Source organism: Robertkochia sediminum (assembly GCF_016786255.1).
Classification (GTDB): domain Bacteria; phylum Bacteroidota; class Bacteroidia; order Flavobacteriales; family Flavobacteriaceae; genus Robertkochia; species Robertkochia sediminum.
The window spans coordinates 288,357-334,037 of the sequence record NZ_JADMKT010000062.1; the positions used below are offsets into that span (position 1 = coordinate 288,357).

The following is a 45,681-nucleotide window of genomic DNA, read 5'->3' on the forward strand; positions in this document are numbered from 1 at the left end:
TCATGGCCGTACTGAAACTCAACGACTAAACGTTAATCCACCATATAAAAAAAGCCTCCTGAACAGGGGGCTTTTTTTATGTTTGTTCTATTTGGGTATGTCCCTCCCGGTCAACGATGAGCACGTAATCCCGTTGTTCTTTGCTAAAGATATTTCGGTAGGAAAAATGGCAGTAAAGCCATTCTGAAGTGCTGCTCTCTTGGTCGATCTCAAAGGAAGTCAAACCCGCCAGGTTCCAGAAGGAGTCGTCTCCATCGTTCTTCAGGGCAAGGGCCTTTAATGACGTATTCCTGAGTAGTTCACGCTCGCGATAGCGGAAATCCAATAGGGTATCGTATACCGCAAACTCCGGATTAAACACCTTCGATTTAACGTCAAGAGATAAGGGCCTGTTGTTCTTTTGAGTACGAATGACCTTACTGGTAATTTTAAATCCGCTGGCCATAACGGTATCCGTAACCTTGTTAAACTGTGACCCCTCGCCAAAGTCCGGGGAGATACTGCGATCGGTATTCACCCAACGGGAAAGTCCGCTATCCGGATTTCCGCTCTTACCCAGGTGGGCAAAAACCATCACCAGGGAAAATACCAACACGGTAACCGGGATCAGACTTTTTGTTTTCATCAGGCCTTATTTGCTCTCAGGAACCTCCTCTTGTACACTATTCACTTCTTCTTTAAGTAATTCTAAGGGTTTCCCCAGGTAAACCAGCTTATAGCCGGGTTCGATCTCCATGGTTTGGGTAAAGGTGGCTATGATATGTAATTCGCCGGAAAGGTCTTTGACAAAGATCGGAATGGCTTCCTTGAGCTCGTTGAGCTTTTTCATTTGATCGAGGAAGTGCTCACGCGACTCCAGTTCGATCTCGTTGATCTTCGGATAATCACGGGCCACCTCACTCAGGTTAATGTAATCGTCCTTCTTAGAGAAGAGCAGTTCCAGGTTGGTATCGTCCGGATTCTTCATCTCTTCTGAAGTAATAAGCCTGAAGGCACCATTCTCACCCAGATGCTCTCTGAAGCGTTCTATGGAATGTTTATTTACCTCTTCACTGGCAGTTAATGCCATAAGGTATCCTATGTCGTTGAACTCGATATTATCGGTAAGCTCATCGGAGAAGATATTGGCCTCTTCAGCATCGAGGTCCATTCCCCTTGCCTTTTCCACATTCTCCTTATTACTGTCAATAAGCACCACGTGACGGTCGTTCTTTTGCAGGTATTTGGCAATAAGACGCGATACGTTCGAAGACCCCACAATAAGGATCCCGGTCGAATTCTTAAGGAATACACCCGATACCTTGGCAAATATCCTTGCCGTAGCGGCATTGAGCAATACCGTACCCAACACGATCATGAACACCAGGGGAGTAATGTATTCTGCACCGGGTTCTCCCTCCAGTGCCAGTCGTGTACCAAAGAGCGAGGCGATACCCGCAGCAACGATACCCCGGGGTCCTACCCAACTGATGAACATACGTTCATTGATCTTTAATCCGGAGCCGTAAGTACTCAGGAATACGCCCAGCGGACGAATAACAAAAACCACACAGGCAAACAGCACAAGGGTCTTCCAGTTGTAAACCAGGTATAGATCGGCCATATCAATATTGGCCGCCAACAGGATAAAGAGTATGGATATGAGCAGTACGCTCAGGGATTCTTTAAAGTACAGCAGTTCTTTGATGTTAGGGAGGTCGATATTCCCCAGAACCATTCCCATAACCACTACAGACAGCAGTCCCGATTCGTGCGCAAATTGTTCTGAAAGCACATAAACCCCCAGTACTACAGACAGGGTGAACACGTTCAAAAGGAAATGAGGCACCATTTTTCTTTTGATCACAAAATACAGGGCATAGGCAAAGAAGAATCCTTCTGAAAGTCCTACCACTACGGTTTTACTAAACTCGATCACGGCCTGTCGGGTATATTCTTCTCCTTGTCCCACCCTGATAAACTCAAACACCAGTACCGCTGCCACAGCTCCGATCGGGTCAATAAGGATCCCTTCCCACTTGAGTACTGCCGAAAGGTCTTTTTTAAGCGGTATGTTCCGCAATATGGGCGTAATTACTGTCGGTCCCGTTACGATGATCAAAGAGGCGAACAGGAAGGAGATCTCCCAGCTCAGGTCGAATAAAAAGTGAGATACCACCCCGGCCAGTAAGAAGGTAACGAGGGTTCCTACAGTAATAAGCTTAATGATCACCGGGCCAACGTTCAATACCTCGTTCTTCTTCAGGGTGAGTCCGCCCTCAAAAAGAATAATAGCGATAGCCAGGGAAACGAACTGAAACAACATTTCTCCGGGAAAGAGCCCTTTGTTGTACTCCGGGTGCCACACCGGCTCGATGAGCTTGGTACCATCGGTAGTGTACAAGGTGGCCAGCGGCCCCACGGTAAGGCCGATAAGAATTAAAGGTAAAATAGCTGGGATCTTAAACCTCCATGCTACCCATTGTGCGAATATTCCAAGTATTACAATCCCTGCGAGTTCTATCATATAATTTGCGGTAAACGCCGTTTTAAGAGCTACTAAAATATAAAAATGTTAAAAATAGGATAATAATCAACATGTATTTTACCAATCTTTGACGGTTTTCTTAATTTGCGTAACCTTAATTTAATAATTCAGGAATTGCGATATGCGTCTATATGCCATTGAAACCGGGAACTTCAAACTGGACGGGGGAGCCATGTTCGGAGTGGTTCCTAAAAGTCTCTGGTCCAGGACCAACCCTGCCGACCAGAACAATATGATCGATATCGCAGCCCGATCCCTGCTTATTGAAGACGGCAACAGGCTCATCCTCATCGATACCGGAATGGGGAATAAGCAGTCGGATAAATTCTTTAGCTATTACTACCTCTGGGGCGATCATTCGATAGACAAATCGCTTGCACAACACGGATTTCACCGCGATGACATTACCGATGTGTTCATGACCCACCTGCACTTTGACCATTGCGGAGGGAGTGTGGAGCGCCATGGGGAAGGCTACCGTCCCGCATTTAAGAATGCCAGGTTCTGGACCAATAAAGAACACTGGGACTGGGCCGTAAAACCCAATGCCCGGGAAAAAGCTTCGTTCTTATCAGAGAATATTCTGCCGCTGGAAGAAAGCGGACAATTGGAATTTATTGCTACCCCACAGGGGGATTTCGTTAAAGAGAGTGAATTGGGATTCGGGATCCTTTTTGTTGACGGACATACCGAAAAGCAGATGATCCCCCATATTCAATACCAGGGAAAGACGATCGTTTTCACAGCCGACCTCCTGCCCACAGCAGGACATATCCCATTACCTTATGTCATGGGTTACGATACGCGTCCGTTGCTTACCCTCGACGAAAAGGCTAAATTTCTCAAAAACGCAGTTAACAACGATTACTACCTCTTTCTGGAGCACGATGCACATAACGAGATCTGCACCCTCCGGGAAACCGAAAAAGGCATTCGCCTTGATAACATCATAAAATTCACAGATATCATATAACTATATAAACATGAACATTAGATCATCATTTGCCTATGGAGCCCTGGCAATGGGTATCCTGGCCGGATGTGGCCCCGCAGCCATCAAACTGGACCCTATGCAAAATACGGTAGGGACCGATTTTAATAAAAATAACTTCACAGAAGAGCAATATAAGAACTGGGGGCATGCCGACCTCCTTACCGATACCATCCCCGGGATGAGTGTTATGAAAGCCTATACCGATATTCTCGCAGAAAGAGAAGGGACCAAGGTGATAGTAGGGGTTGTAGATTCCGGTATCGATATCAATCACGAAGACCTTAGCAGTGTGATTTGGGTGAATAAAGATGAGATCGCAGGAAACGGCATCGACGACGATAAGAATGGTTTTATTGACGATATCCACGGATGGAACTTCCTGGGAGAATCGAACGATGAGAACCTCGAAATGACCCGTATTGTAAAGCGTGGAGACGACGGTTCTGAAATGTACAAGAAGGCTAAGGCCGAGTTCGATGAAAAACTTAATTATGCCAAGGCCGGACTTGCCCGCTACGAAGAGCTTATGGCCGGAATAGACGGTGCTCAGGGTGTGGTTAAGGAAGCCCTTGGAAAAGATGTTTATACTGTTGAAGAGCTTCAAAACATTACTTCGGAAGACGAGAGTGTGGCCCAGGCTGCGAAAACCCTCGAATACTGGATGACCCGTATTGGTTCTGTAGACGAGATCAAAGAGCAACTTCAGGGAGGGATCAACTATTTCTCTGATCAGCTCGAGTACAACCTCAATGCCGATTTCGACGGTAGAGCAGTAGTAGGAGACGATCCTTACGATATTAATGATACCGATTACGGTAACGGTGATGTGATCGGAGACCTGGAGCACGCCAAGCACGGTACCCACGTTGCCGGGATCATCGCTGCAGCCCGTAACAACGGCGTTGGAATGAACGGAGTAGCTCACAATGTAGAGATCATGGCGCTCAGAGCTGTTCCTAACGGTGATGAGTATGATAAAGATATCGCCCTGGCTATTCGCTATGCGGTTGATAACGGAGCTAAGGTGATCAACGGAAGTTTTGGTAAAGGATACTCTCCGAACAAGGAGTGGGTTTACGATGCCCTGAAGTACGCTGCCGAGAACGATGTGCTTTTTGTACACGCTGCCGGTAACGACAGCAAGTTTCTAGATGAAGCAGAGAACTATCCGAACGACCAGGAAAACAACGGTCCGGAATTCTTTGACAATGTGATCACCGTTGGAGCCCTGAACTGGGATTACGGACAAAATATGGTGGCTGGATTCTCAAACTACGGAAAAGTGAATGTAGACGTATTCGCTCCCGGAACCAAGATCTATGCGACCACTCCTGATAACGAATATGAGTACCTGCAGGGAACTTCTATGGCTGCACCGGGTGTTGCCGGAGTAGCTGCCCTCATTCGCTCATACTTCCCGAAGCTTACCGCTTCTCAGGTTAAGCATATCATCATGCAGTCAGGACTGGCCTCTGATGCTGAAGTAGTTGTTGGAGGAGACCCTGGTAACAAACAACCTTTCGGAGACCTTTCTAAATCAGGTAAAATGACCAACCTGTACAACGCCCTGATCATGGCCGATAAGGTTTCAAGAAAAAAGATCAAACTTTAATAATTCACCTGTGAACAAGGCCCCTTTACTGCGGTAAGGGGCCTTTTTTATTTTTAAAAAATTATGAAAAAGTTATTTCTAGTCATCCTCGGCCTGGGTATTTCCCTTACCGGCCGCGCACAATTCGAGAACGACCGTCCGTATTACTGGCAGCAACATGTAGATTATACTATGAACGTAGACATGGATGTTGAAACCTACCGGTTTACCGGAGACCAGGAATTGCGCTACACCAACAATTCTCCAGACACCCTGAAAACGGTATTCTACCACCTCTATTTTAACGCCTTCCAACCGGGAAGTGAAATGGATGTACGCAGCCGTAACCTGCCCGATCCGGACCGCAGGGTAGGATCGAGGATCAATGGTCTGAAACCCGATGAGATCGGATACCTCAAGGTAGGCACCCTCAAGCAGAACGGCGTAGCGATCAAACACCATACAGAAGGTACCATTCTTGAAGTGGAACTCCATAAACCTATTCTCCCCGGAGAAACGGTAACCTTCACCATGGATTTCGAAGGGCAGGTTCCTGTGCAGATCCGTCGTAGCGGTAGAAACAATGCCGAAGGCGTAGCCCTTTCCATGACCCAATGGTATCCTAAAATGGCTGAATACGACTTTGAAGGCTGGCAGGATCACGCCTATATCGCCAGGGAATTCCAGGGCGTATGGGGTGACTTTGATGTGAAGATCACCATCGATAAGGACTATGTGATCGGAGGTACCGGATACCTTCAAAATCCGCAGGAGATCGGACAAGGATACGAAACCGAAGGTATGAAGGTGAAAAGACCTAAAGGCGATAAGCTTACCTGGCATTTCAAAGCGCCTATGGTTCACGATTTTGCCTGGGCCGCAGATGCCAACTACGTTCACGATACCTACCAGGTGGAGAACGGACCCACCCTGCATTTCTTCTACCTCGATGAGGAGAAGTACGCCGAGAACTGGAAGAACCTTCAGCCAAAGACGGCAGCACTTATAGAATTCTTCAGCGAATATGTAGGGCCTTATCCGTGGGAGCAATACTCTGTGATCCAGGGGGGAGACGGTGGTATGGAATACGCTATGAGCACCCTGATCACCGGGGATCGCAGCTTTGGAAGCCTTGTAGGGGTAACCGCTCATGAAATGGCGCATACCTGGTTCCAGCAGATCCTGGCGACCAACGAATCAAAGCACGAATGGATGGATGAAGGATTTACCTCCTTCGTTTCTGACCTGGCCATGAACATTGTTATGGAGGAGAAAAAGGACAATCCGTTCGAAGGGGCGTACAAGGGCTACCTCAGACTGGCCAATTCTGAAATGCAGGAGCCACTTACCACACAGGCAGACCGTTACAGTATGAATGCCGTTTACGGGATCTCTGCCTACAGCAAGGGAGAGGTATTTTTGAGTCAGCTGGGGTATATCATCGGGCAGGATAAATTGCAAGAGACCCTGCAACGTTACTACGACGACTTTAAATTTACCCACCCAACGCCAAACGATATTATTCGTACCGCAGAGAAGGTTTCCGGCATTCAGCTATGGTGGTACCTCAACGAATGGGCACAAACCACCCATACCATAGACTACGGGATCAAAAGCGTGGAAGCCGAAGGGGAGAAGACCCGTATCACCCTGGAGCGTATTGGTAAAATGCCTATGCCGTTAGATATTCTCGTTAAATACAAGAACGGAGAAATGGAAACGTTTTACGCCCCATTGCGTATGATGAGAGGGGAGAAGGCTAATCCGTATACAGCCCTTAACAGACAGCTACTGGACGACTGGCCATGGGTATATCCTGAGTACAGTTTCAGTATCGAAAAGAACGCTGCTGAGATCGAGGCGATCTACATCGATCCTTCCGGACTTATGGCCGATACCAACAGAGATAATAACACCTATACTGCAGAATAAAGCATTAAGGATAACGCTTTACGTTTCAAAACCTCTCTTTTCAAGGGAGGTTTTGTTATTTTTGCCCCTTAATGTGGCGTATGGACCAGTCCTTTCCGAGAAAAGAAAAACTCAAAAGCAAAAAGCGCATAGAACAGGTGTTCACCGAAGGATCATCGGTGTCCAAATACCCCCTTAAATTGGTTTATCTGCCCTTTGAATTCCAGGAAGATACCAAAGTTCAGGTAGCCGTTTCTGTGCCTAAACGACGTTTTAAACGTGCGGTAGACCGCAACCGCGTAAAACGACTCATGCGTGAAAGCTGGCGCCTGCAAAAAGCGTCATGGCTTCCGGAAATGAAACAACCCCATGCCCTGTTATTCATCTATATCGGAAAAGAACTTCCCACGCTCAAGAAGCTGCAAAAAGCCATGGATGTAGCTATGCATAAATTTCTCCAAAAACAAGCATAAGACAGCCTGTTCTTCACCATTGTCTTAAAATTAACGTTAAAACTGTAGCGTTTAAAAGCAATTCTTTTTCTGAACCGGTCAATTTTGGTACTTTTAAAAAAGGCCTGAACCTGAAAAAGTATTGAGCATGATGATAAAGAAGATCCTGATCCCTGTCCTGTTACTATTTGTTACACTGACAGTTACGAGTTACCGCAATGATTATTTCGAGATCGCCAAACAGGTGGAGATCTTTACGACCATGTTCAAAGAACTCAATATGAACTATGTCGATGAGACCAATCCTGCCGAGCTTATGGACGGAGCGATCAAGAGCATGCTGGAAGACCTGGATCCCTACACCCGGTTCATGAACGAACAGGATGTGGAAACCTTTAAGATCAACAACAACGGAGAATATTCGGGCATAGGAGCCCTTGTACGCAGTTTTAACGACAAGTTACTGGTCATTGAACCCTATGAAGGCTATCCGGCCGATAAAGCCGGTTTAAAGGCCGGAGATGAGATCATTCAGATAGGAGATGTCAAAGTAGCCGATTTTAAGGATGATGCCACCGAACTTCTTAAAGGAGCTAAAAATTCATCTGTTGCTGTGGTATACAAACGACAGGGAAAAACAGAGAACACGACCGTAGAGCGCAGTGATATCGAAGTCGATGCCGTGCCCTTCTACCAAATGGCCGATGAACAGACCGGGTATATCGTACTTTCCAGGTTCAACAGAAAAGCCTACGAACAAACCAAGCAGGCCCTGATCGATCTCAAGGAACAGGGAGCATCTCAGATCGTTCTCGACCTGAGAGGAAATCCCGGCGGACTCCTGAGTGAGGCCATTAAGATCTGTAACCTTTTTGTACCCAAGGGAGAACTTATAGTAAGCACCCGTTCAAAGGTGAAAAAGTTCAACCAGGAATTCTCGACACGGAGTAAACCGGTAGATACCGAAATTCCGCTGGTGATCCTGATTGACGACCGCAGTGCTTCGGCCAGTGAGATCGTAAGTGGCGCCCTTCAGGACCTTGACCGTGCTGTAGTTGCCGGAAGCAGGAGCTTCGGAAAAGGCCTTGTTCAACGTCCGATCAATCTATCCTATGGCACCCAGCTTAAAGTGACCATCTCCAGATACTACACCCCCAGTGGCCGTTGTATCCAGGCTATGGATTACTGGAACCGGGACGAGCAGGGGAATGCCGTTTCCAAACGGTCTTATAGTGAATTTAAAACCAGGAATGGCAGGGTGGTATACGATAATGGTGGGGTAACTCCCGATGTGACCATTGAAGAACTGGAACAAAACTCCCTGACCAGGGCACTGGATAACAACCTGATCATTTTTGATTACGCCACCGATTACTACTATAAGCACCCGGATGTGGATCCGGAAACCTTTGAATTCACCGATAGTGATTACAAGCAGTTCAAAGCCTTTGTAAAGAATAAAGAACTCGAATATACTACTCCGGAAGAAGAACTGCTCAAGAAACAATTGAACCCTGAGGCCCTTGCAGATTTGGGAACTGATGTTGAAAAAGAATACAAAGAACTACTCAACAGCATTTCACAAAGTAAGCTGGCAGCCCTGGATAGCAGAGCTGAAAGAATTAAAAAGGATATTCGCGACGAGTTGGTTACCCGCTACGGATATCGCAACGGATTGTATACGTATTACCTCGATCACGACAAGACCATTCTTGAAGCCCGGAATATCCTGGCAGACAAGAGTAGGTATCAGGAGCTGTTGAAGTGAAAGAGGTAACCGGTTACAAGTAATGGGTAATAGGTAATGTGGTCGATGATCTCCTGCGAGTCATAACTCTCTATTCGTCACTCACTTCAAAAGATAATACTGCGTCTTTGCGAGCCGTGCGATAGCAGGGCGCGGCAATCTCATGAAAGAAGGTAAAACCCACCTTCGATAAAGCTAAGTGCTAAGAGTTACCATCCCTTGTGCCTTCGTACCTTCGTACCTCCGTCACCGTATCACTACAAAACCACCCCGACCACGTTTTAGACGTTGCCACTCCTCCTTAGATAGGAGGGGAGAAATCCCAACTTTTTAAAGTCTTTTGAACTACCCATCCCGACACAGCAGAAGAACGTTTGAACGATCCTTTAATACCATATACTACAGCGAACCGTATAACTGTTTAACTGTATAACAGCTAAGTGCTAAGAGTTACGATCCCTTGTGCCTTCGTAACCCCGTACCTTCGTACCTCCGTCACTGTATCACTGTATTACCCACCGAAGCTTCAGCGAAGGTGGACATCACCGCTTCACTGAATCACTGTGTTGCCCTTGCATTTCAGAAAATTCTCTCATAACTTATTCCATTTTAACCGCATAACTGTATAACCCCATAACCTTGTAACCTTGTAACCTTGTAACCTTGTAACCTTGTAACCTTGTAACCTTGTAACCTTGTAACCTTGTAACCTTCTAACCATTATGCCCGAAACCAGCTTTAAACTCTGTCTTACCATGGCCGGTGCCGTTTCTGCCGGAGCCTATACCGCTGGGGTTATGGATGAACTTCTCGGGGTTCTTGACCGATGGGAAAAAGCCAAAGCAAGGAACCTGGAACTGGGTATCGATCACCCTGATTACGATCACAGTATCCCTATGCACCGTGTAGAACTGGAAGTACTCAGTGGTGCCTCAGCAGGGGGGATCACCGCCACACTTGCCCTTAAAAAGATCCTGGATAGCAGTCATAGTACGCTTGAAAATAACAGCCTGCTTAAAGACTGTTGGGTAAGTATGGCCGATGATGAAACACACTATACCCTCGAAAAACTCCTGAGTACCAAGGATCTCAATAAGGAGAAAAACGTACGTTCCCTCCTCAATGCATACCCTATCGAAAACCTGGCCGACCGGTATTTAGCACCTCTGAAAAACCTTAAAAAACCTTCCTGGCTTTCTGAACAGGCCGAGGTGATACTCACCACGACCAACCTCGAAGGCATCGATGTGAATATTGACTTTAACGGGGCCGGAACCGAAAACGGTGGTCATACGATTACCCAGCACAGTAGTGTATTCAGATTTCACGCTATTACTGATGAAAAAGAACCTGTTCCAGAGCCTCACCGCTATGCCACCGACCTTCGGTTAAAAGAAGATGCCGCCCTGCTCAAAGCTGCTGCCCTGAGCACTTCGGCCTTCCCCATAGGATTACCTACCCGAAGCGTTACCTTGCCCCACGACCCCTACCTGAAATACCTGCCGGGGAAAGCTTCAGAAAGTAATCTGCACATCGATATAAAAAACCCTCATGCACATACACCCTTTCCGGCTATAGATGGGGGACTGCTCAATAATGAACCCTATGGTTGGGCATTAAAAGTACTCCGTGAGAACTGTGCACCCGCCTGTGAAAATAACCGGTATGCAGTGATCATGATCGATCCCCTTCCTTCAAAACCACCTTCCACGAAGTCTGTAGGATCCATGGGACTCTGGAATACCTTAACAGGAATGTTCCGCGCCTTGCGCAATGAGGTCATGCTCAACCAGGAAGGCCTGGCCGAAGCCATATCGCTTAAAGACCGCACCCGGTTTCTTATCGCTCCCCGAAAGGGAGGGGGTTACCCCGAAAAATGGAATGCCTTAGGCAAAGTCCTCGCCTCGGCACCCCTTGGCGGATTCGCAGGTTTTATAGGGAAAGACCTCAGGGCGCATGATTACGAACTGGGCAGAAGAAACTGCAGGGATTTTTTGAGATTTCACTTTACCCTTCCGGTAGAAACGGCAAAGGTGCGCCTGGATCAACTTCCGGTTGAAACCGCCCTTGACCGATTTTGTATTGTACGCCGGGATAAAAGTGCTGCTTCAGTTATGCACTTTCCCATCATTCCCGATGTGCGTTTAAAAGAAGCCCGTAACCAAATACTCCTGGAAGGCCAGGTGGAATCAAAAACATATCCGGTACTGCCGGAATTCTCGATGTCCGACTTCATTCAGCAATATCAACCCCTCATTAATAAGCGACTTATTGCACTGGTAAGGACCCTTTCCGGTAAATGGTGGCTCACCCTTGGTTTTCGTCTTTTCCTCCTTCGTCCGCTTCGAAAACAACTGTACAAGATCATCACCGGGGAAATGAAGTTCTTCGATCAAAATCAGGATGCCGTAGCAGCAAACAATGAGGTGACTTAAAAGGTCTGGACAACGTGGTTAAACCGTGTTAAAACGATTTAACTAACTGATTTATTGATACTTACAGTTAAGTGTTGTATTTTTATAGCTATGATAGCACTTGACAGAGAGAATAATAAAGATTTTTTGAATCAGACAGTAAGTTACCTTGAAAACAGAGGTTTTAACAACATCAAAGCAGCCTTAGACGGTTACGAATCTCCAAAATCGTTTACCAAAAAAGGTAGTGATGTGGTCGTAACCCCTGATATCGTAGCTCAGAAAATGGGGATCAAGTACTATTTTGAACTCAGTGTAAAGTCGGAAAAGCCCAATCTTCTAAAATCAAAATGGATGTTTTTGGATGCCTTGAGCAAAAGAAACTCCTCCCGCTTTAAGATCGTGACCACCAAGGGTCACTATAAGTTTACCAACACCATGTTAGACGATCTGAACCTTGAAAAGAACATGATCAAGATCAATTAGTCTCTGATCATACGAACATGAGGAATTCCATCCTCCAGGTACGTTTCTCCCACAGCCCTGAATTTGTGGTCGTTATAGAACTTCTCGAGATAGGTCTGCGCTGAGATCTCAATAGGCTGTTTGCCAAACCTGGTTTCTATCGTTTCGATAGAAGCCCTGAGTATGTCATGTCCAAAAGCCTTACCTCTGGCGGTTTCAGCTACCACCACACGGCCAATACTGGGTCTGTCAAAATAATCGCCACCGGTAAATAAACGGGTATAGGCTACCAATTGATCGCCTTCATAGCCCATAACGTGCAAGGCCTTTTGATCCTTGTTATCAACATCCTGGTACACACAATCCTGTTCTACTACAAATACGGCTGCACGTAAACGCAGCAATGCGTAGAGTTCATCAATATTGAGTTCATTAAAGGTTTTAACCACGATCTTCATAAAGCAACATTTTTAATCCTGAACAATATAATCCTTGGGATCTTCCTTGTTGAATTCCGGTTGAATATTCACATGATTGATCCCGTATTCTTCCTTAAGGATCGTTTCGATCTGTGCGAGGATCTCATTGAATCGACTAAGGGTGATATCTTTTTTAAAATCGAGATGGGCTTCCAGGTGCAGCTCATCATCGTTAAGTCCCCATACATGAATATGATGGAGTTTATTAACATCTTCCAGTTGGTGTACCGAACGCACCAGGGCTTTAACATCGATATGGTCCGGAGTAAATAACATAAGCATGCGGGTAGAGCTTCGCAAAAGATCATAGCCTACGTAAATAAGGTAGAGACCAATAAGAAAAGTAAGTACACTGTCTATCCAGTAGATGCCGAAAAATTTCATGAGCAATCCGCCTATCAGCACCGCAACACTGGCCATCATATCGGTTAACAAATGTAGGTAGGCAGAACGCATATTAATATTGCGGCCGGCATCCTTTTTAAGAATGAGCACACTTAAGCCGTTGGCAACGATACCTAAAATGGCAAGCCATATGACCAGGCCAGTGCCAATGGGTTGCGGATCGAGAATGCGTTTATACGCCTCGGCAATTAGAATAATAGCAATAACGATAAGGGATACCGCATTGATAAAAGCAGCGATGATCTCTGCGCGCTTGTACCCGAAAGTTCGGTGTGTAGAAGCCTTGGTACGCGCCAGCCTGTTAGCCACATAACTAATAATTAAGGAGATGACATCGGTAGCATTGTGAAGGGCATCAGACAGGAGGGCTAAACTTCCGGAGATCAACCCTCCTATAACCTGAGCCAGGGTAATACAGATATTGAGCAGGATCGAGATCAGTAGATTCTTACCCTTTAAAGGTTGATGAGCTCCGTGATCGTGACTATGCCCGTGTCCCATATTAACAACCTAATGGGATCTTGTTAATTCTTCCTTCGTGGCGTCCGCCCTCGAATTCAGTATTTAAAAAGGTTCTCACCATTTCAAGAACCTGTTCTTTAGCGGTAAAACGCGCAGGCATACATAATATGTTTGCATTATTGTGTAAGCGCGTAAGCTCAACGAGCTCTTTGCTCCAGCACAGGCCGGCTCTTACATTAGCGTGTTTGTTTGCCGTCATGGCTACCCCGTTACCACTACCGCAAAGAAGGATCCCGTAATCGACCTCTCCTTTATCTACTGCCGAAGCTACAGGATGCACAAAATCAGGATAATCAACACTGTCAGCAGCGTCGGTACCACTATTTATAACTTCAAAACCCATACCTTTTAACATGTCAACAATAGCGAACTTGTATTCGGTACCGGCATGGTCGTTTCCAATGGCAATTTTCATAGTTTGTTTTATTTAAATGAACACCCCACAAAGGTAGTAAATACCTACATCTTACACTTATAAACACCCCTTATTAACGATGTTCGGTAATGAACTGAAAAACAAAACCTTAATAAAACCCCCGAATTGTTGATAAATGGAAAGTTATTTCTACTAAAAAAATTTGGTGGGTTAAATGCAATTTTCCATTGGTGAAATTTTAGGTTTCTAACAAGTGGAAAATGTATTTTTTAATTGACAATTCTTAAACCGGTTTCACATACAAATCAACATTGTTAACAAGCATTATTTATTAAAAAACAACCACTGTTCACAGTTGTTCACAACTGTTAATTACATCTAAAAATCCCTTGATTCTTAACGCTATATCCGGTTAACGGATTGTTCATAACGATGTAAAACACTACTCTTAGTTAAAATACCAAATACTTCGGTAAAAAGTTATACCTGTTATGAACACCCTATAATAGACATCTAAAATTTTAATTTTAAAAAGAAGAAAAAAGAATATAATAGTATAATGGTTAATAAGTGAATAACCTGTTTTGAATTTTGAAGTGAGTGTTTGGTAGGAGAAAGGAAAAGGTTGAAAGGGTCCTGAAAGGTGTTTGGGAAAATGAGCGAAAGGAGAACTGGAAAGGTGAGGGATGTTTTGGAAAGTAGGGCTGGTGGCATGGTGAATCCGGAAAAGCGTTTTGGAAAGGATGGATATGGTGGCGCTGTGAATCCGGGAGGGTTTCAGAAAAAGGGGAGAGGCCTGCGGGATCAAACTACGCGTAGGTGAGAAGCGGGATCTTCGAGGTCGTTAATAAGTTCGGCGACGTAATCGGCGTAGTCCTTATGTACCAGCAAACGTATACCTCCCAAGGCATTCGAATAAAAAGGAGATATCCCTATCATGGTTTCGTTCTCGAAGACATAGGGTATACCTTCTTCCTCCATGATAAAACGCAATACCATGTATTCATGAGGATACGTAAAGGTGGCGATATGTTGAAAATGGGTCACTGCTAATCTATTGATTGTCAGTTCTAAAAATAAGAAAAAAATACGGAGGATAAACAGCCTTATGCATGTTTACCAAGAGAAGTGGTTACTCTTTCGATCTCTGCTGCCTTAGCCTTTTCTTTTTGATCCAGGCTGTAGTTAATATAGCCCGCAAGTGCACCTATCCCCAGAACAAAGAGGATGATAAAGAGCAGTAAGATGCGATAGAATCTTTTCACTTAAGTGGTGGCTTTATTATAAAGACGAATAAGTTCTTTAAACGTTACACTATTTTTAATATTATTTTAACGCTGGAAGTAATTAACAGGAGCTGTTTAATTATTCGTACTTTCGAAGTATAAAATTAGTATATGTCAAAACGTAAAAAGAGATCAGAAAAGCAACGGAAGAATGAGATCACGAAAGGAATCTTTTCTGTTCTTGAGAGTAATCCCGATAAATCTTATAACTACAAACAGATCGCTGCCAGACTGGATATTACCGATACCGCAGGTAGAAATCTCATCATCAAACGATTAGGAGAACTGGTTGGTAAGCAACGTATCGAACAAGTAGAAAAAGGAAAGTACAAAGTAATTCCCAGTCAGAACTATTACGAAGGTGTCGTAGACATGACCGGGAGAAGCAATGCCTATGTGATCTGTGAAGATCTCGATACCGATGTATTCGTACCCCAGAACTTATTGAACAAGGCCCTTCATGGCGATACCGTAGAAGTGTATGTATTTCCCAGACGTCGAAGAGGAAAGAAACTGGAAGGAGAGATCACCAGGATACTTCAACGTAAAAAGACCACCTTCGTAGGGGTGTTACAGATGCAAAAGAATTTTGGCTTCGTACTCACGTCCGACCATAAAATGTACACCGATATCTTTGTTCCCAAGAACAGGATAGGAAAGGCTGAACACGGCGACAAGGTGATCGTTGAGATCAACGACTGGCCAAAGAATGCCGATTCACCTTATGGTACTATCGTAGAAACCCTTGGTAAACCAGGGGAGCACGATACCGAGATGCACGCCATTCTTGCAGAGTATGGATTGCCTTATTCGTTTCCGGAAGAAGTAGAACACTTTGCCAATCAGATAGATACTTCTATTAAACCCGAAGAGATCGCTAAGCGAAGGGACATGCGTGAGGTGCCTACATTTACCATAGATCCTAAAGATGCAAAGGATTTCGACGATGCTTTGTCTTTCAGAAAGATCGATGATGAGTGGTACGAAGTAGGGATCCATATTGCCGATGTATCTCACTATGTACAGCCCGGAACTATTCTCGATGATGAGGCTTACGACAGGGCAACTTCTGTTTACCTGGTAGACAGGGTAGTGCCCATGCTGCCGGAGATCCTGTCGAATAATGCCTGTTCGCTAAGGCCTAATGAAGAAAAATACACCTTCTCTGCAGTTTTTACCATGAATAAGAAAGCAGAGATCAAAGACCAGTGGTTTGGGAGAACAGTGACCTATTCAGACCGGCGATTTGCCTATGAAGAGGCACAACAACTCATAGAGAACGGGGGTACCACCGTACCCGGATCGGTTTCTCTTACAGGGAAGGCTTATGAGGTCGAACCCCATATAGCTCAGGCCATTCAGCTTATGGATAGCATGGCGAAGACCATGAGAAAGAAACGTATGCAGGCTGGTGCTATCTCTTTCGATAAGGTAGAGGTGAAGTTCAACCTCAATGAAGAGAACGAACCGGTAGGGGTGTATTTTAAGACCTCCCAGGATGCCAATAAGATGATCGAGGAATTTATGTTGCTGGCCAATCGCAAGGTGGCCGAATTTATTGGGAAACAGAAAAAGACCTTTGTGTACAGGGTACACGACGACCCGGATGAAGAAAAATTAATGCAGTTACAAGGCGTTATTAAACGTTTTGGATACAGTCTTAATATGAAGAGCAGAAATACCATTACAAGCTCTTTAAACAGCCTTTTAAAAGATGTACAGGGTAAAAAGGAGCAGAATCTCGTAGACACCCTGGCTATAAGAACCATGAGTAAGGCTGAATACACTACGGAAAATATTGGGCATTACGGACTCGCCTTTGATTATTACACTCACTTTACTTCACCCATACGGAGGTATCCCGATGTGATGGTGCACAGACTATTACAGCACTATCTGGACCAGGGAGCTACAGTAAAGGAGGCCGATTACGAAGAGAAGTGTAAGCATTCGTCGAATATGGAATCCCTGGCAGCCAATGCAGAAAGAGATAGTATTAAGTACATGCAGATCAAGTTCATGGAAGATCATCAGGATGAAGACTTCCTGGGAGTGATCTCCGGGGTAACCGAATGGGGGATCTATGTGGAGATCATCGAGAATAAATGTGAAGGAATGATCAGAATACGGGATATCAAAGACGACTATTATGTGTTTGATGAAAAGTTGTATGCCATAGTAGGAGAAGTTACCAAGAATCAATATCAATTGGGAGATGAGGTGTATGTTCGCGTAAAGAATACAGACCTGGTAAAGCGCCATCTCGATTTTTCATTATTGGGTAAAAAGGACGAATATCAACCATAAATAATTAGCGTATCATGAAGCAGTTCATGGCAGCGATCGCAATGTTGATCGTATCATTTGCAATAGCCCAGGATGAGGTGGAATATCCTGTAGACGATTTTTCAGAACTCAAGGTATTTGACGGAATTTCGGTAAAACTAATTCCCGGAAAAGAGAACAAGGTCGTGATCAAAGGAGAAGATGCAAGATCGGTTACGGTAAGATGGGTTCGCGGGAAACTTAAGATCCGTATGGAGATTGAAAAGCTCTTTAGTGGGTATGCCACCTTTGCTGAAGTGTACTACAACAAACCCTTATCGGTATTGGATGTAAACGAGAATGCGCTTATTACCTCAGATGAGGTGATCGATCAGGTCGATCTCGAACTCAGGGCACAGGAAGCAGGTGAGATCGATCTAAAGGTTGCCCTGAAACGGCTACGTGTAAAATCGGTTACCGGAGCGACCATTGCGGTGGAAGGCTCAGCCAAAAATCAGGTGGTCGATGTGAATACCGGTGGTGGTTATGAAGCGGGAAACCTGGAAACCGAGCAAACCGAAGTGGAAGTGAATGCCGGAGGATATGCCGATATCAGGGCCTCAGAATATGTAGACGCTACCGTGCGTGCAGGCGGAAATATTAATATTTACGGGAAACCACGGGTGATAGACCAAACAAAATTTCTCGGCGGAACCATAAAAGAATTTTAAAAAGTAAATTTGTGTTGCGATAGGCCAACCCTTCACGGGTGAACTATGGTCATTATGTTTGCGATCTAATAAAATTGACCCCGTTTCATGATAGAAGATATTGCTTCGGGCATCCCATTAGGAATATTACTCTCTTTTACGATAGGCCCTGTTTTTTTTGTGTTATTAGAAACAGGTGCCCTTAAAGGATTCAGGGCTGCTATGAGCTTTGATGTAGGGGTGGTGTTGGGGGATATCCTCTTTATTCTTATCGCATACTTTAGTACCAACCGGATCCTTGAACGGATTAAGGACGATCCGTCCCTGTTTATTTTTGGGGGTGCGTTACTCATTACTTATGGGGTCATATCGTTTATACGATCTAAGAAGGCCTATAAGAAAGAAGTGGATAAGGATGTGGTCGAAGTGATCAATAAGAACAATTACCTGCATCTTATTCTCAAAGGATTTCTACTCAATTTTATCAATGTGGGAGTGCTTGGATTTTGGTTGGGGATCATTATTATTTTTGGTCCCAGATTAGAGATGAACGAAGGTCGTATCTTCGTCTTTATCAGCTCCATACTCATCACGTATATGCTGGTAGATGCAGTGAAGATCCTTTTGGCAAAACAATTAAAGCACAGGCTCACGCCTTACCTGATCTTCAGGGTCAAAAGGGTGATTAGCCTGGTGTTGATCTTTTTCGGAATGGTATTGATGTTTCAGGGGTTCTTTCCTAAGGAAAAGGAGAAGATCAAAGGAGTAATTGAGAATATTAGAACCTGATAATACCTAGGATTATGTTTTACTTAAAAATGCTTATTCTGCTATTTGTACTGATCACTTTTTTGCAAAGTGGTTTGGATAAGATCACCGATTGGAAAGGGAATGTTACCTGGTTGAACGATCATTTTAAAGACACGGTTATCAAAGGTATGGTGCCAGTTTCCCTCGGATTTATCGTACTGCTGGAGATAGCCACGACAGTGACCACGTTTTTGGCCTTTTATGAGCTGTTTACAGATGGTGGTAGTTATTGGGCACAAATGAGTTTAGTGATCTCAGGAGTTACCCTGTTAATGTTGTTACTAGGGCAGCGACTTGCTAAGGATTACGATGGGGCTAGAACCATAGTGATCTATCTGATGCCTGTCTTTTTCGGGTTATATCTCTTTGCGGCTTAGATCATATTCACTGTTATTCCTTTTTGAGCGCAAAGCCACATATAGTTAAAGAATGACCGCTCCTGATTACGGGTTATCGTGAACTTTTCTTCTTCATTGAGATCCCTCTTTTTTGGCACTATAAAATTAGCGATAGAACTCAGGATCTTTTTGGCTCCACCTGTTTTCTTGTTAACAAGTGTAACCTCGAATTCATCGTAATTAAGGTAGGATCTTCCCTTGGCACTTATATGATCCCCGGAGGCGTTGATGTAAGCATTATTTATAATGCCCTTGTTGGTCATGTTCATGTTCGTTTCGGTAAACGAATTGAACGTGGCAAAATTTACCTTGTGCATGTATAAATGCATGTCGAAATGTGCACTTTCAGAAGCCAGTGGTAGGGTACATGAGCCTTTTACAAGGCCCTGGCTACCTGAATTGGCACTAAAATTTATGAAGACAGTATCTTTTTCGATCGTATTAAGGCGATATATATTGTTTTGTATGTTGTTCAGGGTAACACTACCGTAATTGTTATTTTCCGGCATACGTTCTCCATAGGTTAGTTTACCATTGTTTATAAGTACCGAGTCTAAGGCGATCTTTAGTGGAATGTCATTCAGAAGGGTGGTTAACATGGGCTTTTGTGTATTCTTACGGGCGATATGTTTATCTCTGAATATATCCAGTTGAAGTCCGTTGATGGCGATATGATCAGCCTTGAAAACACTATCAGAAAGTTGGGTGATATCGGGTTGATGGAGTTCAAGGTTGTTAATCGTTCCTGAGATCCAATCGTCCTGATAGGGAATGAATTTACTGTAATTGTATTTGTCATGAGTAGGGCGTAATAAAAGATGTTCTAAGGTCCATTTTTCTTTCGTTAGTTCCATACGGGCCAGGGTTACCCGTGATAGGGTATTCGGTTTAATAATGGTATTTAAGATCGTTAGACGATACGCTCCAATTTTTGGGGGAGCGTTATTTTCCGGGTCTGTTGATAAGTCGGTTATCGCTATTCGGAGACTCGGGAGCGACATCAGGGTATCTTTTGATGTGTCCTGTCGAAGGATCTTTCCGTTATTTAGAAAGATGTGTTTGATCTGTATGAAGGGTTTGTTACTGTCGGTCTCGTTTACCGGGGGCAGGGGTAAGGTATCGTATCGGGTTATGTATAGCAGGGGACTATCGATGATAAGACTGTCTAAACGTACGGTGTTGTTAAAAATATAATCAGAGTAATGAATACCCTGTACTCGTATTTCCGGGATGGTAACCAGGATGGAATCTGTTGCTGTATATGTATTGATCTGCGCTTGTTGAATAGAGATGCTTCTGTTAAGCAGGTCTATTTCAGAATGGTTAGTACTCAGGGTAAAACCCGGAAATTCCAGGTAATTCAATTCTGATATAAATTGTTTCTTTTTGTATTCAACAAAAAGAAAAAGGATCAAGGCGATAAGCAGGAAGACAAGGAAGAACAGGCTTAAGCTTTTACGAGTAGCCATGATGTTCTTATTTAGGTATAATTTAAAAAATAAAACCCTCGTAATGAGGGTTTTATTTAATTATTTAAAGAAGCGAGTTGTTATTTTTCTTCTTTGTATGCGGTGTTCAGGGAACGTAGTACGTCGGCTGTGATATCTTTTGAGTTCTCACCGTAAAATACATTTCCACCTTCATTTTCTGCAAGGATGTATGTGTATCCGTTTTTCTTACCGTAGTCCTTAACGAATGTTCTTACTTTCTTTACGAGTGAATCTACTGCTTGTCCGCTCTCCTGACTAAGGAGCTGTTCTTCGTTTTGGAATTGTTGAGCGAGTTGTTGGCGCTTTTGCATCAATTCGTTGTATTTTTCCTGTGCTTTGTTCTGACTCATTTTCTGAGCGCTGTTTTGGAACGACTGGATCTCTTGTTGAAGAACGGCAGAAGAACTATCTAATTTTTGTTGGAACTTTTCGAATTTTACTTTGTACTTATTTTCTAGATCGATCTTCTCCTGGTATTCTTTGATCAGTTTGGTATTATCAACAAAAGCGATCTTGTCTTGGTTACATGAAGCAGCAAGCATCGCGGTAAGCAAAATTAAGGGAAGTTTTTTCATGAATAGGTTTTTGTTTTGTCTACGCCCAAAAATAGAAATTCTGGAGGGTTGAGGGTAGGGTTGTGCGTTTATTTTATGTTATAGATTTTACTTATAGATTTTTTAATACACATCAAAGTCTTTTATTTAAACTAACGTATTTAAACGACTTTTAAGCTATGTTTATAACTTTTTGAAGTAAGTTATCGTCTACTTAAAGTAAACCGTCTTAGATCTTATTTATTTGTGTTTTTACGGATAATATAGATCAAAGAAGAGCATTCACCATCAAAAAGTGAATTCAGGTTAGAAATGCTTCCGGTAATCGTGGCGCGTAAGGTGGTAAGTGAGTTTTTTCTGTATTTCTCACTAAGCAGACTTACATAGTAAGCGTCGAAATACATAGGTAAGATTTTTACTACATTTAATTTATGAGCCATACAAAGATTTTGAACGGAGCTTTTATCGTAGTGCCATAGATGTCTTGGTACATCATATCCTGCCCATTCTGGTCCGTAGTATTTTGCATCCCAACTTTTATAATTTGGCAAGGCGATGATAAGTGTTCCATGATCTGTTAGACGTTCCCTTAGTTTAGCAATGGTTTCATCCGGCTCATAAAGATGTTCCAAAACATGCCATAACGTGATCACGTCATATTGCGTTTCTGTTTCTTCTATGGATTTTATAATATGCAATCCTTTTTTACTAGCAATGCCTGCAGCTTTTGGATTAATCTCTATTCCTGTTTTCTGGTATGCTTTGGGCAGGTGATCCAGGAAGTCTCCTGTTCCACATCCAACATCCAGAACATTATGAATTTGATGCTGATATGTATTAAGGATACGCTCCTTTCGATTTAGATTGATCGATTTAATGGTTCGGTAGATCCTAGCAAAGAGGCCGGGTGCGGAATCGTCATGAGATAAATATTCCTCAGATTCGTAGTAGCGACCAATTTTTTCTTGTTCAGGTTGGGGTAGTGTCTTTAGAATGCCATAGGGAGGTACGGCTTTCAGTGTAAAGTTTTCTTTACTTAGGAAGTGATCTTTAACCTGAATGGATTTAGGTGTTTTCATGGGGTAAACTTACAGTAATTAGGTGGTAAAAAAAATAGCGTTCCACGTGGAACGCTATTTTTTTATTTTTACATGAGGTTAATTAGCGACCCATATATACAAGCATAACAGAAATATCACTTGGTGAAACACCACTAATTCTTGATGCCTGGGAGAGTGTCTTTGGCTGGATGCTTTTTAATTTTTCTCTGGCTTCGAATGAAAGTGATTTCAGTTTGTTGTAGTCAAAGTTATCAGGGATCACAATATTCTCTAAGCGATTCAGCTTGTCTGCATTGTTCTTTTCTTTTTCAATGTATCCTGAATATTTTACCTGGATCTCGGTTTGTTCCAATACCTCACTATCGAGAGCGTGCGCGGTAATATATTGATCAACTTCCGGTAGTCTTCGCATATGATCCAGGGTAACTTTTGGACGGCTATAGATCTTGAACATCTTGTCGGATTGTTTCATCGGTGAGGAGTTCAGATCTTCCAAAATAGGATTTATGGCCTCGGGGGTTACGCTGGTATTTTTAAAGAAATGGATGAAATCTTTCGCTTGTGTTTCTTTTTCCTCCATACGTTCCATACGGTCCTTTTTAGCAAGTCCGATCTCAAATGATCTTGGAGTCAGTCGGAGGTCGGCATTGTCCTGTCTAAGTAGCGTACGGTATTCTGCTCTTGAAGTAAACATTCGGTATGGTTCTTCGGTACCCTTTGTGATGAGGTCGTCGATAAGTACACCGATATATGCTTCGTTTCGTTTGAGGATAAAGGGATCTTTCTCTGCACATTTCAACGCAGCGTTGACTCCCGCCATTAGGCCCTGGGCAGCTGCCTCTTCGTAACCTGTGGTTCCGTTGATCTGTCCGGCGAAATATAGACCGGAGATCAGTTTGGTTTCGAGGGTATGTTGTAGCTGCGTAGGTGGGAAGTAGTCGTATTCGATGGCATATCCCGGACGGAAGAATTTGACGTTTTCGAATCCGTCAACAGAACGCAAGGCTTTGTATTGAACATCTTCCGGAAGGGAAGTAGAGAATCCGTTTACATATACCTCTACCGTATCCCAACCTTCGGGCTCTACGAATAATTGATGTCTGTCTTTATCTGCGAAGCGGTTGATCTTGTCTTCGATGGAAGGGCAGTATCTGGGTCCAATACTTTTAATACGGCCATTGAACATAGGAGAACGATCGAATCCTTCACGCAAGAGATCGTGTACCTCGGGTGAGGTATAAGACATATAACAATCGCGTTGTTGGGTGAGGGGTCGGGTTATGTTGGAGTAGGAGAATTTTTCCGGATGTTCATCACCTGGTTGAACAGTCATTTTACTATAATCTAATGATCTTCCGTCTACTCTTGGTGGTGTACCGGTTTTCATGCGACCTGCGTCAAAACCATATTTAATGAGATCTTCTGTAATACCTGTTGCTGCGCGTTCTCCTGCTCGTCCGCCACCAAATTGTTTCTCTCCAATATGGATGAGCCCGTTAAGAAAAGTACCATTGGTAAGTACTACGGTTTTAGCGTATACTTCCATGCCAAGTGAGGTGCGTACGCCTTTGATCTGGTCGTCTTCTATGATCAACCCGGAAACCATATCCTGATAAAAATCCAGGTTAGGGGTTTGCTCGAGCATCAATCGCCAGGTTTCTGCAAAGCGCATTCTGTCGCTTTGTGCTCTGGGAGACCACATGGCCGGACCTTTAGATTTGTTAAGCATCTTGAATTGTATAGCCGTTTTATCGGTTACAATTCCGGAGTATCCACCCATTGCATCGATCTCGCGAACGATCTGTCCTTTTGCAATTCCTCCCATGGCAGGATTACAGGACATTTGAGCAATGTTTTGAAGATTCATCGTAATGAGTAGGGTAGAGGCACCCATATTGGCAGCAGCTGCAGCAGCTTCTGAACCTGCATGGCCTCCGCCTACAACGATCACATCATAGGTTTGACTAAACATAGTGCAATTTTATTTTTAATGTTCCACGTGAAACAGCGCCATCTTTTCTTCTTCTTTGGCGCGCATTTGTTGGCTTTCTTTTTCGGTCTTATCCTTATATCCGCAATAATGAAGTACACCATGTATCATTACGCGTTTAAGTTCTTCCTGGAAGCTTACAGCAAATAAGTCGGCATTTTCGCTTACCCTTTCAACAGAAATAAAAATATCACCGCTAATGGTCTTGCCATCGGTGTAATCAAAACTGATGATGTCTGTTAGGGTGTCGTGGTCGAGGTATTCAATATTAATGCGGTGCAAGTACGCATCATCGCAAAAAATGTAATTGATCGCTCCGCAGGAAAGTCCTTCAGATGCAACAGACTTTTGGATCCATTCACGGTAAATGGATTCTTGTTCTAATGTGAAGTCGGTCTCGTAGTGAAAATCAATCATTCCCTTTAAAATAGCGCTGTACTTTTTGTTTGTAGATTTCGCGCAAAGGTAAGACTTGTCTTTGTAAAATCTCAAGCTCCTGATAAGATTCTTGAGTCTCAGGTGATTGATTAGAAGAGTTTTGTGTGTATTCCTTACGGTTTGTGGTGCTTTTACGTTCGTTTTGCTCCCCTTGAAGCTTTTCTGCCTGCTCTAATTCCATCAGGCGATGCTTCAGGTTTTGCATTTGTCGAAGGGTACGCTCACTGTAACCGTTGTTTAAAAGCGCATTCTCTGTACGCTCCATTTGTCGTAGTAATTCGTCGGCACGTTTACGTTCAGATTCTCCCGTTATATTTTTTAGTTGTTGCTTTAATGCTTCCCGAAGTTGTTGCTGTTGTTTGTAGATCTCAAATAGTTGTTCTGCATTTTCTTCACCTTGCTGTTGACCACCATTCTCACCTTTACCTTCACCTTCCTGTTCAGAAGGTTTTTGGCCATCCTGGTTTTTGTCGCCCTGTGATGGCTTCATTCCCTTTTGCATTTGCTCGTTGAGCTGTTCTTGCGACTTAATGATGTCGGGTAATTGAAAACTGTTTTCACCAGATCCCTGGCCCATCATCATGTTTTGCATTTGATCCATGGTGTTGCTTAAAAAGTCAGACAGATTGTTAGCAGCAGTAAGGGTATACTGTTGGTGGGTGACACCTTGATAGTATTGATTGTCGGCAAAACGTTCAAGTGCCTTGTTCATATTGTAATATACCTCGGTGATGTTGTTGTTCACCATTTCTCCAATATCCGGTTGTCTCAGGCTTAAAGCGAAAAGACTGTCATCTATGTGTTCAAAAAGTGCCTTAAGGTCGTTTTGTGCTTTTAGTTGCTGTGGTAATTGTGCCGTTTCCTGGTTGAAGGTGTTTAGGGTTTCCATGATCTCCTCCTGGTCAAATGTGAACTTGAGAAGATTATCGAGAATTTGCCGAAGCGTTGTGATATCCTCATTTAGGGTTGTAGCCCCTTCCATGCTCATAGCCGATTGCATTTCATTGGCCATTTTCTTTAATTTTTGAGCCGCCTTTTTTTGAGGAGAAGATGCTTGGGATGAATCGGCAGGTGTACTAAGTTTATCCAGCGCCTCTTTTTGGTCTGTTTTGATCTCATCTTCCTGGCGTTCATCCGTACCAAGATCCATGGGTTTTTTTAACTGCTGATTCTCTTTTTCCAGCACGCGTAATTCTTTTGCTGTTTTTTCGAATTTTTGATTCAGTTGGCTTTGTTCTTCTTTCTCGTTTTCTGTTTTGTAATTAGCCAAACTATCCTGGGCCTTTGCCTGCTCTTCTAATGCCTGGCGTATGTTTGCAGCCCTGGTTTGTACATAATAGCGCTTGGTAAGCTCTAATACCTGTTCTAAACTTCTTTTGTTGCTTTGCTGTTTTTTGGCTAATTCTTCCAGTTTTTGCTCCAATTCTTGTTTATTGAGCTTTTCTGTGTATTTATTTAATTCTTCCAGAAGCTTTTCGTTCTTTTCGATCTCCTCTTGTTGTCTTTCAAGACGCTCTTTTAGAAGCTCGTTAAATTCTTCGGTCTGGGGAGTTTCTCCCGGAAAGGTGTTCAGATCGTCTTGTAGCTTTTTCGTATACTCCTTCATAAGGGCCTCCTGCTGTTGTTGCCTGTCGAGGAAGTTTTGAAGCTTACGTTGATCGTTATAGTTTAATTCGTTCTTTTGGCGGTTTATATTCGTTATTTCCTCAAGCTTTTCCCCTTGAATTTGCATCTCCTTCAGGGATTTGCCCAGGTCTTTTAGTTGTTCTTTTTGGCGGTCTAATTGCTCTTTTTCCACAGCATTTTGTGTAAGCTTAAAGAATGCATACACACTGCTTTTTGCCGATTTCCCTCCCGGACGTAATCCGTCGTTATCGGTTACCCGGAAGTAATACAGGTAATTCTTCCCTGGTTCAAGGCTTAGATTCCCCGGAAATGTATAGCGAAACTTATCAATATTACCCTTAGGACGGCTAAGTACTATTGAGGTTTCAGCAGAAAGATCATCTTCAGGATAAACCACGAGTTCCAGTTTGGATAGTCCGTAGTCGTCGCTTATCTCCCCTGTGATCACCTGAGTGTTTATATCTTCCGCTGATTCGTCACGTTTGGTGCTGATCTTTGGAGCCTGATCGCGGATCACATTGATGTGAAATCCAAGCCATTCGTATCGCTGTAAATAATTGTTACTACTGCTGATTGCGTAGTTCATCGATTTATATACCTTATGGTATATTTTAAATTCGTTTGCGTTTTTAGCAAATGGCTTTACGGTATCCGGAAGCATTAATTCGACCCTTTCAGTATTCCGTGCACGTACATTCCAGGTGATCTTTGTGCCTTCCGGTACTGTAGCATTTCCCGAATTGTCCAGTTTTTCATCTTTTCTTCCGGTATATCCGGGAAAATCCAGTAGCATGTCAAAATGCAATAAGGACGGTACGGGAAGTACCTTTAGCGTATAGGGACCGTTAACCACGCCATTGGCCGTTAAATAGAATTGGGTGTTTCCTTTTTTGGGTTGCAGGGTATATTCAAAAATTCCCGATCTGTTCGGTTGCATATAGCTCAGTTTGCCTTCCCGTTCCAGTTGAACCATTTCCGGAGCGATATTCCCCTTGGTGGTTACTCTTAACCGAAACGCTTCCCCTTCAACAGCCGTTAAAGAATCGTTCAGGATCTCAAAATGAAAGGGTGCCGGCGGGGCATAAGCTGTGGTATGATCTACCATGCGATTATAACTGTCCTTAAAAGAAATTGCCTTCCCGCTTAACCATACCAAAAGTAGTATGGCCGCTGGTAATGTCAGGTATTTGAGGTATTTGATATTAGCGCTTAATTGGATGGCTTTTTGAAAAGGGATCGGTTTTAATTCTTCGGAACGTTGAGCGATGCTCGCCAGGAGTAATTCGTTCTTTTCAGATTGGGCATTGAGCTGAAGCAAATTCACCAATTTGTCATTTACTTCCGGAAAATGAGCGCCTATAAGCCTTGATGCGGTGAGTTCGTCAAGTCCTTTTCTGATCTTGAACAGGTACAACAAGGGAATAATGATAAATCGCACGAATAAAAAAAGTTCTACGGCGATAAAGCTCCAGAATAATACCCGGCGTAATCCGGGAGAAAGCCATAAGAAATATTCAACAGCCAGGGTGATTAAGAAATAGCATCCGCCCACCGACAAGAACATGATCATACCACGCAAGAGCATGCCTGTATAGTATTTCCTGAAAAAGGCATCCAGCTTGTTCTTTATATTTCTAATGTGATCTTCCATTTAATTGATCCTGTTACCTGTTTTTGGGAATAAATCTATGCACAGGAAATTGATCCCTGCCTGCTTGCTCAGGGCTTTTAAGCTGCCCTTAAAGCCCTGTATGCATTAAAATTACAATTTTAAGCAGGAAATCATATTTTAGTAGTGTTTAAAGTTCTTGTTAAAATTTTAGTGATATGAAATGGTCTGACCTCAAATATTTGGCAGCTTACTGCTTTCCGCTGGTAGCTATTGCCGGCTTTTTGGCCGGAGGTATATTTTATTGGGCTACGCCTGTGTTCGCATTCGTACTGGTTCCCATTTTGGAGATCACCTTTCCCGTAGATGCAAAGAATCTGGATAATGAAGATAAAGAGCAGCGTAAAGCCCATTGGTTCTTCGACCTCTTACTTTACCTGAATTTACCCCTTATCTACGGATTACTCGGCTACAGTTTATGGATGCTCACAGTGTCTGATCTTAGTGTCGCCGAAATAGGCGGAATTATTTTTTCCTGTGGCTTTGTCATGGGATCTAACGGAATTAATGTGGCTCACGAATTGGGTCACCGACAGGATCGTTTTTCAAGAACAATGGCCAAGATCCTGTTGTTACCCTCCTTGTACACCCATTTTTATATTGAGCACAATTTTGGTCATCATCTAAATGCTGCTACCCCTGAAGATCCGGCTACCGCAAGGCTTAACCAGACCGTTTATTCTTTTTGGTTTACCTCTGTAATCCGGCAATATTTCAGTGCCTGGCGTATTCAGTTGCGATTATTGAAGAATGAGGGGAATGCATTTTTTTCTGTAAAAAATGATATGCTTTGGGGAGGTATCGTCCAGGTGTGTTATCTGGTATTGGTAGGCTTTATCTTTGAACCATATACGGCTTTTTACGCTCTGGCGATTGCCGTTGTGAGTTTTGTATTACTCGAATCGATCAATTATATCGAGCATTACGGTTTGCTGAGAACCAAATTGGACAGTGGGCGATACGAAAGGGTGAAAGCCATTCATTCATGGAATTCCAATCATATCATGGGTAGGATCATGCTGTACGAACTAACCCGCCATAGTGATCATCATTACAGGGCCTCAAAAAAATACCAATTGCTGGACAACCATTTAGAAAGTCCGCAAATGCCCTATGGCTATCCAACCTCTATGGTCCTTTCCTTATGTCCGCCCTTGTGGTTTTACATTATGAACAAACGCATTCCTGAGGCCATGAAGGTCGATCCGGCATAAGGATTCGGTCTGTGTCGGTGGACTTTTATCCGTGAACGCTTATCTTTGCCAAAAATTTTGAAATGACTAAGCCAGTTCGCGTTCGTTTTGCGCCCAGTCCTACCGGGCCTTTGCATATAGGTGGGGTAAGAACAGCATTATTTAATTACCTCTTCGCTAAAAAACACGGCGGTACCTTTGTGTTGCGTATAGAAGATACCGATCAAAACCGCTACGTAGAGGGGGCAGAAGAGTATATTATTTCTTCGCTTAACTGGTGCGGAATGCCCTTTGATGAAGGCCCCGGAAAAGAAGGTTCCTTTGGACCTTACCGTCAGAGCGAGCGTAAAAGTCTGTATCAAAAGTACGCCGGCATCCTTTTAGAAAAAGGCCATGCGTATTACGCCTTTGATACGCCGGAAGAATTGAATGCACTGAGGAAGACCTATGAGGAAAAAGGTGATACGTTTATCTACAACTGGCATAACCGAAATGAACTTCAAAACAGTCTTTCCCTTTCACAGGATGAAGTGAATGCGCGCATTGAAAGGGGAGATCATTACGTTATACGTTTCAAATCGCCTCAAGACGAGAAGGTTCGTTTTACAGACCTGGTAAGGGGCTCAATGGAGATAGACAGTAATGTTCTTGACGATAAGATCCTGTTCAAAAGTGATGGGATGCCAACCTACCATCTAGCGAATATCGTTGATGACCACCTTATGGAGATCACCCACGTGATCAGGGGTGAAGAATGGCTTCCATCTCTGGCACTGCACGTATTGCTTTATCGTGCTTTTGGTTGGGATAGCCCTGAGTTCGCACACCTTCCGCTAATTTTAAAGCCTGCAGGAAAAGGCAAACTGAGTAAGAGGGACGGAGATAAATTAGGATTCCCTGTATTCCCGCTGGAGTGGAAGGACCCTGCAAGTCAGGAAATTTCTAAAGGCTATCGCGAAGAGGGGTATTTTCCTGAGGCTGTGGTTAACTTCCTTGCTTTACTGGGTTGGAATCCGGGAACCGATCAGGAGATCTTTAGTATGGAGGCGCTTATTAATGCCTTTGATATCGCGAGAGTAAATAAGTCTGGGGCGCGTTTTGATCCCGATAAGATCAAATGGTTTAACCAACACTACCTGCAGGAAAGTGATAATGGTGTTGTTGCTGAACTTTTTGGCAAGGAATTGGAAAAACACGGCGTAGAGCCTGATGCCGACTACGACCAAAAGGTGGTGGGATTGCTCAAGGAGCGTGCAGTTTTCGCAAACGATCTGTGGGATCTGGGCAGTTATTTTTACCAGGCGCCGGAAGCGTATGATGCGAAAGCCTCGAAAAAGAGCTGGAAGGAAAATACCAAAGAGTATATTCTAAAGGTAGCGGAAGTACTTAGAAATACCGAAGATTTCTCTTCAGAAAACACCGAAAAGGTGGTAAAAGCCTGGATCGCCGAGAATGAATTAGGATTCGGACAGGTAATGCCTCCGCTTAGATTGTCGTTGGTGGGAGCTATGAAAGGGCCACATGTATTCGATATTGTGGAACTGCTCGGTAAGGACGAAACCTTAGCGCGAATGAAGAAGATCTGTGATGTTCTGGGATAAGGAACTTTTACTCTAATGATATTTAAGCCGGGATGTTCCCGGCTTTTTTTATGAGAACAATTCGGCCACAGGCAGTTAAGTGTAAATAATGCTTAGACGTAGGAATTTTATTTCGTAATTTCATCACATGATCAAAATCCTTTAACAATGAGCTTTTATTATTTACCGTTTATAATTGTTACGACCCTGGTGATCGGGTTTGGAACCTTATTTATTGTCAAGCAGCAAACCGCGGCTGTGATCGAGCGTCTGGGACGTTTTCACAGTATTCGTAATTCCGGTTTACAATTAAAGATCCCCGTGATAGACCGTATTGCCGGAAAATTAAGTCTCAAGATCCAGCAATTAGATGTTATTGTAGAGACCAAAACGCTAGACGACGTTTTTGTTAAACTAAAAGTTTCTGTGCAATATGTGGTGATACGCAGCAAGGTCTATGAGGCGTTTTATATGCTTGAATATCCGCACGAACAAATAACTTCTTATGTTTTTGACGTTGTGCGTGCAGAGGTGCCTAAAATGAAGCTTGATGATGTATTTGTAAAGAAAGATGACATTGCTATTGCGGTAAAAGCAGAATTGCAGGATGCCATGCTGGAATACGGGTATGACATCATTAAAACCCTTGTAACCGATATTGACCCCGATGCGCAGGTAAAAGCTGCCATGAACCGTATTAATGCTTCGGAGCGGGAAAAGATCGCTGCACAGTTCGAAGGAGATGCGGCAAGAATTCTTATTGTGGAAAAAGCAAAAGCCGAGGCCGAAAGCAAGCGTTTGCAAGGGCAGGGTATTGCCGACCAAAGGCGTGAGATCGCCCGTGGACTCGAAGAATCGGTAGAAGTTTTAAATAAGGTAGGCATCAATTCTCAGGAAGCCTCGGCCCTGATCGTGGTCACCCAGCATTACGATACCTTACAGGCTATAGGTGAAGAGACCAATACGAATCTCATCCTGCTCCCGAATTCTCCACAGGCCGGAAGTGATATGCTTAACAATATGGTTGCTTCATTTACAGCAAGTAATCAGATAGGCGAGGCCATGAAAAAACAGAATGAAGAAAAGGATAATAGCTGATCTACAGGTAAGCAGCATCCTGAAAAAGCCCGGTTTATCCGGGCTTTTTTTATTTGAAAAGTTTGTTCATGATCCTGAAGATCAATGCTTTTTTGGCCATGGCACCCGCGACGGAACCCACCACACTAAAGATACTTAGTTGACTTCGCGCAGCGTCGTATTCCTGAGAAATGTGTGCTTTCTCCAGTTGTGCTTCTGTTTTGAGGATCTCCAGTTGGAGGTCGATCTCTTCGAAAGAATTATAGATATTTTTACTCATAATGCCGGGCGTTAATCAAAGAATTCTTTAGACGACTCCCGTAAAATATACCGGTTGAGACGTTTTTTTAAGATCGCCATAAAAAGAACCATCAGGAATATATAGAATCCGCCCACGATCACGAAAGCCAGTGGTACACTGCCTACCGCATCGGCCAAAGACCAGGCCACTGCCATGGAAAAGAAGATAATAGCCAGAAATACGATACTGCCCACTATAAGGTAAGAGGTCATAGCAGTAACGCCCTTCATGATCTTTTTGAACAGGCTTAACTTATAGTACTCCAGCTGCTTGACCAGATATTCCTGGCTGTGGTCGTTTATGTGCTGGACATTTTCCCTTAAATTGCTCAAAAGCGTTGTTTTAGATGATCCGGAAATGAACCCTAAGGCTTACTTCTGTAATTTATGGGTTTGAGCCTTGAGGTCTTTAAGTTTTGATTCTAAAGCCTCAATAATATCTTCCGATTTATAGCTCATGCTGGAGAGTGCATTCTCCAGGTTGGAGTCAAATCGCGATTTGGCCTCACTGAGCTTATGGCTCATATCGGCCTGGGTCTCTTTTAGCTGGCGCTCCATTTCCTGTTGGGCTTCCTTAGCTTTCTTTTTGATCTTTTTTCGGGTGTCTTCGCCTTTTTCAGGAGCGTATAACAACCCGATACCTGCACCGATCACGGCTCCGGTGAGCAGTGCGATAATGGTATTTCCTGTGTTATTGTTCATAATGATATGTTTTAACGGTTTTCTATAGTTAAATTAAGAAATTATGGTCGTTTCGCCATAAAAAAGTAAAGCTAATAGCCTAACAATGAGTTAAATACGATAAAATAAAAAAAGCACCCGATAAAGGGTGCTTTTCAACTATGCTAAGTGGCTTGAGGATCAGGATTTATTCTCGATCTTCGCCCAACTGTCTCTTAATCCTACCGTTTTATTAAATACGATCTTTTCTTCGGTACTATCGCGGTCTACGCAGAAATATCCAAGTCGCTGAAATTGATAGCGCTCCTCAGGTTGCGCGTTCTTAAGGCTTGGTTCGGCATAAGCCGTGGTTACCTTTAAGGATTCCGGATTGATGAAATCCATAAAATCCTTTTCCTTGTCTTCTTCAGGTTCTGCCACTGAGAATAAACGGTCGTAAAGACGCACTTCAACGGGAACGGCCTTGGCAACCGATACCCAGTGAAGGGTACCTTTTACTTTTCGGGTACTTTCCGGAGTTCCACTACCACTGCGGCTAAGCGGATCGTAAGTACAGTGTACTTCGGTAATATGACCGTCTTCATCTTTAACCACCGATTCGGCTTTGATAATGTAGGCATTCTTAAGCCTTACTTCACCACCGAGCTTGAGGCGGAAGAATTTTCTGTTGGCCTCTTCGCGGAAGTCTTCTCTTTCAATATAAATTTCTCTGGAGAAAGGCACCTTTCTGTAGGTTAGCGGATCTTCTTCAGGATTGTTTTCTGCTTCCAGTTCTTCGATCTGTCCTTCCGGATAGTTGGTGATAACCACCTTGATCGGATCAAGTACGGCCATTACCCGTGGAGCGATCTTATTCAAATGCTCTCTGGCACAGAATTCAAGCAGGGAAACATCGATAAGGTTCTCACGTTTTGCAATACCGATGGTATCGGCAAAGTTCCTGATCGATTCCGGAGTATACCCTCTTCTTCGCAATCCGCTAATAGTAGGCATACGCGGGTCATCCCAACCGGTAACCACGCCTTCCTGCACCAGGCGCAGGAGTTTACGCTTACTTACAACGGTATGGCTCAGATTTCTGCGGGCAAATTCACGCTGTTTCGGACGAACCTTGTTCGTGTCGTAAACCTGGTCCAAAAACCAGTCGTATAATTCGCGGTGCATAGCAAACTCCAGTGTACAGAAGGAATGTGATACTTGTTCGATATAATCACTTTCTCCGTGCGTCCAGTCATACATCGGGTAGATGCACCAATCGTTTCCGGTACGGTGATGTTCCTTGTGCATGATGCGGTACATGATCGGATCGCGCATAAGCATATTTTGATGCGCCATGTCGATCTTGGCCCTAAGCACATGTTCACCGGCCTGGAATTCCCCGTTTTTCATTTTTTCGAATAGTTCCAGATTCTCTTCAACGCTTCTGTTGCGAAACGGACTGTCACTTCCGGGAGTGGTAGGGGTGCCTTTTTGTTGTGCAATGGTGGCAGCATCCTGACTATCTACGTAGGCCTTTCCCTGTTTGATGAGAATAACCGCCCAATCGTACAATTGCTGGAAATAGTCGGAGGCATAACATTCTTTATCCCATTCAAATCCCAGCCATTCCACATCTCTCTTGATCGCATCGACAAATTCACGCTCCTCCTTTTCAGGATTCGTGTCGTCAAAGCGAAGATTTACGGGAGATTGGTAGTCTAATCCCAATCCGAAGTTCAAACAAATAGAACTGGCATGTCCTATATGCAGGTAACCGTTAGGTTCCGGAGGAAATCGAAATCTCAGGTTGTTTTTGTCAAAGCCACCGCGAAGATCTTCTTCTATGATGTGCTCGATAAAATTCAGTGATTTTACTTCTTCTGCCATTACAGTGATTTAGTCCGGCAAAATTAAGAAATTCGAAGATTTTTGAGAGTTATTAACAGTAATATTCAAATATTACGTGAATACCGATTGGTATATCGAAAAAAAGTTATATCGGAAAACCCTTATAACCAATAAGTTGATGTATAAAATAGGAGAATTCACCACATTTATCAACGATTGTTGAAAAATTCTAATAACTTTACCAAAATTAAGCGAAATAGGTTTACTTTGTATTTGCCCAAATTAACACTTATTTTATAATGAAAGCCCTACAGCCCCAAAGATTAATACATCTGCTTTTTGCGGCCCTCACTTTTGCGGGGGTAACCGCTGGCGCTGCGCAAACGCTGAACAAACCTACTCCAGACTTCTCAAATGCTTGTGCTTCTTCGTCGTTTAACGATTTTGCTATTTCATTTACCTGGCTGGCACCCGCAGTAAACTCCGATAACCAATTTATCCTTGAATTATCTGATGCGAACGGATCGTTTGATTCGCCGCTTGTACTCTCTACATTGTCAGATAAAAATTCAACATATGAATTCAAATTCAACATTAATTGGCCTCAGGATACCGCAGGTGATTCTTACAAAGTACGCGTGCGTAGTACGAGTCCTGCAAAAACGAGTCCCGAAAGTGACGCCTTTTCTGCCTATTATATGGCTGTTAACCAGGCGCTTATCATAAATAATTTCCAGGAAGCTTCTATATGCGATGGAAATTCGTATGTACTTAGTGTTGATAATTACCCCGATGAGCCCTCGTACAATTGGTATAAGGACATGACGCTCATTCCGGGAGAAAAATCGGCCTTTCTCGAAGTGACCGAACCCGGAATTTATTTTGCTGAACTGGACTACGGAGACCATTGCTCGGTGTCTACCGCTTCTAACCTTGTTGAGGTATATCAGGAAAGTGCCGTGGGCATTACTTTGGAGGGAGTTGCTTCCATTAACCTTTGCCAAGGCGATGTGTATACCCTCACTGCCAATATTAACGGTGCCAACTATGTGTATCAGTGGTATAAGGATGGAACCTTATTGGTTGAGAACGATAGCTACACCTACGATGTAGATGCCTCTACTCCCGGATTTGAAGGGGAGTACTATTTGGTTATCCAGGATAAACTAACAGCCTGTGAAGAAACTTCGAATACGATAACTATCGGTTCTACCGGATTTGATGCAGGGATCAATACACCAGACGGTGTGGTATTGCTACCAGGTGCTAATGTAAATCTGGAAGCTACTACGAATGCTGGTTCTGCAACTTACGAATGGTACAAGAACGATGTGCTCATCTCCGGTGAAACTGCGGCTCAATTAGCAGTGACAACACCCGGAACATACAAAGCAAAAGTGATCGCCAGCGGTTCTTGTGTCACTGAAAAATTTACTCCCGAAGTAGTGGTGATCGTTCCTGAGAACTACATTGTTGCTGTAGATGCCTCATCTTACAGCGAATGTATGACGGGATCACTGACCCTGGCCCTGGAATCGGTTAATGCCGTAGCCGGAGGAGAAACCTATGCGCTCGGTGAAAATGCACTGGGACTGTTCAATTATCAATGGACTCGAGATGGTGCTGCAATTGCAGGTGAAACCAACCGAACCCTTACCATTAGCGGACAGGACGCTTCCGGAAGTTACAATCTCAATGCTACCGTTGATGCACAGACCTACGCTGCTCAGGCTGTTGACGTGAGAATGGGGATCACAGAAACCCCCGCGATCACGAGTCCGATAGCGATCACATGTAATGACGGAACCTTATTCGATATCACTTCGAACATGACCGATACAGGCTATACCTATGTGTGGTACAGAAACGGGGTTGCCTTAACAGAAGACGGAACCTCCCTGCAAACATCACTTCCCGGAACCTATGTATTGGAAGTAGGATCTAACGGATGTACTGTTGCCTCTAATGAGGTGATCGTTGAGGAGATCAATACCGATATGGTACAACTCGATGTGCCGGAGAAGTTCTCTATCCCTGAAGGCGAGAGCAGAACAGTGAATGCCACCGGAGGAGATAGCTATGTATGGTACGATGCCAATTACCAGGAATTAAGTGTTACTTCATCGGTAACCCTTACCGAAGAAGGACAATATATGCTTATGGCTAAGGTGGGTAACTGCGATGTGATGAAAACCATCGAACTTACCTATCAGCTAAGCTATTCGGTACCTAATGCGATCACGCCAAACGGGGACGGATTCAACGACCTGTGGATATTACCTTCGGCTTACGCCTATCAGCCCGATATCCAGGTGAACATCTTTGATGAGAGTGGCGTTCAGGTATTCTCTGCTATAGAGTATCAGAATAACTGGCCACAATCGGTAGACAATATGACCTATAAAGGAGGAAGACCTCCTATCTATTACTATACGATCTCGAAAGGGAAGGAAATTGTAAAACGCGGAACGATAACCGTGGTAAAATAGCCTAAAAGCTAATGATCAGAAACTGGAGTTACATATTGATCCTTATGTTGTTCGGAACCTTGGCCTACGCCCAGGAAGAGGTTCCCGTGGCATCGATCGATATCCCTGCCCAGAACATGCTTAAGTTTAACCGCTTCCTGATCAACCCTACCTTCTCTACCGTAAATGAAGATAAATCGTATCTCAACCTATACCACCGCAACCAGTGGATCAAGTTCGACGATAACTACCAGACCTATCTGGGGAGTTATTCCGGACGTATTGGCGATCGCATGGGGGTTGGACTCAGCGTTTACCATCAGAAGTTTGCCACGATAGCCAACTTCGGAGTAATGGCTAACTATGCCTATGGTGTAAAACTTGCCGAAAAAAGCAATCTTACCTTCGGATTCAACCTTTCGTATTACGATAGCGGTATTGACCAAAGTGATGTGAATTCGGTACAACCCGATGATCCGCGCTTACAGGAACTTGATGGGAATTCCCTTTTGAGCTTCCAGCCGGGAATCAACCTTTCACTGGGAAGCTTCGACGTTGGGGTGTATGCAGAGAACCTCTTTGACTACAACCTGAAATCAGGAAGCTCGCTTACAGACTTTGATGAAAAGACCTATACCGGTCACCTCATGTATACCAATCGGTTTAAAAGTACCAATGGCCTCATGGAAAACGGTAGGTTTAGTGTATTGACCCGTGCCCGAAGCATTGCGGGAGACGATGTGAATCTTTCCGGAAGCCTTATCCTTGACCTGCCTAAACTGGGTTGGGTACAAACCGGATACGACGATTTCTACGGAATTGCTGCCGGACTCGGTTTTAATCTTACCGACAGGATCTCTATTGGTTATTCTATTGAAAAAGGACTGGACGACCAGGTGTCTAATTTCGGGGTTACCCACGAAGTGAACTTCGCATACTCGTTTACACCAACCCTTACAGAAAACCGTGTTTTCGAGGATTTCGAAGACCAAGACCAATTGGTATATTCTAAAGAGGAGAATGAAGAGGCTATTGGAGACAAGGATGCTGAGATCGCCAGGTTGAAAACGCTGGTAGAAGAAAATAATCTGATCATTGAAGAAATGATGTTCCGTCAGGATTCTATGGAAGCAGCGCGGAAAAAGGATATCAATAAGCGATTCGCTTATATGCAGAAGTTTGTTAAAGACTATGCCAACCGTGATAATCAGGCCGAGTTCCAGGAACAGCTCAAGCAGTTCAAAAAAGACCTGGATGAGGGCGTTGTCTTTACCGAGCCCACCATAGATACCACTCGGTATGCTAAGGCGGCCCCTGCTATTGCAGCACCTGTTTCTTATGCGATGAAACCGGTTAGTGAGTCGAACAACAACTCGAAGGAAAAAACCTACAGTTCATCTAAAGATGAGGTAAACAAACAGGAATCAGTTGTTACTTCGGTAAAGAAGACAGTGGTGCCAACTACAGATGATCAGTCTGCAGATGCTATTTCCGATAAGAATAAGGCTGTGGTTAAAAATTATAAGAACATAGATCCTATTGACCGTTCGAGGCCGGTACTAACTTCAACATCAACAGCTGAGGTAGTAGGTGCTTCCAAAGGATATTACCTGATCGTTGCTGCTTTCAGAAAGCCGTCAAATTTGAAGCGATTTATTTCCAAGCTTGAAGACCGGGGAATTGAAGCCTCTTACTTCACGAAGAACGGATTGAACTACGTGTATTTGAATCGTTACAATTCGCTTGCGGAGGCTAAAGAAGCCTATGCCACGAATATGGATGGCGTTTATCATGGTAAATCATGGGTGCTTAGTGTGCGGAAGGACAGCAATACTGCTCCAAAGGGAACCTTGCTCGCACAGAATGAAAGCAAGAAATCGACTAACATGCCGGTTATTGCCCAGGCAGAAGGTAAGCAAGATAACTATAAGCAATACATAGATCGCGACAGGGCAATACTTTCAGAATGTACCGATAGGTATGTTCAAAACTTGATCCGTCCTTTTATGAAACCGGAAGATCGCAAAGTATTGTATGCAGAGAACCGTATGCCGGAGACGAAGAAGCCACAAGGCATGAAGCGCTACTATATTGTGGCCAATGTTTATGAAAATGAAGGTTACGCCAACAGGTTTGTAGACTCATTGAAAAAACGCGGAATAGAAGCAAACATTTACATCAACCCAAGAAATAAATATAAGTATGTTTACCTGCAAAAGTGCGATTCGTGGCAGCAGGCCATGAGCTCGTACCGATCGGATGTCAACCAAACCTACTCGGACGACATCTGGATCATGCCGGTAGGAAGTTCATAGAGCTGCTAAAATTTCCCCCAAGTTTTTAGCGCCGCCCCAAAAAAGAACACTATGAAGAAAAACTACGCCAACTTAACCAATGCGTTACTCGTTGCTTGCATTATTTTTGCAGGCACTTTCGCGTTTAAGGTAACCCCTCAAATGCTTAGCCAAGAGCAACGCTCCTACCTAACGGGTCTTTCCGACGCCGTTGTCACTGAATTCAAAGAGATCTCTAATGAGGTTGCTGCGATCGGTAAATCTATAGAAGCTATTCCGGAACTCTTTACAGGAGTAGCAGCCAAGCCGTTTGCCAATGAGGTGAAACTGGTCAAAGAGGTCAATAATGCCGGAGGGGGAACCCTGCTCGGGGATGCCGATCCGGGACAAAACCTAATTTATACCCTTCGGTATGAAAATAGGGATGCCGGTCCTATCAACAATTATCAGATCGTAGATACCATTCCTGTCGGAGTTAACTATTTGGGGGATAATTCGGGCAATAGTACTTACGATCCTGCCACACGTGTATTGACCATTGATGTAGGGAACCTTGGCGGGGGCGCACAAGGAGCCATTAACATTAATGTACAGGTTAGTGAAGATCGCGGATTTTTCAGAGATCCATGTAGTTCAGCCATTAGTAATCAGGCGTATGGGGTGTACAACGGACTCGAAGAGCCGAGCTTCCTGAGTTTTTCTGACCCGAATCCTAATCCTGCGGTATTTTTCGTTTCTGCATCTGAGCTGAATTATACCTACACCGAAGCACTCTGTGGTACAGGAGCCGATATCTCTGCTACGCCCGGTTTCGATTCGTATATCTGGACCCTTAACGGGGCCTTTGTGGGTAATACACAAACCATAACAGCGACAGAGGCAGGAACCTACGTTGTTGAAAAAACTACAACTTGTCTTGGGAGAACCATTACATACACAGAAACGCTTAACCTCTATGATGTAAACGGGATTGCCAATCCAATCCTGAATTATGCCAATGATATAGGAACCTGTCCTAATAATGGAGATCAAATTCCTAACTTGTTGCTTTGTGGTGGAGAAACCAGCCGATTGTTGAATGTTGGGTTTACTTCGACTGCATCAAGTATTACCTGGAAGAAATTAAACTCGGCATGTACGGCCATTGATAATTGTGCCAACACTTCACCTGCCTGCTGGACGTCTGCCGATATTGTTGGATCCGGCGAAGATTTTACAGTTTCGGAAGCCGGAAGTTATCGTGTTGAGGTTATTTTTGAAGGTACCGGGGGCGCTATATGCCAAAAATTCTATTACTTTAACGTTTACCTAGGCCAGCTTAATGCCTCGGTTTCAGCTACCAGTTATTCGCCCGCTTCCTTGGGTACCATAACGATAGATGCCGGAGGTGTTGGACCTGAATATACCTATGCTATTGATGGTCCTGATGGTTATGACTATACTTTTGGTCCGACTACAGAGAACTCGCATACCTTCGAATACCTGATTTCAGGAGATTATGTAGTGACCGTTACTGCAGATAGCGGGTGTTCGTATACTGAGAACATTACCATTGTAGATAACAATACGCTTTATCTCGAGGCCAGCCTGTTCAACATCAAAAATTGTAATAGTGCAAGGATCCAGGTACAAAGAGGTGGGGGAGAACCTCCCTACCAATTCGCGATCTGGAGTGTGAATGGTGTTCCGAGATACGACTCCTTCCAGGATATTCCCGATTCTGTTTTCTCGAATGAGGAAAGTGAAAGTACCGGAGGTAGCCAGTCGCGTATCTTCGAATTCTTGCTGGAAGAAGAAGGGGACTATGTGTTCGTCATGCGTGACTTTAATGGCAATTATGCTGTATCTAATGTAGAGAATATTGGTCTTGATCCTGATTATCGCTTTGATGTGGAAACCCAGGATGTATTGTGTCATGGAGGAACCGATGGGGCAGTATCCCTAACCTTTTTCTCTAATAATGTAAAAGAGGTATTTACCGAACTATACGACGCCGACACCTATGTTTACGGAGGTACCAATACACCATTATATACTGGAAATGCCAGTGGTACCTATCCTAACCTTGATGCCGGAGATTATATCATCGAGGTGACCATGACCCTCAGGAAGGGAAATAAGACCTGTACCTTTACACGTCCGTTCACGATTAACGAACCAGGCGCTCCTTTAGAAGGATATGCAGGGGTACTTACCGATGTTTCCTGTATTACGAATATAGGAGCTTCTGAAGTAAAGATCTCGAATGTAAGCGGAGGAACACCTCCTTACCGTTTTATCATTAACGGAGTAGAGCAAACCAGCAACATTGGATACCTGGAAAATGACGGTTATGTTACCGTTATAGATGCTAACGGATGTAGCTTCGATATGTTTGTCGATGTAAATGCGGCTACCGAGATCCCAACAGTTGACTACGACCTAACCTATAATTGTGATGGAACAGGAAATGTTGCCCTTATTCCAACAATTGCCGATCCCAACCTGGTATACCTCTACGAATACAGTATGAATGGAGGTTTTCCGGTTACAGACAGTTTGTTCACCAACTTATCGCCGGGTAATTACAACTTCAGGATCTATTACGAGAATGCTACTCCCGACAATCCGACACCCGGATTACTATTGGTAGAAGACTTTGGGACAGGTGAAAATACAAGTCTGGATGAGATCAACCCTATTTACGACTATGAGTCTCAAGTTCAAGGGCAAGATCCACCCCAAGGGGATGATGATGCCAACCTTGATGATGGGGAGTATGTGGTAACCTCTAACCTGCAGTTTTGCTGTGGATGGCAATGGTATTCACCATCGGACGCGGATGGTGATCCTAACGGACGTTACCTCGCTGTTAACATTGGTGATGTTGTAGGAGCCGGAGGGGTGATCTACGAAAAACTGATCACAGATCTCTCAAGCGGTTCGGAGATCGAAGTAGAGATTAGTCTGGCAAATTTATTAACGGCGAGTTCTACCGAATGCGACCCTAACCTGATCATCGAATTACTGGATGTTACCGGACAGGTAGTAGATTCTAAACCTACGGGTGCCATTGAAAATAATGAGCAGTGGAACGATGTGTCCCTTACCCTTAATTCAGGCGGGAATAATCGTCTGCGTTTTAGAATACGAACCAATTCTACGTGTACACAGGGTAATGATATTGCTATTGATAACCTGAGAGTGTTCCAGGCTCCTGAGATCTGTACCGCAGCCATCGATGTACCGGTTGTGGTTCAGGATAACGAGGAGTTTAGTGGTGAGATCATCGCTCAGTCTGATCTGAGTTGTGCCAATATGGCTACTCCTGATGGATCTGTGACTTTTGCTGTGTACAACTTTGATCCTGCCGTAGGCTATGAATACAGCGTCAATGGCGCACCTTGGATCGCTACGACCGAGAGCCAGGTAACGGTTTCCGGACTACCATTAGGGAATGTATCTGTAGATGTGCGTATTGCAGGAGATCCTTCTTGTGATTTCACCATGGATGCTGCAGCTCCTATCGAGCAGCCACCCCTGCTCGAGCTGGATTACGATATTACCAAACAGATCACCTGTGACGCTTCGAATCCCGGAGGTGCTGTTAACCTTACAGCAACAGGTGGTACGCCACCCTATGAATACGGGATCGATGACGGCAGTGGTGCCGGTATCATTTATGGCGCTAATAGCTTATTTAACGGACTTATTGCCGGAAGTTATGAGTTCTGGGTACGCGATGCCAATGGTTGTGAGATCAATATCGGCACTCCGGTTGTGCTCGACCCGGTTCAGGATATTCTCTTTGACCTTACGCCAACCGTTTGTTACGACGGCACCAACGGAGAGATCGTTGTAAATGTTACCCAGGGGAATGGAGACTACCAGTTCAGCCTGAACGGTACGGCCTGGTTTAGTCCTGATGCTGCCACTCCAGCAACATATACCTTCACCGCTCTTAGCCCCGGTTCTTACACGGTTTATGTGAGAGATGGTTCTAATTGTGAGGCTACGGCTACAACCGCTATTGCGCCGCAGATCGCCCTTGCAGTAACATCGCAATCTAATGTAGATTGTATTGGAACTGCAACAGGATCGGCAGTATTAACCGTAACCGATTTTGTTGGTTCTTATACGTATACAGTAAATGGAGGAACTTTAGGTACTCAAAGCGGAAGCACCATCACCCTGGATGCTCTGGCAGCCGGTTCTTATACAGTAGAGGTTACCGATGCTAATGGTTGTTTTGCAACCAATACCATTGTGATCGATGCTCCTGCAGCTGCACTGACCACTACGCACGATGTAACCCCACTTACCTGTACGGCAGAGGCTTCAGTAACCATTACCGCCACAGGCGGATGGGGCAGCTACCAGTACCAGCTTACACAACCTGATGGTTCGGTAGTTGGTCCGCAATCGTCTGATATTTTTGGCGGACTTACCCAGGTTGGAACTTATTCGTATATCGTGATCGATGCGAACGGCTGTGATATTACCGACACCTTCGATATCGTTGACCCGGTACCACCAACGGCAACACTTGCTCCTGTTACCGATCTGTGTTATGATCCTGCAACGGGAATGAGTCTTGAGGTGAATGTAAGCGGGGGAGAAGCTCCTTTTGTATACAGCCTCAATGGCGGACCAAACCAGAACAGCAATGTATTTAACAACCTGACTCCTGGAAGCTATACCGTAGTGGTAACCGATGCTTTTGGATGTACAGCGACTACGAATACTATAGATGTAGCTCCTCAGTTAACAGCTTCGGCCCTTTTAATTAAAGAGCTGGATTGTAGCGCCTCTCCGGATGGTGTTATCGAAGTGACCATTAACGGAGGTACAGAAGTATTTGAATATGAAGTGAGCACCGATGGTGGAGCTACCTACACTGCTCCTGCGGTATTGGGTGCAGGTGTAACCACCATTACCTACACAGCGCCTGCTGCCGGAACCTATGATTTCCGTATTACCGACGCATTAGGATGTATCACGACCACTTCGGTAACGGTAGATCCGATCTCTAATCCTGTTGCTGCAGCTACTCCTACCGATGTGAGCTGTGCCGGACTTAGTGACGGTATTGCAACCATCACGGTAGATCCTGCCTTTGGAGCTGCGCCTTATGAGATCAGTTTTGACGGTGGAGCCTTCAGCAGTCAGACCACTTATACCGGTCTTGCTGCAGGAACCTATAATTACACGGTAAGAGACAGCAAAGGATGTCTGTTCAACGATACCGTAACCATCGGTGAGCCTGTAGCGCTTACTGCCGTTACGGCGATCACCCAGGATTTTGGTTGCGGACAAACCGGAACCATCGAGGTACAAGGTGTAAGCGGTGGAACCGCTCCTTACCAGTACAGTATCGACGGGGTGAACTTTGGAGCGAGCAATGTCTTTGCCGGATTAACAGACGGCACGTATACCTTAACGGTACGCGATGCGAACGGATGTACGCTTGACCTTCCTGAAACCATTGCACCCCTTGACCCTGTAACCGACCTTGATTTTAGTGTTACCGACATTACCTGTGCGGCGACCACAGCAGCGGTTACGGTAACCGCTACCGGAGGGAATGGGGTTCTGACCTATGAGATCATTGCTCCAGCTGCGGTAAACAACGGAACCAACAACGTATTTAGCGGACTGGCTCCCGATACGTATACCTTTAGAGTTACCGACGAGGATGGATGTTCTTACGAAGAAAACCTTACCATCAATCCGATCACTCCGGTAGCGGTTGCCGGATCCCTGGTAAGTGATGTTACCTGTTTATCCGGAGCCGACGGGGAACTGTCGTTCACCGTATCGAACTTCAGTACTTACGATTATACCGTAACCAATACCTCAGGAACCGTTGTTGCAAACGGTACCGGGGAAAGCACAGCTACGATCAACGTTGGCGGATTGCCGGCTGATGATTATACCATCGCAGTAACCGATAACACAAATAGTTGTACGGCTACCGATGCGGTAACCATTAATGAGCCAACCGCTCTTACCATATCCCTGAATGTAAGTCCGCTTACCTGTAACACCGGAGGACGTGTAGAAGTAACTGCCGGTGGTGGTTGGGGTAGCTATGAATACCAG

General features: G+C 44.2%; 35 protein-coding genes (1 of these 35 cut by a window edge). 18 read left to right on the top strand and 17 right to left on the bottom strand.

What is annotated here, in order from left to right; all coding sequences use genetic code 11:
* On the top strand, positions 1–29 hold the end of the coding sequence (lepA, locus tag IS446_RS01505; protein WP_203057675.1) for a translation elongation factor 4. Its footprint begins 1,768 nt before the window's first position; the window shows 29 of its 1,797 coding nt (coding positions 1,769–1,797); its start codon lies off the left edge, out of view; its stop codon occupies positions 27–29.
* 47 nt (positions 30–76) lie between these two features.
* On the opposite strand, the gene IS446_RS01510 is transcribed toward lepA, so the two are convergent.
* Positions 77–625: a hypothetical protein gene (locus IS446_RS01510; protein WP_203057676.1), complete on the bottom strand. Its 549-nt coding sequence runs from the start codon at positions 623–625 to the stop codon at positions 77–79.
* Positions 626–631: 6 nt separating this feature from the next.
* The gene (locus IS446_RS01515) at positions 632–2,506 is read right to left on the bottom strand and encodes a cation:proton antiporter (protein ID WP_203057677.1); all 1,875 of its coding nucleotides are present in this window, start codon (positions 2,504–2,506) and stop codon (positions 632–634) included.
* Positions 2,507–2,648: 142 nt separating this feature from the next.
* On the opposite strand from IS446_RS01515, the gene IS446_RS01520 reads away from it, so the two are divergent.
* From IS446_RS01520 to IS446_RS01550, 7 genes are all read left to right on the top strand, one after another.
* The gene (locus IS446_RS01520) at positions 2,649–3,500 is read left to right on the top strand and encodes an MBL fold metallo-hydrolase (RefSeq protein ID WP_203057678.1); all 852 of its coding nucleotides are present in this window, start codon (positions 2,649–2,651) and stop codon (positions 3,498–3,500) included.
* Positions 3,501–3,510: 10 nt separating this feature from the next.
* Positions 3,511–5,133 carry a S8 family peptidase gene (locus tag IS446_RS01525; RefSeq protein WP_203057679.1) on the top strand — a complete coding sequence of 541 codons (1,623 nt, stop codon included), beginning with the start codon at positions 3,511–3,513 and terminating at the stop codon, positions 5,131–5,133.
* Between the two features lie 63 nt (positions 5,134–5,196).
* Entirely contained in the window at positions 5,197–7,044 is a 1,848-nt protein-coding gene (locus IS446_RS01530; protein WP_203057681.1) for a M1 family metallopeptidase, read from the top strand.
* Between the two features lie 80 nt (positions 7,045–7,124).
* Positions 7,125–7,496 (top strand): ribonuclease P protein component, encoded by a 372-nt coding sequence (gene rnpA / locus IS446_RS01535; protein WP_203057683.1) that lies wholly within the window; start codon positions 7,125–7,127, stop codon positions 7,494–7,496.
* 130 nt (positions 7,497–7,626) lie between these two features.
* Positions 7,627–9,243, top strand: a complete 1,617-nt coding sequence (locus IS446_RS01540; protein WP_203057832.1) for a S41 family peptidase — start codon at positions 7,627–7,629, stop codon at positions 9,241–9,243.
* A 701-nt stretch (positions 9,244–9,944) separates the two neighbouring features.
* On the top strand, positions 9,945–11,657 hold the full coding sequence (locus tag IS446_RS01545; RefSeq protein WP_203057692.1) for a patatin-like phospholipase family protein: 1,713 nt from the start codon (positions 9,945–9,947) through the stop codon (positions 11,655–11,657).
* 90 nt (positions 11,658–11,747) lie between these two features.
* Positions 11,748–12,122: a hypothetical protein gene (locus tag IS446_RS01550; protein WP_203057694.1), complete on the top strand. Its 375-nt coding sequence runs from the start codon at positions 11,748–11,750 to the stop codon at positions 12,120–12,122.
* On the opposite strand, the gene IS446_RS01555 is transcribed toward IS446_RS01550, so the two are convergent.
* From IS446_RS01555 to IS446_RS01575, 5 genes are all read right to left on the bottom strand, one after another.
* Positions 12,119–12,559, bottom strand: a complete 441-nt coding sequence (locus IS446_RS01555; RefSeq protein WP_203057702.1) for a GNAT family N-acetyltransferase — start codon at positions 12,557–12,559, stop codon at positions 12,119–12,121. The two genes, IS446_RS01550 and IS446_RS01555, sit on opposite strands and share 4 nt — an antisense overlap.
* A gap of 12 nt (positions 12,560–12,571) precedes the next feature.
* Positions 12,572–13,486 (bottom strand): cation diffusion facilitator family transporter, encoded by a 915-nt coding sequence (locus tag IS446_RS01560; RefSeq protein ID WP_203057704.1) that lies wholly within the window; start codon positions 13,484–13,486, stop codon positions 12,572–12,574.
* Position 13,487: 1 nt separating this feature from the next.
* The gene (gene rpiB, locus IS446_RS01565; protein WP_203057706.1) at positions 13,488–13,922 is read right to left on the bottom strand and encodes a ribose 5-phosphate isomerase B; all 435 of its coding nucleotides are present in this window, start codon (positions 13,920–13,922) and stop codon (positions 13,488–13,490) included.
* Between the two features lie 765 nt (positions 13,923–14,687).
* Positions 14,688–14,930, bottom strand: coding sequence for a DUF2007 domain-containing protein (locus tag IS446_RS01570; RefSeq protein WP_203057708.1), 243 nt, complete (start codon positions 14,928–14,930; stop codon positions 14,688–14,690).
* Between the two features lie 59 nt (positions 14,931–14,989).
* Positions 14,990–15,148 carry a hypothetical protein gene (locus IS446_RS01575; RefSeq protein WP_203057710.1) on the bottom strand — a complete coding sequence of 53 codons (159 nt, stop codon included), beginning with the start codon at positions 15,146–15,148 and terminating at the stop codon, positions 14,990–14,992.
* Between the two features lie 132 nt (positions 15,149–15,280).
* Here IS446_RS01575 and rnr point away from each other — a divergent pair, with 132 nt between their 5' ends.
* The 4 genes from rnr to IS446_RS01595 all read left to right on the top strand — a co-directional run bounded on the left by rnr (position 15,281) and on the right by IS446_RS01595 (position 19,331).
* Positions 15,281–17,476 (top strand): ribonuclease R, encoded by a 2,196-nt coding sequence (gene rnr, locus IS446_RS01580; protein WP_203057720.1) that lies wholly within the window; start codon positions 15,281–15,283, stop codon positions 17,474–17,476.
* Positions 17,477–17,490: 14 nt separating this feature from the next.
* Positions 17,491–18,165: a head GIN domain-containing protein gene (locus IS446_RS01585; protein WP_203057722.1), complete on the top strand. Its 675-nt coding sequence runs from the start codon at positions 17,491–17,493 to the stop codon at positions 18,163–18,165.
* Between the two features lie 87 nt (positions 18,166–18,252).
* Entirely contained in the window at positions 18,253–18,933 is a 681-nt protein-coding gene (locus IS446_RS01590) for a LysE family translocator (RefSeq protein WP_203057731.1), read from the top strand.
* Between the two features lie 14 nt (positions 18,934–18,947).
* The gene (locus IS446_RS01595; protein WP_203057733.1) at positions 18,948–19,331 is read left to right on the top strand and encodes a DoxX family protein; all 384 of its coding nucleotides are present in this window, start codon (positions 18,948–18,950) and stop codon (positions 19,329–19,331) included.
* Here the strand turns inward: IS446_RS01595 and IS446_RS01600 are convergent.
* The 6 genes from IS446_RS01600 to IS446_RS01625 form a co-directional block, all read right to left on the bottom strand.
* The gene (locus tag IS446_RS01600; RefSeq protein ID WP_203057735.1) at positions 19,328–20,821 is read right to left on the bottom strand and encodes a hypothetical protein; all 1,494 of its coding nucleotides are present in this window, start codon (positions 20,819–20,821) and stop codon (positions 19,328–19,330) included. The genes IS446_RS01595 and IS446_RS01600 overlap by 4 nt on opposite strands.
* A gap of 80 nt (positions 20,822–20,901) precedes the next feature.
* The gene (locus IS446_RS01605) at positions 20,902–21,417 is read right to left on the bottom strand and encodes an OmpH family outer membrane protein (RefSeq protein WP_203057738.1); all 516 of its coding nucleotides are present in this window, start codon (positions 21,415–21,417) and stop codon (positions 20,902–20,904) included.
* Between the two features lie 215 nt (positions 21,418–21,632).
* Entirely contained in the window at positions 21,633–22,475 is an 843-nt protein-coding gene (locus IS446_RS01610; RefSeq protein WP_203057746.1) for a class I SAM-dependent methyltransferase, read from the bottom strand.
* A gap of 82 nt (positions 22,476–22,557) precedes the next feature.
* Complete coding sequence (gene mnmG / locus IS446_RS01615; protein WP_203057748.1) at positions 22,558–24,429, bottom strand: tRNA uridine-5-carboxymethylaminomethyl(34) synthesis enzyme MnmG; 1,872 nt, start codon at positions 24,427–24,429, stop codon at positions 22,558–22,560.
* Positions 24,430–24,444: 15 nt separating this feature from the next.
* Positions 24,445–24,864, bottom strand: a complete 420-nt coding sequence (ybeY, locus tag IS446_RS01620) for an rRNA maturation RNase YbeY (protein ID WP_203057763.1) — start codon at positions 24,862–24,864, stop codon at positions 24,445–24,447.
* On the bottom strand, positions 24,857–28,162 hold the full coding sequence (locus IS446_RS01625; protein ID WP_203057771.1) for a DUF4175 family protein: 3,306 nt from the start codon (positions 28,160–28,162) through the stop codon (positions 24,857–24,859). Before IS446_RS01625 ends, ybeY begins: the two co-directional genes overlap by 8 nt.
* A gap of 176 nt (positions 28,163–28,338) precedes the next feature.
* On the opposite strand from IS446_RS01625, the gene IS446_RS01630 reads away from it, so the two are divergent.
* From IS446_RS01630 to IS446_RS01640, 3 genes are all read left to right on the top strand, one after another.
* Positions 28,339–29,394: an alkane 1-monooxygenase gene (locus IS446_RS01630; RefSeq protein ID WP_203057773.1), complete on the top strand. Its 1,056-nt coding sequence runs from the start codon at positions 28,339–28,341 to the stop codon at positions 29,392–29,394.
* 62 nt (positions 29,395–29,456) lie between these two features.
* On the top strand, positions 29,457–30,974 hold the full coding sequence (gltX, locus tag IS446_RS01635; RefSeq protein WP_203057781.1) for a glutamate--tRNA ligase: 1,518 nt from the start codon (positions 29,457–29,459) through the stop codon (positions 30,972–30,974).
* A gap of 147 nt (positions 30,975–31,121) precedes the next feature.
* Positions 31,122–32,051, top strand: a complete 930-nt coding sequence (locus IS446_RS01640; RefSeq protein ID WP_203057783.1) for an SPFH domain-containing protein — start codon at positions 31,122–31,124, stop codon at positions 32,049–32,051.
* A 49-nt stretch (positions 32,052–32,100) separates the two neighbouring features.
* Here the strand turns inward: IS446_RS01640 and IS446_RS01645 are convergent, their stop codons facing one another.
* From IS446_RS01645 to IS446_RS01660, 4 genes are all read right to left on the bottom strand, one after another.
* Complete coding sequence (locus IS446_RS01645; RefSeq protein ID WP_203057785.1) at positions 32,101–32,310, bottom strand: hypothetical protein; 210 nt, start codon at positions 32,308–32,310, stop codon at positions 32,101–32,103.
* An 11-nt stretch (positions 32,311–32,321) separates the two neighbouring features.
* Positions 32,322–32,663 carry a phage holin family protein gene (locus IS446_RS01650; protein WP_203057787.1) on the bottom strand — a complete coding sequence of 114 codons (342 nt, stop codon included), beginning with the start codon at positions 32,661–32,663 and terminating at the stop codon, positions 32,322–32,324.
* 39 nt (positions 32,664–32,702) lie between these two features.
* Positions 32,703–33,032 (bottom strand): YtxH domain-containing protein, encoded by a 330-nt coding sequence (locus IS446_RS01655; protein ID WP_203057789.1) that lies wholly within the window; start codon positions 33,030–33,032, stop codon positions 32,703–32,705.
* Positions 33,033–33,191: 159 nt separating this feature from the next.
* On the bottom strand, positions 33,192–34,877 hold the full coding sequence (locus IS446_RS01660; RefSeq protein ID WP_203057791.1) for a glutamine--tRNA ligase/YqeY domain fusion protein: 1,686 nt from the start codon (positions 34,875–34,877) through the stop codon (positions 33,192–33,194).
* A 260-nt stretch (positions 34,878–35,137) separates the two neighbouring features.
* On the opposite strand from IS446_RS01660, the gene IS446_RS01665 reads away from it, so the two are divergent.
* The 3 genes from IS446_RS01665 to IS446_RS01675 form a co-directional block, all read left to right on the top strand.
* Positions 35,138–37,327 carry a T9SS type B sorting domain-containing protein gene (locus IS446_RS01665; RefSeq protein ID WP_203057793.1) on the top strand — a complete coding sequence of 730 codons (2,190 nt, stop codon included), beginning with the start codon at positions 35,138–35,140 and terminating at the stop codon, positions 37,325–37,327.
* 11 nt (positions 37,328–37,338) lie between these two features.
* Positions 37,339–39,621, top strand: coding sequence for a PorP/SprF family type IX secretion system membrane protein (locus IS446_RS01670; protein ID WP_203057801.1), 2,283 nt, complete (start codon positions 37,339–37,341; stop codon positions 39,619–39,621).
* 51 nt (positions 39,622–39,672) lie between these two features.
* Positions 39,673–45,681: DUF11 domain-containing protein (locus tag IS446_RS01675; RefSeq protein WP_203057803.1), on the top strand; the 6,009-nt coding region annotated here is incomplete at its 3' end.

Excerpts from the sequence above, each read along its gene's own strand:
- IS446_RS01605 (WP_203057738.1), bottom strand. The coding sequence starts at position 21,417 with ATGAAAAAACTTCCCTTAATTTTGCTTACCGCGATGCTTGCTGCTTCA.
- IS446_RS01520 (WP_203057678.1), top strand. The coding sequence starts at position 2,649 with ATGCGTCTATATGCCATTGAAACCGGGAACTTCAAACTGGACGGGGGA.
- IS446_RS01545 (WP_203057692.1), top strand. The coding sequence starts at position 9,945 with ATGCCCGAAACCAGCTTTAAACTCTGTCTTACCATGGCCGGTGCCGTT.
- ybeY (WP_203057763.1), bottom strand. The coding sequence starts at position 24,864 with ATGATTGATTTTCACTACGAGACCGACTTCACATTAGAACAAGAATCC.
- gltX (WP_203057781.1), top strand. The coding sequence starts at position 29,457 with ATGACTAAGCCAGTTCGCGTTCGTTTTGCGCCCAGTCCTACCGGGCCT.
- rnpA (WP_203057683.1), top strand. The coding sequence starts at position 7,125 with ATGGACCAGTCCTTTCCGAGAAAAGAAAAACTCAAAAGCAAAAAGCGC.
- IS446_RS01510 (WP_203057676.1), bottom strand. The coding sequence starts at position 625 with ATGAAAACAAAAAGTCTGATCCCGGTTACCGTGTTGGTATTTTCCCTG.
- IS446_RS01555 (WP_203057702.1), bottom strand. The coding sequence starts at position 12,559 with ATGAAGATCGTGGTTAAAACCTTTAATGAACTCAATATTGATGAACTC.
- IS446_RS01530 (WP_203057681.1), top strand. The coding sequence starts at position 5,197 with ATGAAAAAGTTATTTCTAGTCATCCTCGGCCTGGGTATTTCCCTTACC.
- IS446_RS01600 (WP_203057735.1), bottom strand. The coding sequence starts at position 20,821 with ATGGCTACTCGTAAAAGCTTAAGCCTGTTCTTCCTTGTCTTCCTGCTT.
- IS446_RS01655 (WP_203057789.1), bottom strand. The coding sequence starts at position 33,032 with ATGAACAATAACACAGGAAATACCATTATCGCACTGCTCACCGGAGCC.
- IS446_RS01630 (WP_203057773.1), top strand. The coding sequence starts at position 28,339 with ATGAAATGGTCTGACCTCAAATATTTGGCAGCTTACTGCTTTCCGCTG.
- IS446_RS01585 (WP_203057722.1), top strand. The coding sequence starts at position 17,491 with ATGAAGCAGTTCATGGCAGCGATCGCAATGTTGATCGTATCATTTGCA.
- IS446_RS01515 (WP_203057677.1), bottom strand. The coding sequence starts at position 2,506 with ATGATAGAACTCGCAGGGATTGTAATACTTGGAATATTCGCACAATGG.
- rnr (WP_203057720.1), top strand. The coding sequence starts at position 15,281 with ATGTCAAAACGTAAAAAGAGATCAGAAAAGCAACGGAAGAATGAGATC.
- IS446_RS01660 (WP_203057791.1), bottom strand. The coding sequence starts at position 34,877 with ATGGCAGAAGAAGTAAAATCACTGAATTTTATCGAGCACATCATAGAA.
- IS446_RS01590 (WP_203057731.1), top strand. The coding sequence starts at position 18,253 with ATGATAGAAGATATTGCTTCGGGCATCCCATTAGGAATATTACTCTCT.
- IS446_RS01540 (WP_203057832.1), top strand. The coding sequence starts at position 7,627 with ATGATAAAGAAGATCCTGATCCCTGTCCTGTTACTATTTGTTACACTG.
- IS446_RS01550 (WP_203057694.1), top strand. The coding sequence starts at position 11,748 with ATGATAGCACTTGACAGAGAGAATAATAAAGATTTTTTGAATCAGACA.
- IS446_RS01625 (WP_203057771.1), bottom strand. The coding sequence starts at position 28,162 with ATGGAAGATCACATTAGAAATATAAAGAACAAGCTGGATGCCTTTTTC.
- mnmG (WP_203057748.1), bottom strand. The coding sequence starts at position 24,429 with ATGTTTAGTCAAACCTATGATGTGATCGTTGTAGGCGGAGGCCATGCA.
- IS446_RS01560 (WP_203057704.1), bottom strand. The coding sequence starts at position 13,486 with ATGGGACACGGGCATAGTCACGATCACGGAGCTCATCAACCTTTAAAG.
- IS446_RS01640 (WP_203057783.1), top strand. The coding sequence starts at position 31,122 with ATGAGCTTTTATTATTTACCGTTTATAATTGTTACGACCCTGGTGATC.
- IS446_RS01670 (WP_203057801.1), top strand. The coding sequence starts at position 37,339 with ATGATCAGAAACTGGAGTTACATATTGATCCTTATGTTGTTCGGAACC.
- IS446_RS01645 (WP_203057785.1), bottom strand. The coding sequence starts at position 32,310 with ATGAGTAAAAATATCTATAATTCTTTCGAAGAGATCGACCTCCAACTG.
- IS446_RS01525 (WP_203057679.1), top strand. The coding sequence starts at position 3,511 with ATGAACATTAGATCATCATTTGCCTATGGAGCCCTGGCAATGGGTATC.
- IS446_RS01610 (WP_203057746.1), bottom strand. The coding sequence starts at position 22,475 with ATGAAAACACCTAAATCCATTCAGGTTAAAGATCACTTCCTAAGTAAA.
- IS446_RS01665 (WP_203057793.1), top strand. The coding sequence starts at position 35,138 with ATGAAAGCCCTACAGCCCCAAAGATTAATACATCTGCTTTTTGCGGCC.
- rpiB (WP_203057706.1), bottom strand. The coding sequence starts at position 13,922 with ATGAAAATTGCCATTGGAAACGACCATGCCGGTACCGAATACAAGTTC.
- IS446_RS01595 (WP_203057733.1), top strand. The coding sequence starts at position 18,948 with ATGTTTTACTTAAAAATGCTTATTCTGCTATTTGTACTGATCACTTTT.